Origin of the sequence: Bradyrhizobium sp. IC4060, from assembly GCF_020193715.1 — a bacterium.
Taxonomy (GTDB): Bacteria; Pseudomonadota; Alphaproteobacteria; order Rhizobiales; family Xanthobacteraceae; genus Bradyrhizobium; species Bradyrhizobium yuanmingense.
Genome location: NZ_JADYVJ010000001.1, coordinates 954,174 through 1,008,988, shown reverse-complemented (window position 1 = coordinate 1,008,988; position 54,815 = coordinate 954,174). Strand labels below are relative to the sequence as shown.

At 65.4% G+C, this 54,815-nt stretch carries 58 protein-coding genes (2 of these 58 cut by a window edge); 29 read left to right on the top strand and 29 right to left on the bottom strand.

The genetic code is table 11. From position 1 onward, the window contains the following. Positions 1-840, top strand: the 3' portion of a protein-coding gene (locus tag I6F16_RS04825) for a formate dehydrogenase subunit gamma (RefSeq protein ID WP_036005247.1). The gene continues 162 nt to the left of window position 1, outside the view; the window shows 840 of its 1,002 coding nt (coding positions 163-1,002); its start codon lies off the left edge, out of view; the stop codon is at positions 838-840. Between the two features lie 14 nt (positions 841-854). On the opposite strand, the gene I6F16_RS04820 is transcribed toward I6F16_RS04825, so the two are convergent. Both I6F16_RS04820 and I6F16_RS04815 read right to left on the bottom strand, forming a co-directional pair. Beyond that, positions 855-1,055, bottom strand: a complete 201-nt coding sequence (locus I6F16_RS04820) for a hypothetical protein (RefSeq protein WP_225111860.1) — start codon at positions 1,053-1,055, stop codon at positions 855-857. A gap of 72 nt (positions 1,056-1,127) precedes the next feature. Beyond that, positions 1,128-1,268 (bottom strand): hypothetical protein, encoded by a 141-nt coding sequence (locus tag I6F16_RS04815; protein WP_225111861.1) that lies wholly within the window; start codon positions 1,266-1,268, stop codon positions 1,128-1,130. A gap of 135 nt (positions 1,269-1,403) precedes the next feature. Between I6F16_RS04815 and I6F16_RS04810 the strand changes: the two genes are divergently transcribed. Both I6F16_RS04810 and I6F16_RS04805 read left to right on the top strand, forming a co-directional pair. Then, complete coding sequence (locus I6F16_RS04810; RefSeq protein WP_225111862.1) at positions 1,404-2,468, top strand: HoxN/HupN/NixA family nickel/cobalt transporter; 1,065 nt, start codon at positions 1,404-1,406, stop codon at positions 2,466-2,468. Beyond that, entirely contained in the window at positions 2,449-4,761 is a 2,313-nt protein-coding gene (locus tag I6F16_RS04805; RefSeq protein ID WP_225111863.1) for a TonB-dependent receptor, read from the top strand. Before I6F16_RS04810 ends, I6F16_RS04805 begins: the two co-directional genes overlap by 20 nt. 39 nt (positions 4,762-4,800) lie before the next feature. On the opposite strand, the gene I6F16_RS04800 is transcribed toward I6F16_RS04805, so the two are convergent. The 15 genes from I6F16_RS04800 to I6F16_RS04730 form a co-directional block, all read right to left on the bottom strand. Then, positions 4,801-5,865: a UDP-glucuronic acid decarboxylase family protein gene (locus I6F16_RS04800; protein ID WP_225111864.1), complete on the bottom strand. Its 1,065-nt coding sequence runs from the start codon at positions 5,863-5,865 to the stop codon at positions 4,801-4,803. 11 nt (positions 5,866-5,876) lie between these two features. Continuing rightward, positions 5,877-7,001, bottom strand: a complete 1,125-nt coding sequence (locus tag I6F16_RS04795) for a glycosyltransferase (protein ID WP_225111865.1) — start codon at positions 6,999-7,001, stop codon at positions 5,877-5,879. Then, a complete protein-coding gene (locus I6F16_RS04790) occupies positions 6,998-8,086 on the bottom strand; it encodes a glycosyltransferase (protein ID WP_036034785.1) in 1,089 nt (362 codons plus the stop codon). Before I6F16_RS04790 ends, I6F16_RS04795 begins: the two co-directional genes overlap by 4 nt. Next, entirely contained in the window at positions 8,083-9,213 is a 1,131-nt protein-coding gene (locus I6F16_RS04785) for a glycosyltransferase (protein WP_225111866.1), read from the bottom strand. The genes I6F16_RS04790 and I6F16_RS04785 overlap by 4 nt, the downstream gene beginning before the upstream one ends. Further along, on the bottom strand, positions 9,210-10,322 hold the full coding sequence (locus I6F16_RS04780; RefSeq protein ID WP_225111867.1) for a glycosyltransferase family 4 protein: 1,113 nt from the start codon (positions 10,320-10,322) through the stop codon (positions 9,210-9,212). Before I6F16_RS04780 ends, I6F16_RS04785 begins: the two co-directional genes overlap by 4 nt. After that, a complete protein-coding gene (locus I6F16_RS04775; protein WP_225111868.1) occupies positions 10,319-11,605 on the bottom strand; it encodes a TIGR04295 family B12-binding domain-containing radical SAM protein in 1,287 nt (428 codons plus the stop codon). The genes I6F16_RS04780 and I6F16_RS04775 overlap by 4 nt, the downstream gene beginning before the upstream one ends. Next, positions 11,602-12,663: an SDR family NAD(P)-dependent oxidoreductase gene (locus I6F16_RS04770; RefSeq protein ID WP_225111869.1), complete on the bottom strand. Its 1,062-nt coding sequence runs from the start codon at positions 12,661-12,663 to the stop codon at positions 11,602-11,604. Before I6F16_RS04770 ends, I6F16_RS04775 begins: the two co-directional genes overlap by 4 nt. Next, positions 12,663-13,775: an NAD-dependent epimerase/dehydratase family protein gene (locus tag I6F16_RS04765; protein ID WP_036023669.1), complete on the bottom strand. Its 1,113-nt coding sequence runs from the start codon at positions 13,773-13,775 to the stop codon at positions 12,663-12,665. The genes I6F16_RS04770 and I6F16_RS04765 overlap by 1 nt, the downstream gene beginning before the upstream one ends. A 209-nt stretch (positions 13,776-13,984) precedes the next feature. Continuing rightward, entirely contained in the window at positions 13,985-15,190 is a 1,206-nt protein-coding gene (locus I6F16_RS04760; RefSeq protein ID WP_225111870.1) for a phosphopentomutase, read from the bottom strand. Further along, a complete protein-coding gene (locus I6F16_RS04755; protein ID WP_036005069.1) occupies positions 15,178-16,128 on the bottom strand; it encodes a beta-xylosidase in 951 nt (316 codons plus the stop codon). Before I6F16_RS04755 ends, I6F16_RS04760 begins: the two co-directional genes overlap by 13 nt. Beyond that, positions 16,125-16,892 (bottom strand): TIGR04290 family methyltransferase, encoded by a 768-nt coding sequence (locus I6F16_RS04750; protein WP_225111871.1) that lies wholly within the window; start codon positions 16,890-16,892, stop codon positions 16,125-16,127. Before I6F16_RS04750 ends, I6F16_RS04755 begins: the two co-directional genes overlap by 4 nt. Further along, the gene (locus tag I6F16_RS04745; RefSeq protein ID WP_036023674.1) at positions 16,889-17,689 is read right to left on the bottom strand and encodes a nucleotidyltransferase family protein; all 801 of its coding nucleotides are present in this window, start codon (positions 17,687-17,689) and stop codon (positions 16,889-16,891) included. The genes I6F16_RS04750 and I6F16_RS04745 overlap by 4 nt, the downstream gene beginning before the upstream one ends. Before the next feature lie 2 nt (positions 17,690-17,691). After that, on the bottom strand, positions 17,692-18,795 hold the full coding sequence (locus tag I6F16_RS04740; protein ID WP_225111872.1) for a glycosyltransferase: 1,104 nt from the start codon (positions 18,793-18,795) through the stop codon (positions 17,692-17,694). Continuing rightward, positions 18,792-19,388 carry a histidine phosphatase family protein gene (locus I6F16_RS04735; RefSeq protein ID WP_225111873.1) on the bottom strand — a complete coding sequence of 199 codons (597 nt, stop codon included), beginning with the start codon at positions 19,386-19,388 and terminating at the stop codon, positions 18,792-18,794. The genes I6F16_RS04740 and I6F16_RS04735 overlap by 4 nt, the downstream gene beginning before the upstream one ends. After that, positions 19,388-20,488, bottom strand: a complete 1,101-nt coding sequence (locus tag I6F16_RS04730; protein WP_036005055.1) for an inositol-3-phosphate synthase — start codon at positions 20,486-20,488, stop codon at positions 19,388-19,390. Before I6F16_RS04730 ends, I6F16_RS04735 begins: the two co-directional genes overlap by 1 nt. 196 nt (positions 20,489-20,684) lie before the next feature. Here I6F16_RS04730 and I6F16_RS04725 point away from each other — a divergent pair, with 196 nt between their 5' ends. From I6F16_RS04725 to I6F16_RS04700, 6 genes are all read left to right on the top strand, one after another. Then, on the top strand, positions 20,685-20,828 hold the full coding sequence (locus tag I6F16_RS04725; protein ID WP_225173474.1) for a hypothetical protein: 144 nt from the start codon (positions 20,685-20,687) through the stop codon (positions 20,826-20,828). A 1-nt stretch (position 20,829) separates the two neighbouring features. Further along, positions 20,830-21,117 carry a hypothetical protein gene (locus I6F16_RS04720; RefSeq protein WP_057029924.1) on the top strand — a complete coding sequence of 96 codons (288 nt, stop codon included), beginning with the start codon at positions 20,830-20,832 and terminating at the stop codon, positions 21,115-21,117. 12 nt (positions 21,118-21,129) lie between these two features. Further along, complete coding sequence (locus tag I6F16_RS04715) at positions 21,130-22,047, top strand: hypothetical protein (protein ID WP_225173473.1); 918 nt, start codon at positions 21,130-21,132, stop codon at positions 22,045-22,047. An 87-nt stretch (positions 22,048-22,134) separates the two neighbouring features. Further along, positions 22,135-23,901, top strand: a complete 1,767-nt coding sequence (locus tag I6F16_RS04710; RefSeq protein WP_225173472.1) for an SDR family oxidoreductase — start codon at positions 22,135-22,137, stop codon at positions 23,899-23,901. Between the two features lie 123 nt (positions 23,902-24,024). Next, positions 24,025-24,243: a hypothetical protein gene (locus tag I6F16_RS04705; protein WP_036023686.1), complete on the top strand. Its 219-nt coding sequence runs from the start codon at positions 24,025-24,027 to the stop codon at positions 24,241-24,243. 14 nt (positions 24,244-24,257) lie between these two features. Continuing rightward, the gene (locus tag I6F16_RS04700) at positions 24,258-24,743 is read left to right on the top strand and encodes a metallophosphoesterase family protein (protein ID WP_225173471.1); all 486 of its coding nucleotides are present in this window, start codon (positions 24,258-24,260) and stop codon (positions 24,741-24,743) included. Here I6F16_RS04700 and I6F16_RS04695 read toward each other — a convergent pair. Further along, entirely contained in the window at positions 24,740-24,928 is a 189-nt protein-coding gene (locus I6F16_RS04695; RefSeq protein ID WP_225173470.1) for a hypothetical protein, read from the bottom strand. The two genes, I6F16_RS04700 and I6F16_RS04695, sit on opposite strands and share 4 nt — an antisense overlap. A gap of 182 nt (positions 24,929-25,110) precedes the next feature. Here I6F16_RS04695 and I6F16_RS04690 point away from each other — a divergent pair, with 182 nt between their 5' ends. Then, positions 25,111-25,284, top strand: a complete 174-nt coding sequence (locus I6F16_RS04690; RefSeq protein WP_192893250.1) for a hypothetical protein — start codon at positions 25,111-25,113, stop codon at positions 25,282-25,284. Positions 25,285-25,319: 35 nt separating this feature from the next. Further along, complete coding sequence (locus I6F16_RS04685; RefSeq protein ID WP_225173469.1) at positions 25,320-25,679, top strand: hypothetical protein; 360 nt, start codon at positions 25,320-25,322, stop codon at positions 25,677-25,679. Positions 25,680-25,920: 241 nt separating this feature from the next. Here I6F16_RS04685 and I6F16_RS04680 read toward each other — a convergent pair whose 3' ends face one another. Continuing rightward, on the bottom strand, positions 25,921-26,136 hold the full coding sequence (locus tag I6F16_RS04680) for a hypothetical protein (protein ID WP_225137910.1): 216 nt from the start codon (positions 26,134-26,136) through the stop codon (positions 25,921-25,923). 358 nt (positions 26,137-26,494) lie between these two features. Here I6F16_RS04680 and I6F16_RS04675 point away from each other — a divergent pair, with 358 nt between their 5' ends. From I6F16_RS04675 to I6F16_RS04655, 5 genes are all read left to right on the top strand, one after another. Beyond that, positions 26,495-27,001: a DUF2243 domain-containing protein gene (locus I6F16_RS04675; RefSeq protein ID WP_036005029.1), complete on the top strand. Its 507-nt coding sequence runs from the start codon at positions 26,495-26,497 to the stop codon at positions 26,999-27,001. After that, positions 26,973-27,137, top strand: coding sequence for a hypothetical protein (locus I6F16_RS04670; RefSeq protein ID WP_156447251.1), 165 nt, complete (start codon positions 26,973-26,975; stop codon positions 27,135-27,137). The genes I6F16_RS04675 and I6F16_RS04670 overlap by 29 nt, the downstream gene beginning before the upstream one ends. Positions 27,138-27,151: 14 nt before the next feature. Beyond that, the gene (locus tag I6F16_RS04665) at positions 27,152-27,937 is read left to right on the top strand and encodes a succinate dehydrogenase iron-sulfur subunit (protein WP_036005027.1); all 786 of its coding nucleotides are present in this window, start codon (positions 27,152-27,154) and stop codon (positions 27,935-27,937) included. A 79-nt stretch (positions 27,938-28,016) separates the two neighbouring features. Further along, a complete protein-coding gene (locus tag I6F16_RS04660) occupies positions 28,017-28,454 on the top strand; it encodes an NUDIX hydrolase (protein WP_036005025.1) in 438 nt (145 codons plus the stop codon). A 48-nt stretch (positions 28,455-28,502) separates the two neighbouring features. Beyond that, on the top strand, positions 28,503-29,399 hold the full coding sequence (locus I6F16_RS04655) for an SIR2 family protein (protein WP_225173468.1): 897 nt from the start codon (positions 28,503-28,505) through the stop codon (positions 29,397-29,399). On the opposite strand, the gene I6F16_RS04650 is transcribed toward I6F16_RS04655, so the two are convergent. Next, entirely contained in the window at positions 29,396-30,400 is a 1,005-nt protein-coding gene (locus I6F16_RS04650) for a patatin-like phospholipase family protein (RefSeq protein WP_225173467.1), read from the bottom strand. The two genes, I6F16_RS04655 and I6F16_RS04650, sit on opposite strands and share 4 nt — an antisense overlap. Before the next feature lie 267 nt (positions 30,401-30,667). Between I6F16_RS04650 and I6F16_RS04645 the strand changes: the two genes are divergently transcribed. Next, positions 30,668-31,864 carry an NADH-quinone oxidoreductase subunit D gene (locus tag I6F16_RS04645; RefSeq protein WP_036005022.1) on the top strand — a complete coding sequence of 399 codons (1,197 nt, stop codon included), beginning with the start codon at positions 30,668-30,670 and terminating at the stop codon, positions 31,862-31,864. Between the two features lie 21 nt (positions 31,865-31,885). Here the strand turns inward: I6F16_RS04645 and glgX are convergent, their stop codons facing one another. Beyond that, a complete protein-coding gene (gene glgX, locus I6F16_RS04640; RefSeq protein ID WP_036023694.1) occupies positions 31,886-34,123 on the bottom strand; it encodes a glycogen debranching protein GlgX in 2,238 nt (745 codons plus the stop codon). A 20-nt stretch (positions 34,124-34,143) separates the two neighbouring features. Then, positions 34,144-34,377 carry a DUF3606 domain-containing protein gene (locus I6F16_RS04635; RefSeq protein ID WP_225173466.1) on the bottom strand — a complete coding sequence of 78 codons (234 nt, stop codon included), beginning with the start codon at positions 34,375-34,377 and terminating at the stop codon, positions 34,144-34,146. A gap of 189 nt (positions 34,378-34,566) precedes the next feature. Here I6F16_RS04635 and treZ point away from each other — a divergent pair, with 189 nt between their 5' ends. Continuing rightward, complete coding sequence (gene treZ / locus I6F16_RS04630; protein ID WP_225173465.1) at positions 34,567-36,378, top strand: malto-oligosyltrehalose trehalohydrolase; 1,812 nt, start codon at positions 34,567-34,569, stop codon at positions 36,376-36,378. A gap of 27 nt (positions 36,379-36,405) precedes the next feature. On the opposite strand, the gene I6F16_RS04625 is transcribed toward treZ, so the two are convergent. Further along, a complete protein-coding gene (locus I6F16_RS04625) occupies positions 36,406-37,824 on the bottom strand; it encodes a cytosine permease (RefSeq protein ID WP_057030087.1) in 1,419 nt (472 codons plus the stop codon). A gap of 263 nt (positions 37,825-38,087) precedes the next feature. Next, complete coding sequence (locus tag I6F16_RS04620) at positions 38,088-38,582, bottom strand: MarR family transcriptional regulator (protein WP_225173464.1); 495 nt, start codon at positions 38,580-38,582, stop codon at positions 38,088-38,090. Between the two features lie 160 nt (positions 38,583-38,742). On the opposite strand from I6F16_RS04620, the gene I6F16_RS04615 reads away from it, so the two are divergent. The 10 genes from I6F16_RS04615 (at position 38,743) to I6F16_RS04570 (ending at position 49,468) form a co-directional block, all read left to right on the top strand. Next, positions 38,743-40,020 (top strand): amidohydrolase/deacetylase family metallohydrolase, encoded by a 1,278-nt coding sequence (locus tag I6F16_RS04615; RefSeq protein WP_225114754.1) that lies wholly within the window; start codon positions 38,743-38,745, stop codon positions 40,018-40,020. 9 nt (positions 40,021-40,029) lie between these two features. Beyond that, on the top strand, positions 40,030-42,423 hold the full coding sequence (locus tag I6F16_RS04610; RefSeq protein WP_225114755.1) for a xanthine dehydrogenase family protein molybdopterin-binding subunit: 2,394 nt from the start codon (positions 40,030-40,032) through the stop codon (positions 42,421-42,423). Then, positions 42,420-43,256 (top strand): FAD binding domain-containing protein, encoded by an 837-nt coding sequence (locus I6F16_RS04605; protein WP_225114756.1) that lies wholly within the window; start codon positions 42,420-42,422, stop codon positions 43,254-43,256. The genes I6F16_RS04610 and I6F16_RS04605 overlap by 4 nt, the downstream gene beginning before the upstream one ends. After that, positions 43,253-44,449 carry a 2Fe-2S iron-sulfur cluster-binding protein gene (locus tag I6F16_RS04600; protein ID WP_225173463.1) on the top strand — a complete coding sequence of 399 codons (1,197 nt, stop codon included), beginning with the start codon at positions 43,253-43,255 and terminating at the stop codon, positions 44,447-44,449. Before I6F16_RS04605 ends, I6F16_RS04600 begins: the two co-directional genes overlap by 4 nt. Before the next feature lie 76 nt (positions 44,450-44,525). Continuing rightward, complete coding sequence (locus tag I6F16_RS04595; RefSeq protein ID WP_036004998.1) at positions 44,526-45,680, top strand: ABC transporter substrate-binding protein; 1,155 nt, start codon at positions 44,526-44,528, stop codon at positions 45,678-45,680. A gap of 68 nt (positions 45,681-45,748) precedes the next feature. After that, a complete protein-coding gene (locus I6F16_RS04590) occupies positions 45,749-46,621 on the top strand; it encodes a branched-chain amino acid ABC transporter permease (protein ID WP_036023707.1) in 873 nt (290 codons plus the stop codon). Further along, a complete protein-coding gene (locus I6F16_RS04585) occupies positions 46,618-47,664 on the top strand; it encodes a branched-chain amino acid ABC transporter permease (protein WP_225114758.1) in 1,047 nt (348 codons plus the stop codon). Before I6F16_RS04590 ends, I6F16_RS04585 begins: the two co-directional genes overlap by 4 nt. Next, entirely contained in the window at positions 47,664-48,446 is a 783-nt protein-coding gene (locus I6F16_RS04580; RefSeq protein ID WP_225114759.1) for an ABC transporter ATP-binding protein, read from the top strand. The genes I6F16_RS04585 and I6F16_RS04580 overlap by 1 nt, the downstream gene beginning before the upstream one ends. Beyond that, positions 48,439-49,143 carry an ABC transporter ATP-binding protein gene (locus I6F16_RS04575; RefSeq protein WP_036005223.1) on the top strand — a complete coding sequence of 235 codons (705 nt, stop codon included), beginning with the start codon at positions 48,439-48,441 and terminating at the stop codon, positions 49,141-49,143. Before I6F16_RS04580 ends, I6F16_RS04575 begins: the two co-directional genes overlap by 8 nt. Further along, positions 49,115-49,468: a Rieske (2Fe-2S) protein gene (locus I6F16_RS04570; protein WP_225114760.1), complete on the top strand. Its 354-nt coding sequence runs from the start codon at positions 49,115-49,117 to the stop codon at positions 49,466-49,468. Before I6F16_RS04575 ends, I6F16_RS04570 begins: the two co-directional genes overlap by 29 nt. 124 nt (positions 49,469-49,592) lie before the next feature. On the opposite strand, the gene I6F16_RS04565 is transcribed toward I6F16_RS04570, so the two are convergent. From I6F16_RS04565 to I6F16_RS04555, 3 genes are read right to left on the bottom strand one after another with little or no spacing between them, the layout of a single operon-like run. After that, positions 49,593-50,453, bottom strand: a complete 861-nt coding sequence (locus I6F16_RS04565; RefSeq protein WP_225114761.1) for an alpha/beta hydrolase — start codon at positions 50,451-50,453, stop codon at positions 49,593-49,595. Positions 50,454-50,470: 17 nt separating this feature from the next. Further along, on the bottom strand, positions 50,471-51,841 hold the full coding sequence (locus I6F16_RS04560; protein WP_225114762.1) for an amidase: 1,371 nt from the start codon (positions 51,839-51,841) through the stop codon (positions 50,471-50,473). After that, complete coding sequence (locus I6F16_RS04555) at positions 51,822-53,018, bottom strand: MFS transporter (protein ID WP_225114763.1); 1,197 nt, start codon at positions 53,016-53,018, stop codon at positions 51,822-51,824. Before I6F16_RS04555 ends, I6F16_RS04560 begins: the two co-directional genes overlap by 20 nt. 26 nt (positions 53,019-53,044) lie before the next feature. Between I6F16_RS04555 and I6F16_RS04550 the strand changes: the two genes are divergently transcribed. Beyond that, positions 53,045-53,380 carry a hydroxyisourate hydrolase gene (locus I6F16_RS04550; protein ID WP_036004970.1) on the top strand — a complete coding sequence of 112 codons (336 nt, stop codon included), beginning with the start codon at positions 53,045-53,047 and terminating at the stop codon, positions 53,378-53,380. Here I6F16_RS04550 and I6F16_RS04545 read toward each other — a convergent pair whose 3' ends face one another. Further along, on the bottom strand, positions 53,381-54,196 hold the full coding sequence (locus tag I6F16_RS04545) for an ABC transporter permease (RefSeq protein WP_225114764.1): 816 nt from the start codon (positions 54,194-54,196) through the stop codon (positions 53,381-53,383). After that, positions 54,196-54,815, bottom strand: partial view of an ABC transporter permease gene (locus tag I6F16_RS04540; RefSeq protein WP_225114765.1) — the 3' portion only. It continues 244 nt past the right edge of the window; 620 of the gene's 864 nt are visible here — the last part of the coding sequence; its start codon lies off the right edge, out of view; it ends in the stop codon at positions 54,196-54,198. The genes I6F16_RS04545 and I6F16_RS04540 overlap by 1 nt, the downstream gene beginning before the upstream one ends.

Below are 54,815 nucleotides of genomic sequence, written 5' to 3'. Positions count from 1 at the left end.
AGCATTCCGGATCAGCGGTCCGGCGTTCTCGAGCAGCCGCAGGGGCGGGAATGGCGGGAATTCCGCATGGTGACGCTGCCCTGGATCGGCGGCGTTGCCATCATCGGCATGATCGCCCTGATCATGATCTTCTATCTCACCCGCGGCATGGTTCGGCTGGAAAGCGGCCACTCGGGCCGCACCATCGTGCGCTTCAACGGTTTCGAACGTTTCGTGCACTGGATGACGGCAACCTGCTTCATCATCCTGGCGATCTCCGGCCTCAACGTCACCTTTGGCCGGCAACTGCTTTTGCCGCTGATCGGTTTCGAGGCCTTTTCCGAATGGTCGCAATGGGCCAAATACGCCCACAATTATCTGAGTTTCCCGTTCACGCTGGGGGTCGTGCTGATCTTCCTGATGTGGATCGGCGGCAACATTCCCAGCAAGGTGGATATCGAATGGGCCAAGCGGGGTGGCGGCCTGATCGGGCATGACCATCCGCCGGCCAATCGCTTCAATGGCGGCCAGAAGATGATCTACTGGATCGTCGTGATCGGTGGTGGGCTCGTCGCGGCGAGCGGCTATGCGCTGATGTTCCCGTTCTACGGCACGGGTATCGAAAGCATGCAGATGGCCCAGATCGTCCACTCCATTGTGGCGGTCCTGTTCGTCGCGGCGATGATCGGGCACATCTATATCGGCACTATCGGCATGGAAGGTGCGTTCGCCGCCATGGGCTCGGGCGAAGTCGACGTCAACTGGGCGCGCGAGCACCACAGCCTCTGGCTCGACGAGCAGATGGCGCGAACGGGACCGAACGATGGGCAGCGGCAACCTGCGACCGCAGCGGCCGAATAAAGCGAGCCTGCCGCCTACCGCAGCTCTTTCGCAAACAAGACGGAGCGGTCCTGCAGCTCCTGCTCGGGAAGCTTGTCGGCTTGGCCCGTCTGCATGTCTTGAATGGACGCCATGCCGGGCTGACCGAAGTGAGGTACTGCATGCGGTCTGAACACGCTATTGGCCGCACCGGCGAGAAGCATGGCTGCGATTAGCGAGAGCATGAGGAATTTCATGCGCGTCTCCGTCTGCCATCTCCACCCGGCACGATGAATACATCGGGATCGTCGAATCGGATGTGAGCGGTTTCACAGCAACGGGTTCCAGTTGCGTGGGTCGAGCTCCCCCTGACGACCGTCAACTTCGGCGTCAAATTGGATATCTGCTTGCCAATGCGAGCGCCCATCCCGCATCGGCGCGGTGATCCCGCTGACGCGGAATTCCTCCATCAGGCACGCCATTTGGCTCGCATTCCGTCGGCTCGTCAGGGGGCAGACCGAAACTGGTCCGGCTCTTGCTCTTGCCAGTATGAGAAATTTTGATAAACGTCATACTGTAAGGGCGAGCGAATGGAACGAGCAGCGATGCGGACTTTGCGGGCGGTCGAGCCCGGAACGGTGGCGCTGCTTGGCGGGCTCGTCGCCGCCAACATCGCCGCATGGGCCTGGGCCTTCACGCTGTTCGGCGACCGGCCGACGGTGATGGCGACGGCCTTGCTGGCCTGGGTGTTCGGCCTGCGTCATGCCGTCGATGCCGATCACATTGCCGCGATCGACAACGTCGTGCGCAAGCTGATGCACGGCGCCGAGACGCCGCGCAGCGTCGGCCTCTATTTCGCGCTCGGCCATTCCACCGTCGTCGTGGTGGCGACCATGCTGCTGGCACTGGGCGTCGTGAGCCTCGGCGGCGACAGCCTGCTCAAGGAGATCGGCGGTCTCATCGGCACCTCAGTCTCGGCGCTGTTCCTGCTTGCGGTTGCCGCGATCAACCTCGTCATTTTCGTCGGCCTGTGGCGGACGTTTCGCGCGGCGCGGGACCAGGGCGTTCACGATGCTGCGCAGCTCGATGCGCTGCTTGCCAGCCGCGGTATTCTGGCCCGGCTGCTCGGCCCGATGTTCCGCCTGGTGACGAAGCCCTGGCACATGTACCCGCTCGGCTTCCTGTTCGGCCTCGGCTTCGACACCGCGACGGAGATCAGCCTGCTCAGCATCTCCGCCAGCGAAGCCGCGCGCGGCGCCTCGCTCGCCGATGTGCTGGTTTTCCCCGCGCTGTTCGCTGCAGGCATGGCGCTGGTCGACACTGCCGATTCCGCGCTGATGGTGAGTGCCTATCGCTGGGCCTTCGTCGATCCCTTGCGCAAGCTCTGGTACAATCTCACGATCACCGGCGCCTCCGTCGCGGTTGCACTGTTCATCGGCGGGATCGAAGCGCTCGGCCTGATCGGCGAGCGGCTCGGTCTCTCCGGCGGCGCATGGGCGCTGATCGAGGCCCTCAACGAGTCGCTTGCCAATGTCGGCTTTGTCGTGATCGCGCTGTTTGCGGTCGCATGGCTCGTCTCGGTCGTGCTCTATCGCCGCATGTTCGCAAACGAGCCTCGCCGCGCCGGCACGAAAGTTTTGGAATGCACCGATGCGACCGAGGCGGCCTGAGCACGGTCGTCACGGCGGCGCTTTGACGGCACTCTCGGTCCTGGCGCTGCTCGCGGATGACGGCCGCGCCTTTGCACAGAGCAATGACACCTCACGCGAACTGCCGCCGGTTGAGGTCAGTGGCGGCGCCGCGCCCGGGCGCAAGATGACGGCCGCATCGCGCCGTGCCGCCAGATCGCCCGCGGCCGGCCGCCGGATCTTCGTGTCTTCCGCGACGGCGCAGGCGTCGGATCCGCGCAGTGCCGGCTCGGGTGCAAGGGCCGCAGCCGGCATGGCCAGCGAGATCACTGTCTCCGGCGACGAGATCAACGCGCGCCCTTTCACACGGCGGGGCGAGGCGCTCGAAGCCGTGCCCGGTCTGATCGTGACGCAGCATTCCGGCGAGGGCAAAGCCAACCAGTATTTCCTGCGCGGGTACAATCTCGACCACGGCACCGATCTGGCGATCATCGTCGACGGCGTCCCCGTCAACATGCGCACCCACGCGCATGGCCAGGGGTATGCCGATCTCAACTGGCTGATCCCGGAAACCATCGCCGCAATGGACGTGCGCAAGGGACCTTACTTCGCCGACGAAGGCGACTTCGCCTCGGTCGGAAGCGTTCACATCGGCCTGATCGACAGCACAAGGCGGCTGGCGCAGGTGAGCGCCGGCAGCTTCGGTTACCGCCGTCTGCTCGGCATGGATTCCGCGAAAGTCGGCGACGGTTCGCTGCTGGTGGCCGGCGAGATCGGTACCTACGACGGCCCGTGGGACAATGCGGACAAATTGCGAAAGCTCAACGGCCTCGTGCGCTACAGCCAGGGCACCGCGACCGACGGTATGTCGATCACCGGCATGGCCTACGTCAACAAATGGAATTCGACCGACCAGGTGCCGCAGCGCGCCATCACCAGCGGCTTGCTCGGCCGTTATGGTTCGGAAGATCCGAGCGACGGTGGTCATGCCAACCGCTTTGCGCTGTCCGGGCGCATCGCGCAGACCGACGACATCGGTTCATGGAAGGCCAACGCCTATCTGGTGAAGAGCCAACTCGACCTCTTCAATAATTTCACTTACTTCCTTGACGATCCCGTGCTCGGCGACCAGTTCCACCAGCACGACGACCGCTTGATGGCGGGCGCCAATGTCTCGCGCACGCTGGACGGCTCCTTGGCCGGCCTGCCGATGCAGACCACCTTCGGTCTGCAATCGCGTTATGATGCGATCGACCTCGCGCTCACCAATACGTTCCGTCGCGGCTTCATCGGCAATATCCGCAGCGACAAGGTCGGCGAGGGCAGCGTCGGGGTCTTTGCCGAAAACACGGTGCGCTGGACCGACTGGCTCAGGACGACGTTGGGCTGGCGGGGCGATTATTACGCCGCCGACGTCACCTCTCTGTTCAACGCCGCAAATTCCGGTCGCGCCGATGCCGCGCTCGGCAGCCCGAAATTCAGGATGGTGCTTGGTCCGTTCAATCATACGGAATTCTTCCTCGGCGCCGGCTACGGCATGCACTCGAACGATGCCCGCGGTGCGACCACGACGGAGGATCCCACCGATCCCGCGACAAGGCTCACGCCGTCGCCGCTCCTGGTGCGCACCAAAGGCGCGGAGGTCGGGGTTCGTAGCAGGATCGTTCCCGGCCTCGAGAGCTCTCTCAGCCTCTTCATCCTGGACCAGGATTCCGAGATCCTGTTCTCCGGCGATGCCGGCGATACCTCGGCAACCCGCGCCAGCCGCCGCTACGGCTTCGAGTGGACCAACCATTACCGGCCGCGGTCCTGGATCGACATCGATGTGGATCTTGCAATGACGCATGCGCGCTTCCGCGGCCATGACGGCGAGCAGGCCGCGGTCTATGCCTCGCTCGCCGGCTATCCCGAGGCGCAAATCGGCAATGCGCCCGGCAACTACATTCCCAATGCCCCGGCGATGGTGGCATCGGCCGGAATAACGCTCGGCGAGAAGACCGGCTGGTTCGGCAGCGCCCGCTGGCGCTATATCGGCGCGAGCCCGTTGACCGAGAACAATGCGTTCCGCTCGCGGCCGACCGGCCTCGCCAACGCGCGGCTCGGCTACCGCAGCGAGAACGGCTGGCGCATCCAGTTCGACGTGCTCAACCTGTTCAACAGCAAGGCGAACCAGATCACCTATGCCTATGGCTCGCTGTTGAAGACCGATAGGCTCTACAATCTCTGCGCCGCCAATGCCGCACCGGCCGCAGTCTGCGGGAACGGCGTGATGGACTATGTGCTGCACCCGGTCGAGCCGATGGCGTTCCGGGTCACTTTGGCCGGGACGTTTTAGGTTTATCGCGCTGGCGCATTGGGCGACCCGCCAAGGCCTTCACGGTTGCTCGGACATCGTCAGGCGGCCGCGTGCTGAATGGCGCGTCCTGCGCGCGGCGATGGCCGGCACGAGCGTCGGCGCCTCCCCGGCGAGGCGGAGCGCAAAATAGGCAATGGTCGCTTGAAGCCCGTCCTTCAATGCCACCCTCGGACGCCATCCCAGGATCTTCTCGGCGGCATCGATCACGGGCTTGCGCCGCCTGGGATCGTCCTTCGGCAGGGGCTCGAAGCGCAGCGGGGAAGCCGATTCGGTGCACGCCAGCACTTCCCGGGCGATGGCCTCGATCGTGACCTCGTGCGGATTACCGAGATTGCACGGACCGCTGACCGAGGCGGGGCTCTCCATCAGGAGCTGAAGCCCCCGCACGAGATCGTCGACGAAGCAGAAGCTGCGCGTCTGCGTACCCTTGCCGTAGATCGTGATCGGCTCGCCACGCAGCGCCTGCACGATGAAGTTGGACACGACGCGGCCGTCATTCTCGAGCATGCGCGGGCCGTAGGTGTTGAAGATGCGCGCGACCTTGATCTCCGTGCCGTGCATCCGCCGATAGTCGAACATCAGCGTCTCCGCGGCCCGCTTGCCTTCGTCGTAACAGGCCCGCGGCCCGACGGGATTGACGTTGCCGAGATAGGATTCCGGCTGCGGATGCACCTCCGGGTCGCCGTAGACCTCGCTGGTGGAGGCCTGAAGAATCCGGGAACCCTTCTGCCGCGCCAGCTCGAGCAGGTTGATCGAGCCGAGCACGCAGGTTTTCATCGTCCCGACCGGATCGACCTGATAGTGGCGGGGCGATGCCGGGCAGGCGAGGCTGTAGATCCGGTCGATCCCGCCCTCGATCTCGATGGGATCGCGCACGTCATGCTCGATGAAGCGGAAGTTCGGATGGTTGAGCAGGGGCCGGATGTTGTCGGTGGTTCCCGTGAACAAATTGTCCAGGCAGATCACCATGCTGCCGCGTTGCAGGAGCGCGTCGCAGAGATGCGATCCGATGAAGCCGGCGCCGCCGGCGACCAGGACCGTCGGCGAGCGGCGGGATGCGTGGATGCGGGTCTGGAGCGTCATGACGTGGCCTTTCAGAGTTGGGCGACCTGCATGGGACGAACGACAGGGAGCGACGCCGTCTTGCGGCGGCGCCGCGCGGCTGCCTCGGCGTAATAGGTCTCCAGCTGCCGTGCGCGATGGTCGGGCGTGTGATCGGCGAGAACCCGCCGCCGCGCGTTGTGTGCGATCGTGCGCCGTTGCTCTTCCGGCATGTCGCGCAGGATCTCGACAACCTCGCGCGGGCTGGTTGCCAGCAGGATTTCCTTCGAGGGCGCGAAGATCGTCTCGATCCCGGGCCACCGGTCCGAGATCACGGGCGTGCCGCAGGCGGCGGCCTCGAACAGCCGGACGCTCGGGGAGAAGCCCAGCGCCTTCATGTCGGCGCGGGTGGCGTTCAGCGTGAAACGCTGCGCCGCGTAGAACTCCGGGTGCTGCTTCGGCGAGAGGTGCTCGATCCGCGTAACGTTGGCGGGCCAGGCGATATTGTCCGGATATTGCGCGCCGGCGACGACGAATTGATCGCTCGGCAGCGTGCGCGCCGGTGCCAGCAGCAGCTCCTCGAGAACGGGCTGCCGGTCCTCGCTGTAGGTCCCGAGATAGCCGAGCGCCCATTTCGGCGGCGCCTGCTTCGGCGCGTAGATCTCCGCGTCTGCGCTGCAGTAAAGCACACGCGCGAGCGGACTGCCGTAGCTCTGCTCGATCATGCCGGGCACCGGTCCGCCGGTGAACGACAGATAGAGATCGAAGCGCGGGATCATTGCCGCCGAGAGATAGTCGAGGCCTTGCTCGAGCCGCGCCAGAGTGACTGGCGTGTCGATGTCGTAGAACGCGGTGATGCCCCTCGCGTGCGTCGTGGTCCATTCGGCGAGCGCGATCCCGTCAGGAACATAAGAGCCGATGATCACCAGATCGGCATCGCGGATCAGCTTGCCGAATTGGCGCGGAACATCTTTCGAAGAATGGTACAATTCGACAGTCCAGGCAGAGGGCTTGGTCAGGTCGCGGTGATCCCGATACCAGGGCACGTCCCGCTCCAGGAACGTGACGCGGTGACCTCGTCGCGCCAGCGCTTCGATCAGGGCGCGGTAGGTCGTGGCATGACCGTTGCCCCAGGACGAAGTGACCGAAAGACCGATGACGACGATGGAGAGGTTCATTCTGCTGCCTCGATTCGGGAGCTGTGGGCGACGAAGAGATCGTTGAACTGGCGGGCGCGCTGCCGGTAAGTGTGCTGGCTGAGGATGCGTGCGCGGGCGCGGCGGGCGATAGACCGGGCCCGCTCGGGATCGAGCGCGGTGAGGTGCTCGGCCACCTCGGCTCCGTCGGCGGCCACCAGCACCTCGCGGCCGGGTTCGAGGAAATGATCGATGCCGGCCCACTCGTCGGTGATCAGGCAGGCGCCGGCGCCGATCGCTTCGAACACCCGCGTCGGCGGTGAGAAGCCATAGCGCGCCATGCTGTCGCGATTGACGTTGAGCGTGGCGAGCGCGGAGCCGAAGAACGCGTTGTGATCGGCGGTGCCGACATGGCCGACCTTGCGCAGATTGGCGGAGGCGTCCTTGTCGTCCCAGCCGGAGCCGCCGAGCACGAAGGACTTTTCGGGCAGATGGCGTGCAACGTCGAGGAAGAAATGCTCGACGCGCCTCTCACGGTCGGGCAGGCGGTTCGCCAGCAGGCTGAGATCGCAGGCAAAGCGCGGATTGGGCGGCGACGGAAAATGCGTGGCCGGATCGAGCGCGTTGTAGATAGGCACGCAGTCCCGCGCGCCCACCGATCGATACGCGGAGACGACGGGCTCGCCGCCGCCATAGGTCAGGACCATGTCGTAGTATGGGATCGCGCGACGCAGATGATGCTGCGGATCGCTTTCCATCGCCTCGAGCGTGGCGGGAGCATCGACGTCCCAATAGATCCGCGTCAGCCGCGAGGGCAGCGCGGCGACGGCGTTCTCCAGCTCGAGATCAAAGACGCCGACGCCGCTGGCCTTGACCAGCATGTCGGCCGATTGTGCGGCTGTGTCGAGCGAGCTGCGCCAGCCGTCGGCGGTCGCGGGATAGACCACCACCCTGGCCCAATCCGGCTCGTCGATGTCGCGATGCGACTGGCGGTCGAAGGCGTCGGGTTCGTAGAAGGTGACCTCGTGGCCGAGCGCCGCGATCTCCTTCAGCATGCCACGGTAGTAGGTGGCAGCGCCGTTCCAGTAGGACGAGACGAGGCTGGATCCGAAGAAGCAGATCTTCATGCGACGGCTCCGATGTCGTGCTGAGGCCGTGCCGAGCGGCTGGAATCCCTGAGGTCGGTGACGATGTCGATGAGCTGCTCGGCGCGGTGGCGGCAGGTATGACGATCCCTGATGACCTTCAGGCCGGTCTCCACCATCGCGGCAGAGAATTCCGGATCGTCGATGACGGACCGAAGCGCATGCTTCATCTGCGCGCCGTCGGCAACGCTGAGATAAGCGCCCTCGGGGAACAGGCCTTCCTCATCCGACCAGGGTGCCGAGACCAGGGGAATGCCGCAGGCCAGCGCCTCGAAGACGCGGATGGTCGGGATGCCCGGCAGCAGGGCGACGTAAGGCCCGCGCGGCACATGGATTGTCGCGCGCGCGCCGGCGAAGGCGACGGGGGCCCAATGCGCGGGCAGCCAGCCGCCATAGCGGATGCCTGCGCTCCTGATGGTGTTGAGTGCGTCATCCGAGTAACGGACGCCATGGACGCTGGCGCGGAGCTTCAGCTCCGCCACGGGCTTGACCAGGAACTCGTTCAGCTCGGCGCTGCGCTCGCCGTCGCCCCAATTGCCGATCCAGACCAGATCATCGGTCCGCTCGACCTGCGGCAGCGGATGATACAATGCGACATCGGCGGCCTCGTGCCAGGTGAAGACCCGGTCGGCCCAGCCCAGCTTCAGATAGATCTGCCGCAGCACCTCGCCGAAGGCGAGCACGCCGTCGAATCCGTCGAGATCGAATTGCGCAAGCTCGTCGGGCGCGCTGACCGCACGGTGATGGGTGTCGTGGAACAGCAGGGTGAAGGACCCGCCTTGCACCCGCCTGCGCCCGATCTGCGCGATCAGATCCGGCGAATTCCATTCATGCACGATGACGAGATCGGCGCCATCAAGCGCCCGCGCCAGATCGAGGCTGGTATCGTAGCGGCGGATGTCGATACCGGAAAAGAGCGCGGGAATGTCGTCCATGGCATGACTGCCGCCTTCCCGGATCGCGTTCAGCCGGCTCCAGCCGTCGATGGGTTCGAACACGACGACCTCGTGCCCGAGCGCATGGAGCTCGCGCGCGTAGCCACGCAGGAAATGCGCGTTGCCGTTGTTCCAGCAGGAGGTGAAGGCATGATAGAACAGGACGCATTTCATGCGCGCACCTCGATTTGGCTGGCCGCCGCGCTCGTGCGGCGCGATGCGATCAGGTCCTGGTAGAGACCGAGATAGGCGCTCGTCATGCGCGTCAACGAATAGGTCAGGGATTGCTCATAGGCGGCGCGCTGCAGCTTTGCCCGGCCGATATCGTCAGCGCAAAGCTCTGCCAGAGCCCGATGCAGCGCGTCGCTGTCGGCGGGATCGACGAACAAGGCGGCGCCGCGCCACAATTCCCTGAAGGTCGGCATGTCAGAGAGGACCAGCGCGCAGCCGGCGGCGGCGGCTTCCAGCACCGAGAGACCGAACGGTTCATAGAGTGCGGGGCTGACGAAGATCGCTGCATGCTGCAAACGCGTCTCCAGCGCCGCGTGCGGCAGCTCTCCGAGCCAACTGACACCCGCGGGCTGACGTGCGTTGATAGGACCGGCCACCTCGACCGGCCAATCCAGCCCGGGCGCGGCGGCGGCGAGTGCTTCGATGTTCTTGGCACGGTCCCACAGCCGTCCTGCCGCGAAAATCACATCCTGCTTTCGCCCAGACGGGGCGCGCGGCGAAATTCCGTTCCAGATCACCGCGCCGCGCGATCGCGGCTGGTAGATCGCCGTGATGTCGTCGTGGAAGGCCCGGCTCGGACAGACCCAGGCCTGCGCCGCGTCGAGCGCGGCGGCGACCCGCTCGCTGTAGCGGCGCCATTTGGGCTCGCCAAGCCAGGCCGTATCGTGGCAGGCGAGTGCCCACGAATTTACGCAGGAATGCGCCACCAGCACTGTCGGGGCCTGCCAGGCAAAGGTCGCCTCGCGGAAGCTGTTGAGATGCACAACGTCGGGCATCAATCTGGCTTCCAGGTTTGCAAGCACGCGCCTTGCGTCGGAAACGTTTTGGCCCTCCGGGTCCTGCCATTCGAGTGCGAGGTCCGTCTCGATCAGGTGAACGCTGGTCTCGTGCAGCATCTGACGCTGATCGACGCGCGCCCGCGGGCCCAGCGTCACCAGCGTGACGTCGGCACCGGACGCAGCGAGACTCGTGGCAAGCGCGCAGGAATAGGTCCACACGCCGCCAACCGTGTCAGTCGTCATCATGATCCTGATGTCGGCGCCACGGTTCATGAGGCCACCTGGAGTTCGAGGCTGTCGAGCGGGACCGGGCGATCGTTCTGCACGTCGCTGAACTGGTCGAACATCGCGAGATAGTGCCGGTGTGCGCGCTCCCAGGCGACGTCGTCGGGCTCGCCCCAGAGCCTGCGGTAGTCGGGAGAGCCGGGATAGGGATAGAGCGGCACCGGATCGTTGGCCCAGACGCCGGCATCCTGCATGGTGCGGCGCCAGCGCTGCACCACGGGATCGTCGTCCTCGGGCACCTCGATCAGGTTGGCCTGCACGAAGGGGACGTGGCGGCGGGCTTCGACCAGCCGGTCGGCGAGCTGATCCGTCGTCATCTTGCAATTCTTGGCGAGGGCCGCGCGCCCTTCCACGGTGAGGCTCTCGATGCCGGCTTCGATCGAGACGCAGCCGGCGCGCCCGAGCAGGGCGAGCATGTCGGGCTTCCAGAGGTCGATCCGCGTCTGCACGCCGAACTTCAGCCCGCGCGTCGTCAAGCCTTCCAAAAGTTCGCGATTGGGAAGAAAGATCTCGTCGATGAAGTAGACGTACTCGATGCCATGGCGGCGCAGACGATCGATCTCTCCGAGAATGACGGCGGGCGGCCGCTTGCGATAGGCGTTGCGGAAATTCTCCTTGGCGCAGAACGTGCAGTTGTAGGGGCAGCCGCGCGAGGCCTCCACCTCGGCTCCCGGTGCGGTCGGCGCGGCCTCGAAGCGGTGATGATGGTGATGGTGACGCCGGATCATATCCTCCGGCCAGTCGAGCGCGGGCTGGTCGCTGAACGCGACCGCCTGGGGTCCGCCATTGACCCGGAGCGAAGCACCGTCGGCGAAGCACAGGCCGGGAATGTCTCGCTCGCCATTGGCGAGACGCAGCAGGGACGCCTCGCACTCGCCCATCACGACGATATCGACGCCAAGCTTCCTCAGGGCGGTCTTCGGCGTACTCGAACCATGCGGGCCGACCGCGATCAGGGTCGGCGCAAGGTCCCGCACCGCGATGGCGAGTTGCTGCGGCACGCGCAGCTCGGGCGGCGCGCAGCGCCAGAACAGATAGGTCGGTGCGGTGGTGAAGACGATCTGGTCGGGATCAAAGGCGCGCAGCTCGGCCTCGATCTCAGCGAGGGAGAGATCGAACATATGCGCATCGAGCAGCAACGTGTCGTGGCCGGCCGCCTTCAGATAGTGCTCGGAGATGCCGAGCTCGAGCGGCAGGTGAGGCGAGCGGCAGCCGAAATAGATGCTGCCCGAAAAATCCCAGTTCGGATTGATGAGGGCGACCCGCGTCATGCCAGGGCCTCGCTTCTATTCTGTGATCCGAAGCGGCTGTCGAGCCAGGTGTGGAGCGAGCGCAGGCCATCGGCGAGAGGCATTTGCGGCGTCCAGCCGAGCGCGGTGGCGAGCGCCCGCGTGTCGGTCACGTACCAGGGCTGATCGCCCGGTCGCCAGTCCGCAAAGCGATAGCTGACCTTGCGGCCCGTCAGCTCGGTGATGCGGTCGATCAACTCGAGCAGGCTGATCGCATTCGCCGGACCGCCGCCGAGATTGAAGACGCGCCCGCGCGCCAGCGCGATGTGGTCGAGCGCCGCGAGCCAGGCGCTCACCGCGTCCGACACGTGCAGCGCGTCGCGGACCTGCTTGCCGTCGCCATAGATCGTCAGCGGATTGCCGCTTATGGCGCTGAGCAGGAAGTGTGCGATCCAGCCCTGGTCCTCGGTGCCGAACTGCCGCGGCCCGTAGATGCAGCTCATGCGCATCACCACGGTCTGCAGCCCGAACACCCGGGCATAATCGTGGACGTATTGATCGGCGGTGCCCTTGGAGCAACCATAGGGGCTGTAGAAATCGAGCGGGGCGTTCTCCGAAATGCCGCCGGCGAGCAGATCGTTGACCGGCGTGTAGCGACGGCCGGTGAGCGCGATCTCGCTGTCCTCGATCAGGCGCCCGTAGACCTTGTTGGTCGAGGCGAAGATCACTGGCGCTGAGGCGTTGTGCAGGCGGACGGCTTCGAGCACGTTCAGCGTGCCACGGGCGTTGATCTCGAAATCGGCCGAGGGATCGCTGACGCTGTCGGTCACGGCGACCTGGGCCGCGAGGTGCAGCACGGCGCGTGCCTCGCGCACGGCGTCGATCACCGGAATGGGGTCGCGGATATCCGCCACCGTGATCGCGACGCGCTCGCCATGCCGGGATTTCAGCCATTGCGCGTTCTCGCGCACGCCGGCGCGGGCGAGATTGTCCAGCACCAGCACACGGTCGCCGCGCTCGGCCAGACGGTCGGCGAGATTGCAGCCGATGAAGCCGCAGCCGCCGGTGACCAGGACAGGTCTGTTGTCTTGTTCACTCATCACGCGACCAACCCTCGTTGCAGCAGCTCACGGGTCGCCCGCTCCGCCTGATCGTCGGCGATCTGGTCGGCGAGGTACCCGGCGAGCTCTTCGAGCCCGTCCTTGAACGCGACATGCGGCTCGAAGCCGAGCAGGTCGCGTGATTTGCCGATGTCGGCGAAGCAGTGCCGGATGTCGCCAGCACGGTATTTCCGTGTGATCTCGGCAGCGATCTCACACCGTCCCATCACCTGGGCAAGATCCTCGGCTACCGACAGAATGGTGCGGCTCTGGCCCGAGCCGACGTTGAAGACGTCCTGGGCGTGGTCGGATTCGAGCGCCATGCGGCAGGCGCGGGCGACATCGTGCACGTGGACGAAGTCGCGCCGCTGCAGGCCGTCTTCGAAGACGAGCGGCGGCCGGCCATTGAGCAGCCGCGCGGCGAAGATGGCCAGCACCCCGGTATAGGGATTCGACAGCGCTTGCCGCGGACCGAACACGTTGAAGAAGCGCAAGCCGACCGTCGGAATGCCGTAGGCCTTGCCCGTGATCAGGCACATCCGCTCCTGCGCATATTTGTTCAGCGCGTAGATCGAGCTCAAAGACGGCTGCTTGGTCTCAGGCGTAGGCACGGGATCGAGCGCATGGCCTGCATGATCCCGCAGTTCCCACTCTCCTTGGCGAAGCTGCCCGATCGGTCGTTCGTCGCAAGCCACGACGTTGCCGACGGCATCACGATACAGGCCCTCGCCGTAGATGCTCATCGAGGACGCCACCACCAGCCGTGCGACCGGTCGCTTCGCCAGCGCCTGCAGCAGCACGGCGGTGCCGAGCTCGTTCGTCCTGACATAGGGCTCGATGTCGTACATGCTCTGACCGACGCCGACGGCGGAGGCGAGATGCAGGACCATGTCGGCGCCGCGCAAGGCCTGTTCGACGGCGACGCTGTCCGTGACGTCGCCGACCACGAGCTCGGCATCGTCCGCGAGATAAGCGGGCCGCTGACGGTTGCCGCCATGGACCTGCGGAGAGAGATTGTCGAGAAGGCGGACCTCATAGCCAGCCGCAAGCAGCACGTCGGCCGTATGCGAACCGATGAATCCCGCGCCTCCGGTAATCAATACTCGCGTCATTCACCGCTCCGTGCCGCATGGGACCGATCCGTTCGGGACCAGCCGATGATGAGAGTTGAAGCGCGCCTTTGCTTGGTCGGGCGACCTGCGCGCCAGTCACGTCTGGGAGTTAGAAGCGGTGCAAGGAATGTTCGTTCCTGCGAAACCTACAAACGAAAATTTCTCTAACCTGGATCAATAACCCAAGTGAATCCCAGCTAGAATCCCGGCTAGAAATGCGCGCCATGAAGTGGCGCCGGCAGGTCGAGATGTCTTGCAACCGTCGCGCCGATGTCGGCAAAGCCGGCGCGTCGGCCGATCGGAGCCGTTGACTGCGCGGTCCACGCCAGGATCGGGACCTGCTCGCGCGTATGATCGGTGCCGCTCCAGGTCGGATCGCAGCCATGATCGGCGGTGATGATGAGGAGATCGTCGCTTCGCAGCCGGCTCAGCAGCTCGGGGAGGCGGGCGTCGAAAGCTTCGAGCGCCGCTGCGTAGCCGGCGACGTCGCGGCGGTGGCCGTAGAGCGTGTCGAAATCGATGAAGTTGGCGAACAAAAGCCCGCCTTCTGCAAGGCCTCCAAGCCCATCGAGCGTGGCATCGAACAGCGCTGCATTGCCGTCGCCGCGCAGGTTTCTCCCGGTGCCGCGATGAGCGAAGATGTCGTCGATCTTGCCGATCGTGACGATGTCGCGGCCGGCAGTCTCTGCAAGGTCGAGGATGGTTCGCTCGGGCGGCGGAACCGAGAAATCGCGCCGGTGCGAGCTGCGCTTGAAATTGCCTGCGTCCGTTCCGACGAACGGACGCGCGATGACGCGGCCGATGTTCAGGGGATCGACCAGCCGTCTCGCGATCGTGCAAACGTCGTAAAGCCGCTCAAGCCCGAACGTCTCCTCGTGCGCCGCGATCTGGAACACGCTGTCGGCCGAGGTGTAGCAGATCGGCTCGCCGCTGCGCATGTGGCGCTCGCCGAATTCGGCGATGATGTGGGTGCCGGAGGCGTGGCAATTGCCGAGGATGCCGGGCAGTCCGGCTTGTTCGCACAGCTTTGTTACGAGATCGCGCGGGAAGCAGGGCTGGATCTTTGGAAAATAGCCCCAGTCGAACGCGACAGGCACGCCGGCGATCTCCCAATGGCCGGATGGCGTGTCCTTGCCCCTCGATATCTCGCTGGCGCATCCATGGCGCGCACCCTGAACCCGGCCGTCGAGCCCGGGCGGGACGCGCCCCGTCGCAAGGCGGCAGGCCTCGCCGAGGCCGAGCACCACGAGATTTGGCAGGCACAGCGGCCCCTCCCGCTGCGGACTATTGGCACGCCCGGCCATGCATGCATCCGCAATGTGGCCGATGGTGTCGGCACCTTCGTCGCCGTAATTGGCGGCGTCGGGCGCGGCGCCGATTCCGACGGAATCCATCACCAGGATCAGGGCACGCATGTCGGCTCCCTGATCGGCGGGGAGACGCCACTAGAGGAGGCGAGACCGGTCTTCGTGCAATAGCGCTCGACCATCTGCGCGCAGAAATCGGCGAACTCGTTCACGTCGAGCGGCGGGCTGGTGTGATGCGGTTCGAGACCGCGGTGTTCCGGCGTGAAGCAGAACGTCACAGTGATCTCGAACTCGGCCAGCGCATCCATCTGGCGGTCGAACCAGTCCAGTGCGTTGGGGCGGAAGCTGTCGGCCCATGACAGGCCGGTCCGCAAGTGCCGCACGCCGAACCGTCGCATCCAGCGCACGGCGTCATCGAGACGATGGTCCTCGAAATGAAACCACTGGCAGAGGCCCATGTCGGCGGCGTATTGGCCGAACAGCTCCGCCGCGGCTTTCGGCGTTCCATCCTCGCGCAGCAGGCCCATGTGGAAATGCCGGTAATAGGAGGACCCCTCGGCCTCCTTGTGCCGCGTGGTCGCCTCCCAGGCCGAAGGGAGATCATAGAGGCTGTACCAGTGGATGCGCGGCGCGCGGCCGATCAGAAGGTCGGCGGTGCGCGACAGGCCCCAGGCTTGCACCTCCTCGGCGCCGAACGAGGAGACGCCGACCTCGGTCACCCAGACCGGGAGCGAGGTAACAGCCTTGATCTCCTCGATCTTGGCCGGCCATTCTCCGATCTGCCATAAATTCCAGTCGAGCGGAAAGCCGTGCACGGCGACGGCGTCGACGTGATCGAGCACGCCACGCGCCTGCATGCTGCGCATGAAGGACGGGTCGATCGGCGAAATGCCGCCGAGCACGCGCGGCAAGGTCGGATGCGCGCTGCGGATGGCCTTGCCGGCCGCGAGCGCCAGGTTGGCAAACATCGCCCAGTCCGGGTCGATCAGGAGGTCCCAATGCGACTTGTTGTTGGGCTCGTTCCAGATCTTGGCCGCCTCGATCATCGGCTCGCCTCCCGTGACGGATAAACCGGCCCGTCGACCTGCGGCCGCGTCGTGCGCTTGCACAGATAGACCTCCTCTTCCGGATGGGCCGCGATGGCAAAGCCGGCGCTGCGCAGCATGGCCTCGACGCAGGCGCGATTGGGCACCCACCAATTGGTGGGGTCGTCGGCATATTTGTGCTCGATGAAGTGCAGCTTCGGGTAGCCGGAGGAATCGAACTGATCGGTAGTCCAGAAGTCGTAATTCTTCTCGATCGCATCGATCCGGCTGTCGCCGCGCAGCATCGACTGAAACAGGAGGAGATCGCCGGCGACGTGCTCATGGATCAGGTCCAGCGCCAGCAGCGGGTGTCGCAGATGATAGAGCACGCCCATGAAGATCACGAGGTCGAACTTTTCGCGCAGCTGCCCGACATCATAGGCCGACATCTTGCGGAATTCGATCCTGAGCCCGTTCACCTCGGCCGCGAAGCGGGCCTGGGCCAGATATTCTTCGTCGGTGTCGAGGCCGAGCACGCGTTCGGCGCCGCGCCGCTTCATCTCCATGGCGTAGAAGCCGGCATTGCAGCCGATATCGAGCACGGTCTTGCCTTCGAGCCGGTCCGGAATGATGCCGGAGAAGCGCTGCCACTTCACATTGGGGTAGTCGCCGAGAAAGTGCGACGGCGCTGTCGGCACGCCCTTGAGGTCGAGATTGTGAAACCATGGCCCCAGCGCATCGACGCGCTGGCGGATTTCCTCGCGGGAGAGGGCGCCTCTGGTCATGCAATCGCTCCGTTATTCATTGAGACCGGCCGGGCCCCGTCCGATGAGGCGCGGGTCCGCGACTTGGAACGGCCCTCGACGCCCTCGGCGAGCAGGGCCATTGCCGTGCGATAGCCGTCGATGGTGCCGACATCGACGTAGGATTCGCCGGCCTTGACCCCGATGCCGTTGCCGCCGGCCGAAAGGTACGCATTGACCAGCGTCCCGAAATATTCGTCGCGGCGTTCGCGTGCGTGCCACAGCGCCTGGAGCTGGCGGAAGCCGTGGGCCGACATCTTGAAAGCACCCCAGATCCAGCGCGAGGCTGCATTCGGCTGCTTGACCTGGATCTCCGTCACCTGCTCGCCGTCCAGCACCACCGCATCGAAGAATTCGGGGTGCTCGACCGGGAACAGCAGGAACGAGAGGTCTGCCTCGGGCAGGGATTGCAGGGCCGCCTTGGGAAACCACACCGTGTCGGGCAAGCCGACCATGACGTCTTCGTGCCGCCCGACGACGGTGCTTGCCCTGAACACCGCGTCGCACAGGCCGGAGGCTTCAGGCTGCACCACATAGGCGAGCTCGGCGCTGCCGTAGTGGTCGCCGAAATATTCGAGGATGTCGGACTTGCCGGGCGAGATCACGAAGCAGATCTTGTCCGCGCCGCCGAGGATGAGGCGCTCCAGCAGATATTCGGAGACCGCGCAGGGACGGTCGGTACCGTCGTCATGCCGGCTGCCGACCGGCAGCAATTCCTTCGAGAACGCAAGCGGCTGGATACGGCTGCCGCGGCCCGCGGCCGGAACGATGCCCCACATGATCAGGCCTCCTCGATTTGTTGCCGGCTGACCCGGCTCGACGCAATCTGCTCGAGCATCGAGATCAGTTCACGCGCCCGCTTGTCGGATGTGTGCTGGTCCATGGTGCGCTCATAGGCGCGCAGGGCCATGCGCCTGAGCTCGGCATCCGGCATCGCGAGTGCGGCAAGCGCGTCGTGCTCGTCGCGTGCGATCAGGATCTCTTCTCCGGGCGCGAAGAAGTCCGCTATTCCGGGCCAGTCGTCGCTCATCAGCGGGGCACCGCAGGCCGCGGCCTCGAACAGCCGGCCGGACGGGCACCAGCCCATCTCCGCCATGGCCCGGCGGGTGACGTTGAGGGTCAGCCGCGATGAGGCAAAGAACGGCGCGTGCTCGGACGGCGGCAGGTGCCGCACGAAATAGATGTTGGGCGACCATGGGAAATCGTCCGGATATTGCGCGCCGCCGATCAGGAAGCGGAGATCCTTGCGTGCCCGCGCAGGCGCAACGAAAAGCGCCTCGAGCGTGTGCTGGCGGTCTTCGGAATAGGTGCCGAGATAGGACAAATCGGCGCGATAATGCGGCTGCGGCGCGACCGGATGGTGGATGTCTGTGTCGACATGTCCATAAAGCGGCCGGGTGTCGCGCGCGCCGAGCCTGTTGCGGAATTCGTCCGCAACGCGAGGCCCGCCGGTAAAGCTGAGCACCAGCGCAAAGTCCCGCAGGCCGCGCGGGCCGATATAGGGGACAGCCTCGCCGGCGATGAGCCTTGCCAGCGTGACCGGCGTATCGAGGTCGTAGAACACGGGAACAGCACGACCCTCGGCGAGAATCAGCTCGGTCGCGGCGATCGCATCGGGACAATAGGAGGTCACGATCGCGACGTCGGCGTCACGGATTTCGGCGCTTGCCGCCTGCCGCACATCGTCCCAGTTCGCGAACAGCCGAAGCGCGCCGCCCGGCAATTCGTAGAGATCCCGGGCACCGGCATAATAGGGCACGTCGCGCTCGAAGAAGACGACGCCGTGCCCCGAACGCGCGAGATGCTTGCAGAGGCCGCGCCACAGGGTGGCGTGACCGTTGCCCCAGGACGAGGAGATTGTCAGGCCGAAGATGACGATCTTCACGCCGGCACCCGCTGGTTGATCCCGGTGATCTTCATGCCGCTTCTGTCGGCGCGGAGCGTGCTGATGCTGGCCGGGTCGATCTCGATCGAAAGAAACCGGTCGAGCGGCGTGCGCGAATAGTGCAGCAGCGCGGCGCGGATCGGCTCGGCGTGGCTGACGACGATGACAGCGCCGAGATTGCGATCGCCGCGCAGCTGCTCCAGATGAGCCACAACTCGGTTCTGAAGCGACCGCATGCTCTCGCCGCCGGGCGGGCGGCTGGTGCCGCGCCGCCCATTCCAGCGCGACCATCGCCGATCCGGCGCCAACTCGTCGAACGATCGCCCGGTCCATTCGCCATAATCGAGTTCGTCGAGGGCGGGAACGATCTCGACCGGCAGCCTGAAATGTGCGGCGAGGATGCAGGCCGACTGCATGCAGCGCCGTTGCGGGCTGGACTGAATGAGCGATGGCCGCCGCGCGATGGTGCCGGCACAGCGCGCCATTTCCTCACAGCCGAGATCGTCGAGCTCGACGCCCTTCATCCTGCCGCACAGGATGCGGCCGAGCAGGGCATGATGACCGTGGCGGACGAGATGGATGATCCCGGCCATCACGCAAACGCCTTGTCGTCGATGAAGGCGCGCGTCCGCCGTCCGGCCTCTTCGTCGGTGAACTGCTGCGGCGGCGATTTCATGAAATAGCTCGAAGGGCCGGTCAGCGCTCCGGCCTGGCCGCGGTCCATGGCGAGCTTGGCACAGCGCACCGCGTCGATCACGACGCCCGCCGAATTCGGGGAGTCCCAGACCTCGAGCTTGACCTCGGCGCTCAGGGGAACGCCGCCGAACGTCGTTCCCTCCAGGCGGATGAAGGCGAGCTTGCGATCGGTGAGCCACGGCACGTGGTCGCTCGGTCCGACATGGATGTTGTCGGGGTCCATGGGGACGTCGAACTGGCTGGTCACGGCCTGGGTCTTGGAGATCTTCTTCGAGGCCAGCCGCTCGCGCTCGAGCATGTTCTTGAAATCGGTGTTGCCGCCGACATTGAGCTGGTAAGTGCGGTCGAGCCGCACCCCGCGATCGCGGAACAGATTGGCGAGCACGCGATGCAGGATGGTGGCACCGACCTGGCTCTTGATGTCGTCGCCGACGATCGGCAGGCCGGCCTCCTCGAAGCGGCGCCGCCATTCGGGATTGGAGGCGATGAAGACCGGAATGCAATTGACGTAGCCGCAGCCGGCCTCGATGGCGCGCGCCGCATACCATTCGCTGGCGCGCTGCGAGCCGACCGGAAGATAGGAGACCAGAACGTCGGTGCGGGACATCGCCAGCACTTCGGACACGTCGGCCTCCGGCACGTCCGCAATCGGAACGTCGTCGGTGAGATAATGCCCGATGCCGTCCAGGACCGGTCCGCGCTGCACGATCACGCCTGTCGGCGCGACGTCGGAGAAACGGTGCGTGTTGTTGGGCGAGGCGAAGATCGCATCGGCGACGTCGCGGCCGACCTTGTTGGCGTTGACGTCGAACGCCGAAGCGATCTGGATATCGCTGATATGGTAACCGCCGAGATCCGCGTTCATTAGCCCCGGGACCGGCTCGTTCGACTTGGCGTTCCGGTAGTAGGTGAGGCCCTGGACGAAGGAGCTCGCGCAATTGCCGACGCCGACGAGTCCGACGCGCACGCGGCGCCTGTGTTGGAGACGAGAATGCATGGAATGAAGCCCTCCGGAAAACGCGCGGCGTCGGTGCAAGAGTCGGTGTAAGTACGTCGGCGAACGTGTGGAAGGTATGTTCGTTCCTGGGAAGGAGATGCGAGCGGCACGCCGTGGGCCGATTCATCGCGACAAAATGCGACGCGCTTAACATGGGATAAAGTCCCGTACCGCCAGCTCGGAACGAACGACTTTCATGATGAAGATGAAGAAGATGATGCTCGCCTCACGCGGACCGTTTCGTATCTGCCGCGAAGAACCAATCACTGCGGCCCGCGTTTGTCGGCCAATGGTTCGATGCGGTGCGGCGTTCATCGCCCGCTTAGTGAACGAGGTGTGACATGACATCCAAGGCACAGAACAGCGAAGCCCACGAGACCACCGATCACAACGTCATCCAGAAATGGGCCGAAGAACGCGGCGGGAAGCCGGCGACCGTGAAGGCGACGGAGGAGGGTGGCCACGCCGGAATCCTGCGTATTGATTTCGATCCGCCGGATGAAGCGTTGGATCGCATCAGCTGGGATGCGTTCTTCGAGAAGTTCGATGAAGCCGGCATCGCGTTCCTGCATCAGGATCGAACCAAGGACGGCAAGCTCAGTCGATTCCACAAGTTCGTGCGACATTAGCGACCGCGCGACATGGCGGGCGGCTGGGCGGAAGCGATCAGGGCGGGCGATTTTGGGCGCGCCTGGCGGATCAACGATCGAGATTTGCTGGAGATCGCGCATCCGCCGAAGCACACTGGCCCGCGTCACCTCCAGCGGATCTGGCGCGGCGAGGACCTGCAAGATAAGCACGTGCTGGTGCGCTGCTATCACGGACTCGGCGACACCATCCAGTTCCTGCGCTTCATGAAGCCGCTTCGCGCGATTGCGCGCAGCGTCACCCTGTGGTGTCAACCCGAGCTGCTGCCGATGGTCGAGGGCGCAGCGGGCGTCGATCGCGCCATTCCGCTGCATGATGGTGCGCCCGAGAGCGCTTTCGAGGTCGACATCGAGATCATGGAGGTGCCGCACGCTATCAGAGCGCGCCGCGATCAGGTCGAGATGCGCGTTCCCTACCTGATGCTCCCTCCTGTTGCCGTACAACCGCTTCGGCTGCAAAGTCTGGCCGTCGGCCTGGTCTGGAAAGTCGGTGAGTGGGACAAGCGGCGGGAGGTTCCGGCCGTCTTGCTGCGCAATCTCGCTGGATCCGGCGTGACGCTCCATTCGCTTCAGCGCGGGACGAGCACCGAAGAGCTCGCGACGATCGGGGCACGGGACATCAGCACGCCTGATATCGTCGCTCTCGGCCATCGCCTGCGGCAGCTCGATCTCGTCGTATGTGTCGACACCATGATCGCACACCTTGCGGGCGCGCTTGGATGCGAGGCCTGGGTCTTGCTGCATGCCGATTGCGACTGGCGCTGGCCCCAATCCGGTGCGCGTTCGTTCTGGTATCCGAGCCTGCGGCTGTTTCATCAAACACGGCCGGGCGATTGGGTCGATGTCATCGCCGACGCCCGCAACGCGCTACGGGTGCGGCTCGAAGGAGGTCGAACGACCGCGGCGATGTGATTTCCAGACGTTCTTTCCAAGACATTGATGAGGAACGAGCGCCGCCCACGCGCTTTGGTGCAACGCCCTCGCAATGGAAAGACGCTCATGCAAAGTTCCGACGCCGGTGTGTCGACTGCCAGCCTGTCGCAGGTGACCGACGATATCTGGATCGTGAACGACAAGCCGATCAACGCCGCCGGCCTGCAACTGCCCGTACGGATGACTGTCATCCGCCTGTCGAACGGCGACCTCGTGCTGCATTCGCCGGTGAGATATTCGCCGGCTTTGCGCGAAGAGCTGAAGCGGCTGGGCACGATCAGATACCTGCTGGCGCCGAATATTGCGCATTGGATGTTCCTGCCAGAATGGCAAAGGCAGCTGCCGCAGGCCGCGATCTTTGCTGCGCGCGGCCTTGCGGCGCGCAGGCAGGTGCGGGCGGCCGGCCTCCGCGTCGATCGCGAGCTTGGAGACACGACGCCGGAGGAATGGGCCGCCGACCTCGAAACGGTGTCGGTGAATGCTCCGATGTTCTCGGAGGTCGAGCTGTTCGACAGGCGGAGCCGGACGCTGGTTCTGACGGATATCGTGCAGAACCTCGATCCCCACCACCTCAGCGCCTCGAATACAGCCGCGGCGAGCCTGCTCGGCATTGCCAAGCCGGACGGGAAGGCCCCGGTCTATCTGCGGCTGCTGCTCCGCCTCGGCGGCCGTTCGGCGCGGGCTGCGGGCGAGCGGCTCGTGAAGCTGGCTCCGGAGCGGGTGATCTTTGCGCATGGCGACTGGTTCGAAACACAGGGAACGGCACGCCTGCGGCGATCCCTGCGCTGGCTGCTTCCCGCGGACGTCTCGGGACGCGAGCACGGGCAGATGGTCGGCACGCGCGTCGTCATCACCGGCGCCTCCAGTGGAATCGGCCGCGCCGCGGCGCTGGCCTTTGCCCGCGAGGGCGCAAGCGTGGTCCTCGCCGCACGCCGCGGCGAGGTCTTGATGCGGCTTGCTGCGGATTGTGAGGCGCTCGGAGGCCGGGCCCTGGCCGTGCCGACCGACGTCACTGACGCGGAGGCGGTGCAGCGTCTGGCCGGTGAGGCGGATGAGGCCTTCGGCGGCATCGACGTCTGGATCAACAACGCCGGCACGGGCGTGTTCGGGGCCTATCAGGATGCAGACATCGCGCTTCATCGCCGGACCATCGAGGTCAATCTGCTCGGCACCATGCATGGCGCGTTCGCGGTGCTTCCGATCTTCCTTCGCCAGAACCGCGGTGTCCTGATCAACAACATCTCGCTCGGCGGCTGGGCGCCGACGCCCTTTGCCGCAGCCTACACCGCCAGCAAGTTCGGCCTGCGCGGCTTCACCGCAAGCTTGCGTCAGGAGCTTCGGGCTCATCCCGACATTCACGTCTGTGGCGTCTTTCCGTCCATGGTCGATACGCCGGGCTTCGTCCACGGCGCCAACGTCTCCGGACGAAGGCTCGATCCTGGTCCGCTGCTTTATCAATCCGAAGATGTAGCCCAGACCCTCCTGCGCCTCGTCCGCGCGCCTCGTGACGAGATGGCCGTGGGGTGGCCGGCGCGCGCCGGGCAACTGGCCTATGCGGTTGCTCCTGAGATCACCGAGAATGTCATCGGAGCCGCATTCCGCTGGCTGCTGTCGCGCGCGCGTCCAGCAGCAAGGAACGAAGGGACCTTGCTCGAAGCGGGTCCGCAGGGCACGTCCGTCGACGGCGGCTGGCTGGTGCGGAAGCAGGTTCCGCCGGCCGCTGTGCTCAGCAAGGGGCTCGTGGTGCTCGGGATCGCTGCCGGCCTGGCATTCGCGGCATCGAGGGCGGGCCGTTCCAGACCCCGCGCGAGGACGCGGCGGCGCCGCGCGTGAGTCCGCGGCAATCTCGCGCCGAGGACCGACGGCGATGCCCGCCCGCCGGACCGCAGATGGCTCCGGCGCCGGAACGAAGCCCTGAGACCGCGCGTTCCTGCGGGAACACCCGAGGACCAGACGTTGCCGCGCTATCATTTTGACTTGGTGGATTCTGAAACCGTAGCCGACGAAGGAGGTGCCGATTTGCCGGACGACATCAAGGCTTTGGATGTCGCCGAAGAGATTGCGCGGCGCCTGCTCGAGGAGCGTCCCGAGCTCAAGGGCCGCCACTTCTCGATCCTCGTCACGAACGAGGATGATGAGGAAATTGGCCGGATGCCGCTGGATGTAGTGCACTGAAGCCGTGATCTGACATGACGTTCACGATTGGGGTGATCGCCGACACGCATGGACTGCTGAGACCCGAGGCGGAGCGCTGCCTCGCCGGCGTCTCGCACATCATCCACGCCGGCGACATCGGCGCCCAAGCGGTGATGGACGGGCTTTGCCGCATCGCACCAGTCACCGCGATCAGGGGAAATGTCGACCGGGGCACGTGGGCTGAACGCTTTCCCGAAACACAAACGCTGCGCCTCGGCGGCCGCAGCTTCCACGTCCTGCACGACCTCAACGAGCTGACGATCGATCCTGCCGAGTTCGGGATCGATGTCGTGGTCTCAGGGCATTCCCACCGCGCGCGGATCGAAACCCTCAACGGCGTGCTCTATCTGAATCCAGGCAGCGCAGGGAAGCGCCGCTTCAAGCTGCCGATTACGCTGGCAACGATGGAACTGCACTCCGGCGGGCCGCTGCGGCCGGTCATTCACGATCTCGACACGCCAGCAGGCCTCCGCTGCTAGTGCGTCTTCGATTTCTGCCACCGCTCCAGATCCAGCGGCGGCCGGTCCGGATCGATCTGTTCCTTCTCGGGATTGCCTTGCCAAGGCTTATCCGTCTGCCGGTGCGTCGGCATATCGGTCTTCCGGCGCGGATCGTCGAGCGGTGTCTCTCGCGGATCGGTTTCAGGTTCAGTCGCCTTTGGCATGTGTTTCCCCGTCGAGAGTTTCCCTGTCGAACTCGCAGGATGGGCTGCGGCAGCACCCTCTGATCAACCCGGGACGCAGCGCGGTGTTCCCTGTCGCGCTGCGGCGATCAGCGCAGGAACGACCCCTGCGACAACTCATTGTTCTATTTCGACATTGCGAACCATCGACACAGGAGCAGCACATGTCAAAGATGCCTCCAGTCCCCGAAGAACAGCGGAGCAACAAGGGACCCGGTTCCGATCCGGCCGTCGAGCCGACAGAACGGGAGCCGGGCCGCGAGAATTTCGATACCCAGGGCCGCCACGGCAACATCAAGCAGAACACGACCAACCAGGGCTACCAGCAGGATCGATGATGCTCGACCTCAACAGATGCACCAAGAGACAGTCGATGAGCAGGACAGGTCTGGTGCTGCTCGCCGTGCTGGCGACCGCCTCCGCCGGAGCGGCATTCGGGCAGGGAGGTGGCGGCGGCGCGGGAGGAAGCGCCGGTGGCGGGGCGGCCGGGAGCACGTCGTCGGCGCCCGGGACCAACTCGGCCGGGACAGCGCAATCGAGCGGCGGCTCCGGCCCACGGGGATCGACGACCGTCGGCCGACCCGGCAATCCTGCAGGCGGCACCAATATCGGACGCATCGATGGGACCGTCACGCCCGGACCCTCGCTGCAGGGCGACGACCAGATTCGTTCGGAGACCTCCCGCGATTCCGAGGCGGATCGAAAGATCAAAGGCATCTGCAGGGGATGCTGAGTCCATGATGCTGACCCCTTGATCAGCAGGGCTATCGCATTTGAGATTTTCCCTGCGGCCATCCTTCGAGACGCCCGCTTGAGGCGGGCTCCTCAGGATGAGGTCGGAGTGCGCGGCACAGTTTCAACGGGCACTGACACCGATTAGCCTCATCCTGAGGAGGCGCGTCAGCGCCGTCTCGAAGGACGAGGCGTGCGCGGAGACCGCCGCCACAAGTCATATGCGATTGCCCTGCCCATGATCAGGACGCCGGTTTGACCGGCGTCCAGTCCAGGTCCGCATCATCGCGAGGCTCGGGGTCGGCCGGGCAAGGCCTGATCTTCAACTCGTCCTCGAGCACCGCCTCGCCCTCGGCATGCTCGACCAACCCCGCCTCATCGGCTCTCTCCAGCGCTTCCTCCTTGGTCGGAAACGTGCGGCTCATCTTCTCTCCGTCCTTGAACAGGGCGTATGCCATGATCGCCTCTCTGGCTTCCGTCGCTAAGCGCTATGCGATTTCCCTGAGGTTACTCAGGGTCGACAATCCGAGGCCACCCAAAGCAAGCAAGAACGATCTTCTCGGCATGTGCATCTCCAACATGTGAGCGACAGACGCAGCGTGATATCGAACGTTCCTATCGGGAATGAAGCCGATGACCAATCGCGCACGCGTGCCGACGAACGTCTCGCTCGCCTTAACGCATGTTAGTCTCGATCAATTGGCACGATTGATCGCAAGCTCGATCCCAGTGAGATGCTGATCGCCATAGGAACGTGTCCGTCTAGCATGGCTTAATTCCGCATCGGAAGTGCCGAGCCGCGCACGAGTTCACCACATGCAAGACAGACAAAGCAATTTCCCGACGTCCGCAGGCGTCCTTCTCGGACTTGGCCTCGGCGCATTCTTCGACGGCATCGTCTTTCATCAGCTGCTGCAATGGCATCATATGTTAAGCGGCTGGTATCCGCTCGATTCCATCGAGAACATCACCCTCAATACGACTTGGGACGGCATCTTTCACAGTACCGCCTATGTCCTCGTGCTCGCTGGGCTTTATCTGTTATGGCAGCGGGCACGCCGAGGCGCGCCGCGGTGGTCCCGCTCGCAGTGTCTCGGGACGATCCTGATCGGGTGGGGCATCTTCAATCTCGTCGAAGGCGTGATCGATCACCAGATCCTGAGATTGCATCAGGTGAACGAGACCGTGCCCGACGGCCAGCGCATTTTCTGGGATATCGGCTTCCTGCTGTGGGGAGCTGCGATGATCGTCATGGGCGTTGCCATGGCACGCGCGGGCGCGCAGGAGGGAGTGCATGCGAAAGGCAGCTTACAGGCTCGTTAGAAACACGCCGCCGGCTCTGGTCTACGTGATGTTTCTGCTGCTGCTCGTGCTCGCGACGGCGCCGGCGTTTCGGCCAGTGCTGTTCGGCCTCTCCGTCGACGATCTCTTGCAGTTGCGCTGTTTTTCGCCGGTCTGAGCGCGGAGGTGACCATGGTGGAGTTCAGGCTTCCAAGAAACTCCCGCATCGAGCAGGGGGTGGTCTGGCCAAAGCCGGCCGGCAAGAGCTTGCGGGAATTTCAGGTCTATCGCTGGAATCCGGACGATGGCCGCAATCCCAGGCTCGACACCTATTTCGTCGATCAGACGGATTGCGGGCCGATGGTGCTGGACGGGCTGATCTGGATCAAGAACAACATCGACTCGACCCTGACCTTCAGGCGATCCTGCCGAGAGGGCGTTTGCGGCTCCTGCTCGATGAACATCGCCGGCCAGAACACGCTGGCATGCACGAGGTCGATGAACGAGGATGTTGCGGAAGGCGAGCCGCTCCGCGTGCTTCCCCTGCCGCATCAGCCGGTGGTGAAGGACCTGGTGCCGGATCTGACCAACTTCTACGCGCAGCTCGCACTCATCGAGCCGTGGCTGCAGACCACGTCCCCCACGCCGCAGAAGGAATGGCGGCAAAGCCACGAGGATCGGGCGAAACTCGACGGATTGTACGAGTGTATTCTCTGCGCGTGCTGCTCGACCTCATGCCCGAGCTATTGGTGGAATTCCGAGCGTTTTCTCGGGCCGGCAGCCCTGATCCAGGCGGCGCGCTGGATCAATGACAGCCGGGACGAAGCCACCGGCGAACGCCTCGACATGCTCGAGGATCCCTTCAGGATCTATCGCTGCCACACCATTCTGAATTGCGCGAAAGCATGCCCAAAGGGCCTCAATCCCGGAGAAGCCATTTCGGCTCTGCGGCTCAAGATGGTCGAGCGGAAGTTCTGATCGCGAGCGAGACGCCACTGCGCAAAACAGGAACCATGGCTGCGGCGCTCGCTTATCAGACGCGAGTTGGAGGCGCCTGATGGGAAAGAAGCAATTTGCCGCTCTGCCGTTTCGGCTGGACAAGTCCGAGCTGCGGGTGATGCTGATCACGACCAGGCGCAAGCGCAGGTGGAGCGTCCCAAAGGGATCGCCGATGCGCAACAAGGAGCCGCACCTGACGGCTGCGCTCGAAGCCTATGAGGAGGCGGGCCTGGTCGGTGTCGTGGCCACGCGCGCACTGGGCAGCTTCAAGCATCGCAAGCGAAAAGGTGATCGCAAGCGGACCATGAACGTTGCCGTCTTCCCCATGAAGGTGCACGGGCGCCAGCGCTGGTGGCCCGAGAAGGGCGAGCGGGAGGCGATCTGGGTCTCGCCCAAGACGGCGGCGCGCCTGGTGCACAAGGCGCAGCTCCGGCGCCTGATCGCCCGGTTCGCGGCGCAGACGGCGCGCGAGACATCCTCGCCGCTCGGCCGGTGAGGGGGGCCGGGATTAGGAACACGTCGCGCGCCCAATCATTCAAGCTTGATGGACCAACAAACCACGGGGCTCATATCGGAGGAGCGGCCGCCTCACGACATCCTGGCAGCGGCGATCGAGCGACGCCGCGCCGTCTTGTTCGTGGGCGCCGGTGTCTCGATGGCCGTCGGCCTGCCGTCCTGGCAGTCCCTGATTGATCATCTCTTGGACGATCTGGGCCTCGAACGCAACGTCATCGACGGAATGCATGGCGGCTATCAGATGCTTGCGGAATATTATCGGATCAAGCGCGGCGGGATCGGCCCGCTGCGCAGCTGGCTCGACCGCAATTGGCGTGTCGACCCCGAGAAGATCGCCGCTTCAGAGCTGCACCGGATGATCGTCGAGCTGGATTTTCCGGTCATCTACACCACTAATTACGACCGCAACCTCGAAACCGCGTTCGACGTGCTGAACAAGCCCTTTGCGAAGATCAGCAACGCGAAGGAGATCGCGAGCGCTCGCGCCGGCGTCACCCACATCATCAAATTCCACGGCGACTTCGATGACGATGCTTCGCTGGTTCTGACCGAGACCGATTTTCTCAACCGGCTCGCCTTCAATTCCCCGCCCGATATCCGCTTTCGCGCCGATGCGCTGGGAAGCACGCTGCTCTTCGTCGGATACAGCATGTCCGATCCGAACATCCGGCTGCTGCTGCACCGGATCTGGCAGATCTGGGACGAGTCCGGGCACAGCCAGGACCGGCCGCGATCCTTCGTATTCGTCGCGCAGCGCAATCCGGTGCAGGAGGCGGTGCTCGCCAACTGGGGCATCACCACCATCGCCCCGCCCGAGGGTATGGCTGCCGATGACGGTCTCAGGCGGCTGCTGCACGACATTCGCGAGCGGCTTGACGGCAGGACAGCGCCTAGCTCGGGTCCCGACACCGAGAGACATCGCTAGGGCCGCCGCACGCTGCAGATCTCGTTCGGGGCTAGAGTGAGGCTTGCGGCATATTGCATATCCAGAAAGCCGGCGCGCCAGCGCTGCGCCATGGCCGTCTCCGACAGATCAAAGGATTTTTCCGGCCCGGCCTCCTCGCGGCCCGGCCGGTAGCTCAGGAGATAGACCTCGTCCTTGTAGTGGAGGTCCTGAAGCTCGGCGCGGAGCTGACGGGCCTCCAGAGCGTAGCCGAGGCGCTGGAAGGTCTGGTTGCCGAAGGTCAGGTCGCTCTTGCGCTCGGAGGCGGCCTCGAGCCCATCGGGGACTTTGCCGTCGCGCGGAAACAGATCGATCACATAGAGGCGGAGCGGGCCTGCAGTCTCCAGGATCGGATCGAACGGCGCGTTCAGCGAGAACCCGCCGTCGACGAGCCAGCGGCTGGCGATCTGCACCGGAGCGAATTCGGGGAGAAAGCCGCAGCTGGCCAGGATATGGTCCATTTCGATCCGCTCCGATGCGGAGTCGAACAACACGGCATCGCCGCTCTCGACATCGGTGGCGCAGATCGTGATGCGCAGATCGCCGCCATTCAGACGTCCGAAATCAATCAAGCGCTGCAGGCGTTGGCGGGTCGGGCCGAGATCGTAGATGCCGCCGTAGTGAGACGCCGGAATGGGGAGGCGGGGGTGGAAAAAACCGGAATGACCCAGCACGCGCGTACTGATCGAGCTCAGCCACGCGAAAGTATGGCGGCCCGCGTTCGGCACGTCGGCTGGACTGCTTGGGGCATGCCAATAGCTGCGTAAATTGCGCAGCCGATCGTCGCACGGGCTCCCCGCGATCAGCGCGGCCGTGATGGCCCCGGCCGACGAACCGGTCACCCAGTCGATCGGCAGCCGAAGCGAACTGAGGGCTTCAAACACACCGCCATGATAGGCGCCGAGGCCGAGCCCGCCGGAGAACGTGATGGCGGTGAGAGGACGCTCGGCTGTGCCGCCAGGCTCAGCTGCACGGTCGGTCAAGACGGGCGCCAATTGCCGGTCGGGTGGTCGCGCCGATCACCGGTATCTCCCGCAATAGCGAAGATTGATCGCGAGAGCGGCGGCGAGCAATCGACATTCATCTCAAAGCTCCAATGTCGACAATTGAACGCTGCTCTTGATGCCGTGTTCCAAAGGCTCAAACGGCACGCATGGCCGCCCTTTGCGGCGAGCCGTTAACCTGTGTGAAGCCGGTCGCTGCAGATCGCGGCTAAGGTGACGGCTGCGACAGCTCCGACCGGAAGCGGGATGCCAGAACAATCTCCGAGCCTCAGAAATTTCACCATCAACTTCGGTCCTCAACATCCCGCCGCGCACGGGGTGTTGCGGCTGGTGCTCGAGCTGGACGGCGAAGTCGTCGAGCGCGTCGATCCGCATATCGGCCTTCTGCACCGCGGCACCGAAAAGCTGATCGAGGCCAAGACCTATCTCCAGGCCATTCCCTATTTCGACCGGCTCGACTACGTTGCTCCGCTGACCCAGGAACATGCCTTCTGCCTCGCCATCGAACGGCTGATCGGCATTGAGGTGCCGCGCCGCGGCCAGCTCATCAGGGTGCTCTATCACGAGATCAGCCGCATCCTCTCGCACCTTCTGAACGTCACCACCCAGGCCATGGACGTCGGCGCCTTGACCCCGCCGCTGTGGGGCTTCGAAGAGCGCGAGAAGCTCATGGTGTTCTACGAGCGCGCCTCCGGCAGCCGGATGCATGCCAATTATTTCCGGCCGGGCGGCGTGCACCAGGATCTGCCGCCCAAGCTGATCGACGACATCGAGGCCTGGTGTGATCCGTTTCTGAAAGTCGTGGATGATCTCGACCGCTTGCTAACGCTCAACCGGATCTTCAGGGCGCGCAACGTGGATATCGGCAGGGTGACGCTGGAGCAGGCCTGGGCGTGGGGATTTTCGGGCGTGATGGTGCGCGGCTCGGGCGCCGCCTGGGATTTGCGCAAGGCGCAGCCTTACGACTGCTATGCGGAGATGGATTTCGACATCCCCATCGGCAAGAACGGCGACTGCTACGACCGTTATCTCATTCGCATGGAGGAGATGAGGCAGTCCGTCCGCATCATGAAGCAGTGCATCGAGAAGCTGAAGTCGCCGGACGGCGGCGGCCCGGTGATCGTGCAGGACAACAAGGTCGCGCCGCCCCGGCGCGGTGAGATGAAGCGGTCGATGGAGGCGCTGATCCATCACTTCAAGCTCTACACCGAGGGCTTCCATGTTCCCCCCGGCGAAATCTACGTCGCCGTCGAGGCGCCCAAGGGCGAATTCGGCGTGTTTCTCGTCGCGGATGGGACCAACACCGCCTACAAGTGCAAGATTAGGTCGCCCGGCTTCGCCCATCTGCAAGCGATGGATTTCCTCTGCAAAGGGCATTTGCTGGCGGACGTCTCGGCGATCCTGGGCTCGCTGGACATCGTGTTCGGCGAAGTCGATCGCTGATCGTGAACGGCCGGCACGCACCTACTCGGGCAGAGGCGTGTCGGCGATGTCCAGCAGCGCGCCGAGGCCTTGGCGGAGGCGCCGCGTCGCGATGCTGTCGTTGGCAAGGCCGAACACCACGAGCGAGCGCGCGGTCACCGCGTAAGCATGCCCGAACTCGAACTCGGCCATCGGCGCGTCGGGCCGATTGGTGTCGATCAGGCCGAGCCAGCTGCGTCCGTCGGTGACCTCCGGCAGGGTGAAATTCACGACGTCGTGGTGCGCGTTGTAGACCAGCAGCATGGTCGCATCCGAGCCGCGGCGCTTGATCCCGGTCTCCTGCGCGCGGCCGTCGAGCAGCATGCCGAAGCACTTCGCATTGCCGTCCTGCCATTGCTCCGTCGTCATCTCCTCGCCGGACGGCGAGAGCCAGGTGACGTCCTTGACGTCGAGCTCCTCGTTGTGCGAGCCGACCAGGAAGCGGCTGCGGTAGAGGATCGGAAACGCCTTGCGGGTGGCGATCAGCTTGCGCACGAACTCGCGCAGGCTGCGGCCGTTCGCGGTGATGCCCATCCAATTGAGCCAGGTGGTCTCGTTGTCCTGGGCGTAAGCATTGTTATTGCCGTTCTGGGTGTGCCCGAACTCGTCGCCCGCGAGCAGCATCGGCGTACCGTGGGACAGCAGCATCGTTGCCAGCAGATTCCGCTTCTGGCGCTCGCGCAAGGCGGTGATCTCGGCGTCGTTGGTCGGCCCTTCGACGCCGCAATTCCAGGAATGGTTGTTGTCGTGACCGTCGCGATTGTCCTCGCCATTCGCCTCGTTGTGCTTGTCGTTGTACGAGACGAGATCGTTGAGGTTGAAGCCGTCATGCGCGGTGACGAAATTGACGCTGGCCCAGGGCCGGCGTCCGCGCTTGTTGAAGAGGTCGCCGGAGCCCGAAACGCGCTTGGCGACGTCGGCCAGCGTGCCCGGATCGCCCTTCCAGAAGGCGCGCACCGTGTCCCTGAACTTGTCGTTCCACTCGGCCCAGCCCGGCGGAAACTGACCGACCTGATAGCCACCGGGCCCGATATCCCAGGGTTCCGCGATCAGCTTGACGCTGGAGAGCACGGGATCTTGGCGGCAGGCGTCGAGAAAGCCGCCGCCTTCATCGAAGCCATAGGGCTCGCGCGCCAGGATGGTGGCGAGATCGAAACGGAAGCCGTCGACCCGCATCTCTGTCGCCCAGTAGCGCAAGGAATCAGCGACGAGTTGCAGCACACGCTGATGCGAGAGATTGACGGTGTTTCCGGTGCCGGTGTCGTTGATGTAGTAGCGTTTCTTGTCCGGCAGCAGGCGGTAATAGCTGGCATTGTCGATGCCCTTGAACGACAGGGTCGGGCCGAGCTCGTTGCCTTCGGCGGTATGATTGTAGACGACGTCGAGAATGACCTCGATGCCATGGGCGTGAAACTGGTTGACCATGGCCTTGAATTCGTTCGCAGACGTCGCCTTCAGGTAGCGCGGATCAGGAGCGAAGAAGGCGATGGAATTGTAGCCCCAGTAATTGCGCAGGCCTTTCTCGACCAGATAGCTGTCGTCGACGAACGCATGGATCGGCAGCAGCTCGGCGCTGGTGATGCCGAGCGAGCGCAAGTAAGCCGGGATTTCCGAATGTGCCAGGCCCGAGAACGTGCCGCGATCGGCTTCCGGCACCAGCGGATGCAGCTGGGTGAAGCCCTTGACGTGCATCTCGTAGACGATCGTGCGCTCCCACGGCACTTCCGGCTTGCGCGCCACGCCCCAGGTGAAGGCGGGATCGATGACGCGGCATTTTTGCATCAAGGGCGCGCTGTCGCGTTCGTCGAATGACAGGTCCTTGTCGGCGTGATCGAGTTGGTAGCCGAACAGCTCCGGCCCCCAGCGGAGCTGGCCAACCAGCTGCCTGGCGTAGGGATCGAGCACGAGCTTGTTGGGGTTGAAGCGGTGGCCGGCGTCGGGTTCGTAAGGGCCGTGGACGCGATAGCCGTAGACAGTGCCGGGCCGGGCGGAGGGCAGATAGCCGTGCCAGACCTCGTCGGTAAATTCGGGCAGCTCGATGCGCTCGAGTTCCGTTTCGCCGGCATCGTCGAACAGGCAGAGCTCGACCTTGTTGGCGTGGGCGGAGAACAGCGCGAAATTGACGCCGAGGCCATCCCAGGTGGCGCCGAGCGGGAAAGGTCTGCCTTCGGTGATCCGGGTGCGGCGCAGGCGTGAGGCCGTCCGCGTCAGGGCGTCGTCTGAATGTGCTGGCTGGTCCATCTCTGCCCCCGAGTTGCCCGTCAGGATGTCGGCGCAGTCGCGGCGGTGGGCTCCACGTCGGCCGGCTTGGACGGCGCGCTGGCTTTTTGCAGAGCCGCCTCCTTGCTGATGGCCGGAATGGAGTTGCCGATCCGCCCGACGATCGCGATCAGCTCAGCGTCCGAAAGTCCGAGCCGTTTCTTGACGAGGCGCACCTGGGCGCGGTCGGTCAGGTCGAGCTTGTTGCGGATCAGTTGCGGCTTCGGGCGGCGCATGGCCACGGCTCCTGTCTGGGATGGTAACCGTCGCGCTGCTGATTCCGTTCCCGTTGCGCTGCAAATGTCCGGCGTCGGCGCCGTGCAGGAACGAACGCACACCGCTCCGCTTTGTCGCCCCGACGTGCGCAATTGCATGCCGAAGTGGGCATGCGGCGAAAGGGGACGGGCTTGAATCAGAGGCTGGGAATGGCCGAGCAAAATCGGCGCCATGGTCCTCAGATCGTCGATCATGGGGTCTCGTTCAACCTGTGGGCGCCGACGGCGCGATCGGTCGAGCTGCTCGAAATCGGCCAGCCGCCACGCAAGATGCCGCGCGATGCGGACGGCTGGTATCAGCTATTGAGCCAAACTGCGCGCGCCGGCACGCGCTATCAGTTCAGGATCAACCAAGACCTCGTCGTGCCCGATCCCGCCTCGTGCTTCCAGCCGGACGACGTCGGCGCGCCGAGCGAGGTGGTCGACATGGCCGCGTTGAGGGACCCGGTGCTCTATCCGGGCCGTCCCTGGGCGGAAGCCGTGATCTACGAGCTGCATGTCGGCACGTTCAGCGAGGAGGGGACCTATGCCGGCGTCGAGAAGAAGCTGCCTTATCTCCGCGATCTCGGCATCACCGCCATCGAGCTGATGCCGCTCAACGACGTCCCCGGGCGGCACAATTGGGGCTATGACGGCGTGCTCCTGAACGCGCCGAATGCCCGCTATGGCCGGCCGGAGGATCTCAAGCGGCTGCTGCGCGCGGCGCATGCCCTCGACATCATGGTCTATCTCGACGTCGTCTATAACCATTTCGGGCCGCAGCTGAACTATCTGCATCTTTATGCGGAGAATTTCTTCAACCCGCGCCACACCACCGGCTGGGGGCCCGCCGTCAACCTCGAAGGAGCCGACGGCGCGTTCGTGCGCGGGTTTCTGATCGAGAATGCCCTGATGTGGCTGCGCGATTATGGGTTCGACGGCCTGCGCTTCGATGCCGTTCATGCGCTGAAGGACGATTCGAAACGTCATTTCCTGGTCGAGCTCGCCGAGACCCTGCGCAGCCAGCTGGCGGGCCGGCGCATCCATCTGATGCTGGAGAACGAGGCCAATCAGGCGCACCTGCTCGCGCGTTCGCAGGGACGAGCGACGTACTACGATGCGCAATGGGGCGACGACTTCCACAATGCGCTCCACGTCCTGCTCACGGGCGAGGACGAAGGTTATTACCGGGCGTTTGCGGACAAGCCGCTCGAGCATTTGGCGCGATCCCTGACCGAGGGCTTTGCCTATCAGGGCGAGGTGTTTCCCCTGCACGAGGCGCCGCGCGGCGAGCCGAGTGCTCATCTGCCGCCCGAAGCGACCATCTTCTTCGCCCAGAACCACGACCAGGTCGGCAACCGCGCCTTCGGGGAGCGGCTGTCGCGGTTGGTCGGTCCGGACAAGCTGGAGCTGGCCCTCGCACTGGTTCTGCTCAGCCCGCATATTCCAATGCTGTTCATGGGCGAGGAAGCGGCAGCCGAAACGCCCTTCCTGTTCTTCGCCGACTGGACGGGCGAAGCCGCCGAACTGACACGGGAAGGCCGCCGCAAGGAGTTTTCGCACTTCAAAGCGTTCGCGACGCCCGAAACGCGCGCCGGAATCCCGGACCCGTGCGACGAAAGAACCTTCCTCGCCTCCAAGCTGGACTGGTCCAGCATCGAGCAATCGCCTTCCGGCACCAGGTTCCGAGCACTGACGACGCAGTTGTTGACGATCCGGCGCGAGAAGATCGTGCCGCTGATCAAACGCGGGTTCGTTTCGGCGCAGCGACAATTGCTCGGCGCGGATCCCAGCATGGGCGGCGTGGATGTGCGCTGGCAGACCGAGCAGGGCGACGTTCTGCAGATCGTCGCCAATTTCGCCGACCTCGAACTGCCGATGCCCTCGCTGGTCGACGGCGAGAGCCTGTGGCGATTGCACTCTCATGACGCCGGAGCACTTGGGCCCGGCGACATGATCGTGAGGCTTGGCCGCAAGCGCTGACGACAGACGAGGTTCAGCGCTCTCAGGCTAGCTGCCGGCACGGCTCGCGACGGCCGGTGTGGGCGAGGTCGCGAACTTGCCGAGCCCAAGGTAGACGAGGCCCGCCACGCCGATTCCGAACAGCCAGCTCAGATCGGCACCGCCGAGCAGATAGATCGAGATCGGCCCCTGCAGCGCGCTGACGAGGCCGTCCTGCACCAGCCATCCGGCAACGAGGCCGGCGAAGAACGCGATCATGCCGGCCCAGTTGATGTCGCCATAGGCGCTGCTCTCCGGCGAGCGATAGAGCTCGGCCACCTCGATCTTGCCTTTGCGCTTGATGTAGAAGTCGGCGAGCACCACGCCGGCCCACGGGCTCATCCACAACAGCAGGCTGATCATCCAATGGTCGAACGCCTTCGCGAAGGACGGCGCGAAGATGAAGTAGAGGGTGACCAGATAGCCGGCGACGCCGACGATGACGGTGAGCCAGAAGCGCGAGAGTTTCAGCCCCGCGCTCAGGGCCGCCAGCGCCGCCGAATAGACGTTGAGGATGTTGGTAGCGATCGGGCCGTGCAGCACCATCAGGAGGACAAGGATGCTGACGGGACCGCCGAACACCGCGCTGACCATCTTGGCGGGATCCGTGTCCAGCGTCGTCGAGGCAATGGTCGCGCCGAGAATGCCGAGCCAGACCGTCGGCACGAACATGCCGACATAGCTGTACCAGAACACGGCTTTCGACGGCGTGGAGCGCGGCACGAAACGCGAATAGTCGGAGGCCCAGGTGACCCAGGAAATCCCCCAGCCGACGCCGATTGCGGTCATCAGCATCGTCAGCATCGCCAGATGCGCGCCGGGCGGCAGCGAGGTGGTCAGGTTCCAGTTGACGACGCCGGGCCGCGTCCAGGCCAGCACGCTCATCAGCACCATGATGGCGATGGTCGGCGGCACCGTGTACTTCTCGAAGGTGCGGATCGCGTAGAAGCCGTAGACGCCGATCATCACCTGCACCGCCATCACCAGCGTGATGACGATCATCTCGACCAGCCAGGTGTCGGGCACGCCGAACTGGCCGAGGATGCCCATCGAGACCTTGACCGGGAAATAGGTGTTCACGCCGATCCAGCCCAGCGTCATCAGGAACATCAGGATGCTCGGCAGGTAGGCGCCGCGGACGCCGAAGGCGGACCGGCTCAGCACCATCTGGTTGACGCCGGTCTTGTGTCCCATCACCGTGAAGGTCGCGAAGATCGCGCAGCCCACGATGTTGCCGAGCACGATGACCGCGATTGTCTCCATCAGGCCGAGCTTGAGGATGATGCCGAGCGCGCCGAGCGCCCAGTTCACCGGCGCGATGTTGGCGCCGGCCCAGATCCACATCTGCTGCGGCCCGCTGGAGTCCCGGTCCGCGTCGGGAATTGGCTCGATGCTGTGAATATCAGCGCGAAGTTCGGAATCCGTCATGACATCCCCCAATACGAAGCACGCTTCGCATCATCGCAGCATAAATCGTGCCATGGGTCGCGGAGCGGCCGGGCCGGGCGCGTTTCGATATCGGACGCAGCGGGGCTCGCCTCGGATGCGACTGCGTTTTCAAGCGCCGGCCATGCCGACGCGCCGGCCTGCCGCGGCACACCGGACCCGCCGGATAGTGGCGATCGATGCACGGCCGGGCAGCGGTACGATGATAAATTAAGCAGCCCAACTCAAAAGCGCAGCACTCGCCTCTAGTCGAATAGGGCAGCGGCGCTGTCGCGACTGGGATGGCCGGCCACGATGCGCTGCATCATCTCGATGAAGAGCGCCTGTTCCCGCTGGCTCAAATCGCCGAGCGTTGCGCGATGCGCCCGCCGTGCCGCGCCCTCGATTTTAACCAGCAGCGCGGCGCCGGCCGGCGTCAGGCGGCACAATCGCGCGCGCCGATCGTCTTTGTTCACCGCGCGCTCGACAAGGTTGCGCGCCGCGAGACGCTTCAACGCACCGGTCGTCGTAGTGCGATCGAGCGCGATATCGGCCGCCAAAGTGGTCTGATCGGCGGCTTCTCGCACCGCCAGCGCCGAGAGCAGGCTGTATTGCAGCGGCGTGACCTCGAATTCGCCGCAGGCTTCCTGAAACAGCGCGACGTGAATCTGGTGCAGCCGGCGGATCAGATAGCCGGGCCGTTCCGACAAGGGCCAGGGGCGGTGCCGCGTCCCGCCGCGACGTGTCTTCGCTTGCCGCAATGCACACACTCCCAAGCCGAAACCCTGCCGCGCTTAGCTCGATTCGAGTGCGCCTGCCACATCGGGATCATGGCACGATGCTTGCTTTTGTCAAAATGCGAAGCATGCTTCGTAATTCGAGGGACGAAGCCGTCGCCCCTCGCAAGAAGAGGAGAGCGCCATGTCCGTCACTGCCAGCTTCGATCTTCTGCTCCGGGGTGGCCGCGTGATCTGTCCGGCCTCCGGCGTCGATGGCCTCAAGGACGTCGCCATCCGCAATGGCAAGATCGCGGCGGTCGCGTCCGACATTCTGCCGACCAGCGCGAAGGAGGTCGCCGATGTCAGCGGCAAGCTGGTGCTGCCCGGGCTGATCGACACCCACGCGCACGTCTATCAATATGTCTCCGGCCGTTTCGGCATGAACCCCGACATGGTGGGCGTGCAGTCCGGCGTGACGACGCTGGTCGATCAGGGCGGTCCGTCCTGCATGACGCTGCCGGGTTTCCGCCATTTCATCGCGGAAGCCTCGGCCTCGCGCGTCTATGCGTTTATCTCCGCCTATCTCGTCGGCGGCCTCGAGGGCCATTTCTATCCGCAGCTCTACAGCCCCGACGGCGTCGACATCGATGCGACCGTCAAGGCGGCAACCGCCAACCTCGATCTCGTGCGCGGCATCAAGGCCCATGCCGAGATCGGCGGCTTCGCGCGCTGGGGCATTCGCGTGATCGAGATGGCGGCCGAGATCGGCAAGCGCGCCGACCTGCCGGTCTATGTGCATTTCGGCCAGCTCTGGGGCCTGCCCGAGAGCGGCGCCAATGGCGAGGACGCCGACACCATCCTCACCCGCGTCATTCCGCTCTTGCGCGAGGGCGACATCCTCGCTCATCCCTTCACGCGCCATCCCGGCGGCTTCGTCAATCGCGAGGGCGAGGTGCATCCGGTGATCCAGGCCGCGCTCGACCGCGGCCTCAAGGTCGATGTCGGCCACGGCAGCCATTTCTCCTATCGGCTCGCGAAGAAGGCGATCGCCGCCGGAATCATTCCGACCACGCTCGGCGCCGACATCCACGGCTACAACACCCATGTGCCCGCGCCGGCCGGAACGCCCGACCAGCACGAGGACGATGAGAACCATCCCTTCGCGGGACAAGCCAAGTTCAGCCTGGTCCAGGCGATGAGCTCGATGATGGCGCTGGGCCTGTCGCTGGAGCAGGTGGTGCCGATGGTCACCTCCAATCCCGCAAAAATGCTTGGTCGCAACCACGAGATCGGTGCGCTCAAGAGCGGCATGGACGCCGACGTCTCCGTGCTCACGGAGAGAAACGGCCGCTTCGTCCTGAAGGACAACGAGAACAACGAGGTGATTGCCGAGCGCCTGCTGCAGCCAGCCTTCTGCCTGCGCGCCGGCACCCGCTTCGACGCGGTCGCGCCGATCCTGCCGCAGGCCGTCGCGGCATAAGGCCGGGCGGTGAAGGAGAACGCGAAGTTGCGCAGCGAGCGAGAATTTCCGGACGGAAAGACGGGGCAGGGCGTTGGCGCGCGGCTCCCGCGCAAGGAAGACGACCGCCTGATGCGCGGCCGCGGCCAATATGTCGGCGACGTCAGGCTCGCCGGCCTTCAGGACGTCGCCTTCGTGCGCAGCCCGCTGGCGCATGCGCGCATCCGCGGCATCCATGTGCCCGAACGCCATCGCGGCAGCGTGTTCACGGCGACCGATCTCGTCGGCATCAAGCCGATCCGTGCGGTGTCGGGCCTGCCGGGCTTCAAGATCTCGGAGCAGCCGGTGCTCGCCACCGGCAAGGTGCGCCAGGTCGGTGAGCTCGTCGCGATGTGCCTCGCGCCGACCCGCGCCGAGGCCGAGGACATCGCGGCCTCCGTGACGCTCGATCTGGAGGAGCTGCCGGCGATCCATGACATGCTGAAGGCGCGCGAGCCCGGCTCGGCGCTGGTGCACGAGCATTGGGGCGACAACGTCTTCCTGGAGACCAATTACGAGGTCGACATCTCCGCCGCGCTCGATGCGCCGATCAAGGTGACGCGCGAGATCTCGACGGCGCGGCAATGCATGTCGCCGCTGGAAGGCCGCGGCGTGGTCGCGAACTTCGACAAGAGGCTCGACCAGCTCACGCTGCATTCGGCGGCCCAGATGCCGCACATCACGCGCAGCGGCCTCGCCGAATGCCTCGACATGGAGGAGGGCCAGATCCGCGTCATCTCGCCCGACGTCGGCGGTGGTTTCGGTCACAAGGGAATTTTGTTGCCCGAAGAGGTCTGCCTGTCCTGGCTGACGATGCGTTGCGGCCATCCCGTGCGCTGGCTCGAAGACCGGCGCGAGCATCTCGTCGCCAGCTCCAATTGCCGCGAACATCATTACAAAATCACGGTCTATGCTGACCGTGACGGCACGCTGCGCGGCATCGACTGTGAAGCGACGGTCGATTCCGGCGCCTACTCGTCCTATCCGTTCTCGGCCTGCCTGGAGGCCGCGCAGGTCGCCAGCATTCTGCCCGGCCCCTACAAGATGCCGGCCTATCGCTGCCGCACCTTCTCGGTCGCCACCAACAAATGCCCGATCCTGCCCTATCGCGGCGTCGCGCGCACCGGCGTCTGCTTTGCGCTGGAATTGATGCTCGACCTCGTGGCGGCGGAAGCCGGCCTCGAGCCCGGCGAGGTGCGGCTGCGCAATCTGGTGCGCCCCGAACAGATGCCGTTCGACAACATCACCAAGAAGCATTTCGACAGCGGCGATTATCCGGAAGCGATGCGCCGCGCACTCGCGGCCATCGACATCGACGCCATCCGCGCCAGGCAAAAGCAGGGCGAGGCCGACGGCCGCCGCATCGGCGTCGGCATCTCCATCTATTGCGAGCAGGCCGCGCACGGCACCTCGGTCTATTCCGGCTGGGGCATCCCGATGGTGCCGGGCCATGAGCAGGCCTCGGCGCGCCTGACGCCGGACGGCGGCCTAGAACTGCGCGTCGGCGTGCACTCGCACGGGCAGGGCATGGAGACGACACTCGCCCAGGTCGCGCACGAAATCCTCGGCGTGGATGTCGCAAACATCCGCATCGTCCTCGGCGACACCGCGATGACGCCCTATTCGACCGGCACCTGGGGCTCGCGCTCGATGGTGATGGCGGGCGGTGCGGTCGCGACCGCCTGCCGCGAGCTCGGGGAACGTGCGCGCCGCATCGGCGCGAAACTGTTGCAGCACGATCTGGCCTCCGTGGTGTTGCAGAACGGCGAGGTTCGCGGCGTCAACGGCAGCGTCAGCCTGAAGGCGATCGCCCACACCTGGTACCGCCGCCCGCAGGATTTGCCGCCAGACGTCGATCCCGGCGGGCTCGAGGTCACCCAAGGCTACAAGCCCGTGCGCGACAGCGGCACCTTCAGCTATGCCGCGCATGCAGCCGTGGTCGCGGTCGATCCTGATATCGGCGAGGTCGAGATCCTCGACTATGTGATCGTCGAGGACGGCGGCGTGCTGGTCAATCCGCTCGTCGTCGACGGCCAGATCTATGGCGGCCTCGCGCAAGGCATCGGCACCGCGCTCTACGAGGAAATGCCGTTCGACGCCTCCGGCCAGCCGCTGGCGACGACGCTCGCCGACTACCTGCTGCCCGGCCCGACCGAGGTCCCGGCCGCGCGCCTCGATCACATGGAGACGCCGTCGCCCTATACGCAATTCGGGGTGAAAGGCATCGGCGAGGGCGGCGCCATCGCACCGCCCGCCGCAATCGCCAATGCCGTCAACGACGCGCTGCGCCCGCTCGGCGTCGAGCTGATGCAGTCGCCGATCACGCCGCATCGCATCGTCGCGGCGGTGCTGGCCGCGCGTGCGGCTGAGAGGAGCGCGGCATGAAACCGGCGCCCTTTGCTTACGAGCGCCCGCGCGATCTCGATGCGGCCCTGTCGATGCTGGCCGCAAGCGGCGGATCGGCGAAGATCATCGCCGGCGGCCAGTCGCTCGGCCCGATGCTCAATCTGCGGCTGGTGCAGCCGGAGCTGATCATCGACATCTCCGGCCTTGCCGAGCTCAAGCGCGCAGAAGTCTCCGGCAGCGAGCTCGTGCTCGGCGCTCTTATCACCCATGCCGACATCGAGGACGGCCGCACCGCCGACGTGACCCGGGGTGCCATGCGGGCTGTCGCTGCCAACATCGCCTATCGTGCGGTGCGCAATCGCGGCACAATCGGCGGCTCGCTCAGCCATGCCGATCCCGCCGCGGACTGGATCTCGGCGCTGGCGGCCCTGGGTGCGCGCGTGACATTGCGCAGTCTTGCCGGTGTGCGATCGATGGCGGTCGAAGCGTTTGTGGTCGGTGCGCTGGAATCTGCGCTGCATGCCGGCGAGATCGTCGAGGCGGTCCACGTGCCGGCGCGATCGGCGACTGCGCATTGGGGTTATGCCAAGAGCTGCCGCAAGACCGGCGAATTCGCCCATGCCATCGGCGCGATATTGGTCGATCCCGCTGCCGCCTCGGCGCGTATCGTGATCGGTGCCATCGATACGACGCCGATCGTCATCACCGATGCCGCCGAGCTGTTCGGCGGCCGGATTGCCGCCGACTACAAGCAGCGCTTCGATGTCCGTGCCGCCGATGCCCTGCTCGCAAGCGCCGGCATCGACGATGCCGCGCAGCGCCACATCCATGTCAGCGTGCTGAAGCGCGCCGTTCTGGAGGCCGCGGCATGACCACGATCGCGCTTCAGGTCAATCGCCGCGCGGTGGAGCTGCACGCCGAGCCGCGCACCAGCCTTGCCGATTTCGTCCGCGACAGGCTCGATCTCACCGGCACGCATCTCGGCTGCGAGCACGGGGTCTGCGGCGCCTGCACTGTGCTGCTCGACGGCGTGCCGGCGCGCTCCTGCATCACCTATGCGGCGGCCTGCGAGGGCGCCGATGTCACCACGATCGAAGGCCTCGACGAGGACGAGATCACGACCGAGCTGCGCGCTGCCTTCACCCGCGAGCACGCGCTTCAGTGCGGCTATTGCACGCCCGGCATGCTGGTCTCGGCGCGCGACCTGGTGCTGCGTCTGCCCGACGCCGACGAGCGCCAGATCCGCATTGGCCTCAGCGGCAATCTCTGCCGCTGCACAGGCTATGTCGGCATTGTGCGCGCGGTGCAGTCCGTGATCGAGGCAAGGCGCGCGCGCAACGTCGCGCCGGTGGCGGATGGAGGCCGGACCGTCCTTGGTCCTGCCGGCTCGGGGCGAGCGGCAACCGCCCGGAACGAGCTGCGGCCCGCGCGGCACGCGCCAGCTCCGGCACCGGAAAGTGCCACCCCAAGCAGCATCCCCGACTTCACGCCGGCAACCGTGCTCGATCAGCGCTTCACGTTGCCGTATCCGCCGGCAAAGGTGTTCGCGATGTTCGAGGACATCGTAGGCATCGCCGCCTGCCTCCCTGGCGTATCGCTGTCGTCGACGCCAAAGCCGGAGCGCGTCGAAGGATCGATCCGCGTCAGGCTCGGTCCGATCGCAGCAAGCTTCGAGGGGGCCGCGCGTGTCGAGCGGGATCCCGCGACACTCTCGGGGCGCATCGTCGGCATCGGTACCGACCAGCGCAGCCATTCCGCGACGCAGGGCGAGATCCGTTACCGCCTGCTGCCGCTCGAAGGCGGCGCGGCGACCGCGGTCGAACTGTCTATCGGCTACACGCTCACGGGAATGCTGGCTCAGGTCGGTCGTCCCGGCCTGGTGCGAGACCTTGCAAAACGTCTCGTTGCGGAGTTCGCCGCCAATCTCGACCGCCACATGTCCGGCGCCTCGTCGGGGCAGGCAGGTCCGGCGGAGCTCAGCTTCTGGTCGATTGCATCGGACGTCTTGCGAGCCCGGCTCGTGCAAACATTTCGCCGCACCTTCGGAAGAGGTGGCGCGGAATGATCGGCGAACCGGCGCCGCGGAGTGACGAAGCCTGGACTGCCCTGACATCAACAGCGTGGGATTTGGAGAGACAAACATGACACGAACACTCGGACTGGTTCCGGCAATCGCGTTGGCGACGGCCTTGTTCGGCGGCGCCGCGGGGGCGCAGACCATCAAGATCGGCGTCAACGAGCCGCTCACCGGCGCGTTCGCGGCCTCAGGCACTTACGTCGTTAACGGTGCCAAGATCGCCGCCGACGAGATCAACGCCAAGGGCGGCATCCTCGGCAAGAAGATCGAGCTCGTCATCGAGGACAACAAGAGCAACCCGACGGAGGCCGCCGCCGTCGCCGAGAAGCTCATCACAAGCGACAAGGTGCCGGTCCTGATGGGCGCCTGGGGCTCGAGCCTGACGCTCGCGGTGATGCCGAAGCTGATGGAATACGAGACGCCGATGGTGGTGGAGACCTCGTCCTCCGGCAAGATCACGACGACGGGCAATCCCTTCATCTTCCGCATCTCGCCGCCCTCCGCGATCGAGGCGGCCGCGTTCAAGAACATCGTCGACAAGCTCGCGCTGAAAAAGGTCGACTTCCTTGTCATCAACAACGACTGGGGCCGCGGCACCGCCGAGGATTTCAGCAAGATGATGAAGGAGAAGGGCATCGGCATCGGCCTGGTCGAGACCATGGACCAGGGCGCGCAGGACATGAGCGCGCAGCTGTCCAAGATCAAGAGCTCGGACTCCGAGACCGTCATCGTCACCACCGCCGTCGACCAGCTCACGCTGATCTTCAAGCAGGCCGCCGCGCTCGGCCTGAAGAAGCGCATCATCACCACCGGCGGCTCGCAGAACCCGGACCAGATCATCGCCCAGGCGGGAGCGGCCGCCAACGGCACCATGCATCTGACCACCTTCCTGCCCTGGTTCCCGGACAAGACGCCGAACCCGGAAGCCACCAACTATTTCATCGCGGAATGGAAGAAGCGCGGCTTCGACTTCGCCGGCTGCACCGAGAGTTTTCGCGGCTATGACGGCATCCGCACCGTCGCCGCCGCGATCGAGAAGGCCGGCAAGGCCGAGCCTGCCGCGATCAAGGCGGCGCTCTGGAACATCAACATCAAGGGGCTGAACGGCGACATCGTGTTCCGCAAGTCGGGCCCCGAGGGCAAGGAAAGCGGTCAGAGCCAGCCGAATGTCTATCTCATCGAGATCGCCGACGGCAAGATCGAGATGAAGACGCTCTGACGCGCTTGTTCGCAGGCGAGGGCGGTACGTCACCGCTCTCGCCGAATACGGACTAATCGGGAACAATCTTGAGCGAATTCCTTCAGCATCTGATCAACATGCTCGTGCTCGGCGGCACCTATGCGCTGCTGGGTATCGGGCTGACCTTGATCTTCGGCATCATGAACGTCGTGAACTTCACGCATGGCGTGCTCTACACGTTCGGCGCCTACATCATGTTCATCGTGGTGCAGCAGTTCGGGCTGAACTTCTTTCTCGCGCTACCCGTGGCCGTGCTGGCCGGATGGCTGCTGGGTGCGGCCATCGAATTGACCTTGCTGCGTCCCCTGCGCGGCTCCGACATCGACACCACCATGCTGGTGATGATCGGCGCCTGGATCGCGATGCAGTCGGGCACGCTGTGGATCTGGGGCGGCGTCGCGAAATCCGTAGCGACGCCATTCCCGGAGGCGCCGCTGGTGCTCGGCCCGGTCTCCGTCTCATGGCTGCGCCTGTTCGTGCTCGCCGCTGCGGCCATGTTGATCCTTGTGACGTATCTGCTCATCAACAAGACCAGCCTCGGCCGCGCGATGCGGGCGACGTTCCAGGACCATGACACGGCGTCGCTGATGGGCGTGAACGTCGACATGATCTACACCTCGACCTTCGCGATCGGCTCTAGCCTCGCCGCCGCCGCGGGCGCGCTGCTCGGGCCGGTCTACGTGATCTTCCCGCAGATGGGCGATCTCGCCGCGGTCAAGGCTTTCGCCATCGTCATCCTCGGCGGCCTCGGCAACATCACGGGCGCGGTGATCGGCGGCTTCATCCTGGCGCTGGCCGAGGAGCTCGGCGCCGGCTACGTCTCGTCCGGCTACCGCGATGCCATGGGCTTTCTCATCATCATCGCGGTGCTGATCTTCCGGCCGACCGGCCTGTTCGCGCGCGCGGAGCGCGTCGGATGAAGACGATCGTCACCATTCTCGCCGTCGCGGCGCTGGCCTCGGTGCCGCTCTGGCTGCGCGATCCCTATCTGCTCAACGCGCTGATCACGACCGGCATCTTCGTCATCGGCGCGATGAGTCTCAATCTGCTGCTTGGCTTCACCGGCCAGCTCAGCCTCGGCCATATCGCCTTCTTCGGCATCGGCGCCTATGTCAGCGCACTGACATCGCTCGGCTTCGACATCGGCCTGCTAGGGGGTTTTCGTCTTGTCCACACACCATGGCCGCCGATCGTAGGCTTCGTGCTGGCAATTTTGATTGCAGGATTGTGCGGCTATTTCGTCGGTCTGTTGTCGTTCCGCGTTCGCGGAGCCTATTTCGTCATTGTGACGATCTCCTTTGCCGAGGTGGTCCGGCTGGTCGCGCTGAACTGGGTCGAGCTGACGCAGGGTCCATTGGCGCTGACCAACATCCCGTCCATCGCGTTGCCCTTGCCCGGCTTTGGCGAGCTGACGCTGCGCACGAAGTTCCACAACTATTATCTCGTCCTGGTCGTTGCGCTCATCGCCTATCTCCTGATCGCGCGCCTCGTTCATTCCCATTTCGGCCGCTCCATGCGTGGCCTGATGGAGAACGAAACGCTCGCCGTCTCGGTCGGCATCGACGTGACCAGGACGCTGACGATTGCTGCGGTGATCTCCGCCGCGATCGCCGGCGCGGCCGGGAGCCTCTATGCGCACTACATCCGGATCATCGATCCCGAAGTCTTCGCCTTCATCAACACCGTCACCATGGTGATCATGGTCATCAGCGGTGGCAAGGGCTCGCTGGCGGGTCCCGTCGTCGGCGGCCTGATCTTTGGCCTGCTGCCGGTGGCGCTACGGCCTGTGATGGCACCGGAAGCGCAGTGGATCGCCTATGGCGGTGTGCTGATCGCCATCCTGTTCGTGTTGCCGCGCGGCATCGTGCCGTCGCTGGCGCAGCGGTTGACCCGGCGACGGAGCGGGACGACGGCGCTGGCGCCGGTCGCGCTCACTGAAACCGGCGCCAAGGAGCCGGCGTGATGACCGCGCGCAGCATCGCCATGACCATCGATCAGGTCGCGGTCCGCTTCGGCGGGCTGGTCGCGATCTCCGACATGAGCTTTGAGGTCGGCGAGGGCGAGATCGTCAGCCTGATCGGGCCGAACGGCGCCGGCAAGACCACCGCCTTCAACGTCATGACCGGCTTCCTGACGCCGAGCGCCGGCCGCGTCACCTATCGCAACACTGCGCTCGCCGGATTGAAGCCGCACGAGATCGCCGATCTCGGCCTGATCCGCACCTTCCAGCGCACCAGCGTATTCCCGAACGACACCGTCTATGACAACCTCCTGATCGGCCTGCACCGGCAGGGCCGGGTACGGCTGCTCGACGCCATCCTCGGCCTGCCAGGCGCCCGCGCCTCGGAGCGCAAGCTGCGGCAGCGCGCGAGCGAGCTGCTCGAATGGGTCGGGCTCGAACGCCGCGCCCACGATGCGGCGGGCTCGCTCTCCTACGGCGAGCAGCGCTTGGTCGGTGTCGCGCTGGCGCTGGCGGCGGAGCCGTCGATGCTGCTGCTCGACGAGCCCGTCTCCGGTATGAACGCCTCGGAGACGCACCGTTTCGTCGAGCTGATCCGCAGCATCCGCGACCGCGGCATCACGATTTTGCTGGTCGAGCACGACATGCCGATGGTGATGACCGTCTCGGACCGTATCGTGGTGCTCAACTATGGCCGCATCATCGCCGAAGGGACGCCCGATGTGATCCGCAACAATCCTGTTGTCATCGAAGCCTATCTTGGACATGGAGCAGGACGTGCTTGAGATACGCGACATGGTCTGCGGCTACGGTGGCGTCACCGCGCTGCGCGGCATCTCGCTCGACGTGAAGGCCGGCCAGCTGGTCGCCCTGATCGGAGCCAACGGCGCCGGCAAGAGCACGACGCTGCGCGCGATCTCCGGCCTGGTGGCGCCGCGCTCGGGCCAGATGAAGTTCGAGGGCATCGACATCACCGGCGCGAAGCCGCCGCGCGTGCTGGCGAGCGGCATCGCGCATTGCCCGGAAGGGCGGCGCGTGTTTCCGCATATGAGCGTCGAGGAAAATCTCGATATGGGCGCCTACCTCCGGCGTCGTTCGGGCGAGATCGCGGCCGACCGCGACCGTATCTACTCGGAATTCCCGCGGCTCGCCGAGCGGCGCCGGCAGGCGGCGGGCACGCTGTCGGGCGGCGAGCAGCAGATGCTTGCGATCGGCCGCGCGCTGATGTCGCGGCCGCGCCTGATCATGTTCGACGAGCCGTCGCTCGGGCTCGCCCCCAATATCGTCGAGCGCACCTTTGCGATCATCCGCGGCATTCGCGATGCCGGCACCACGGTGCTGCTGGTCGAGCAGAACGCCTTCGCTGCGCTCGAGATGTGCGACCACGCCTATCTGCTCGAGAACGGCCGCATCGTGCTATCGGGCGCCGGCAGCGAGCTGATCGCGAACGAGCATGTGCGCAAGGCCTATCTCGGTGGGTGACGAGGCCGGGTGGATTGCCGTCTGCGATCTCGACCGGTTGAAGGCGGAGACGATCGTCCGCGTCGCCGGGCGCGACCTGCTCGTGATCTGGAACGAGGGCGACGTCGTCGCCTGCGAACGTGCATGCCCGCACGAGCAGGCGGATCTGGCCTTGGGGCAGGTGACGGCCGGGCGCCTCAATTGTCCCCGCCATGCGGCGTCGTTCGATTTGCGCGATGGCGCAATCACCGCGGGATGGCCGAGCCGGCCGCTGCGGCTTTATCCGGTGCGGATCACGGGCGAGCGAATCTGGATTGAGATGCAGGAGTGGCAGCCGGGGCGATGATGACATCATGCCCCTGTTTTGCCCGACGAGTCAAAGCGGCAAAGGCGGTGTCGATCGACCCTCAAACAATTCGCCTTTGCAAACAACGACATCGCTACTGTGCATGGGGTTGTTTTTCGCACTTTTAGTCCAGCAGCCGCCGCGCGGCCTCCACCAGGACTCCGTCCGGCCGGCGCAGAGCCTCGAGAATGGTGAAATGGTCGGCGCCTTCGACCGAAATGAGCTTGCCCGGCGCTCCCGCCGCCACGCGCCTGTCGTAGAGATTGATGGAATCGCAGACGAGTGCCGGCAGCTCGCTGCTGCCATAGGCGATGTCTAGGCGCTTCTGGGTGACGGGCAGGCGCAACGGCGACAGCGTGGCGATCTCCTGGTCCGTCAGCTTCAGCGCATCGTTCAGCCCCGTATCGCGGATCGGCGCGAGATCGTAGACGCCCGAGAGCGCGAGCCCAGCATGGACACGCGGATGATCCAGCGCCATTGCGACGAGATGGGCGCCGGCGGACCAGCCCGACAGCACGACCGGCCCGGCAATTCCATAGGACGCGCCGTGCGCCGCGAGCCAGTCGAGCGCGCGCGGGATCTCGGCGACGATGTCGGTGAGGGACACCTCGGGCGCCAGCGAATAGCCGGGAATCGCAACCGACCAGCCATGCGCGGCGACGCCTTCGACCAGCATCGCGAACAGCTCGCGCGAGTTGCGCTGCCAGTAGCCGCCGTGCAGGAACACCAGGCAGGGCGCATCAGGCTTTGCGGCCGGGTAGAGGTCGATCTTGTTATTCGCCCGCTCGCCGTAGGGCAGGTCGAGATGGGACTTGAGCGAGCCCCGCAGCCGGCTTGAGGCTTCGTTGCGCTCGGCGATCAGGGCCGGGCTGTTCTTGACCGCCGCGTTGTTGTCATAGGCGGCACTGCGTTCCGCCCGAGACAGCTCGGACCAGCGGTCGCGGGGGTCGAGCGGCCGAATTGTCGAATGAGGGTTCTCAACCATGGGAGTCTCCGTTTGCGTCAGGCACTACGTAAGATCGCTTCGATCTCTTGCGCTGCTGCGAGGAGCGAGCGGTCTTGTCCGCGCGCCGCGATGATCTGAAGGCCGAAGGGAAGCCCGCGCCGATCCGTTCCGCACGGAATCGAGATCGCCGGCAGGCGGGCGTGATTGACGAAGGGCGTGAACACCGCGTGGGCCCGCGGGCTTGCAGGCTTTTCGCCGATCATATCAGGGCCGAGCTGCGTCAGCGGCCAGGCGACGCAGGGGACGGTCGGCGCCAGCAGCAGGTCGGCTTCGGTAAAGAACGCTGCGAAGGCATTGGCGATCGCGGTGCTCGCAAGCAGCGCTGCAGCGACCTCCGCACCCGACCAGGAGAGACCTCGCTCGATCTGCTTGGCGATGTCGGGATCGAAGACAGTCGGATCGTTGCGAAAGCGTTCGCCGTGGAGTGCTGCGAGCCCCGCATGCTGCAGCGGCATGATGGCGTCCTCCGTCGCGCCTGCCGGCCAGACGGGATCGCGTCGTGTAATGTGCAAACCCGCTGTGGAAAGCCGTTCGACGGCGGCGGCGAGGCCATTCGCGACGACGTCGTCAATCGCGACGTCGAGACCAAGGCGCGGCGAGAACGCGATGCGCTGACTGCCGATGTCTTTGGCCTGCTGCACCACGACGGCAGACTCCGGATCGCGCGGATCGGCGCCGACCATGGCTTCAAACGCCAGCGCGATATCGGTCACGTCCGATGCGATCGGCGCGATGACGGAGAGGCCAAAGAAGGGCTCGGCGAAACCTGGCCCATAGGGGATCGCGCCATAGGACGGCTTGAAGCCCGCAACCCCGACATGCGCCGGCGGCCTGCGGCTCGAGCCGCCCGCATCGGTACCGATCGCGAGCGGCACCAAGCCGGCTGCAACAGCTGCGGCCGGGCCACCCGATGAGCCGCCGGGCGTCAGCGCGGGATCGAGCGGATGTCGCGTCGGCCCGTATAGTTGCGAGGTCGTCACGCCCTTGCAGGCGAACTCGGAGGTCGCGCCGATGCCGACGACAACGACACCGGCCTTGCGCAGCCGCTCGACCGCGATGGCATCGCGCGGCGCGATGAAATCGCAGAATAGGCGCGAGCCCTGCGTCACGCGCCAGCCGCCGACCCAGACGTTGTCCTTGACGATCACGGGAACGCCGGCGAGCGGCATGATCTCGCCCATACGCAGGCGATCATCGACCGCCGCAGCATCCGACAGCGTGCGCGCAGGATCGATCGTGACGACCGCGTTCAAGGCCTTGGCGACCTCGATGCGGCCGAGCGCTGCTTTCGCAGTCTCGACGGCATTGGTCCGCCCGGCGCTGACGGCGGCAACGGTCTCGCGCGCGCTATTTGTCCGCGTTGTCATGGCCTCCCCAGATCAACGCCAATGTACCGCCAAGGGCAAGGCACGCCAGGGCGAAGAAGGCCATGCCGAGGCTGGCCACGCGATCCAGGATCGACACCAGCGCGGGCGCGGCAAGGAGACCGGCATAGGACGCGGTCAGCACCGCGCCGGTGGTCTCGCCGATCCGGTCCTGCGGGGCGAGGCGGGCGATCTCGGCGACGAAGACGCCGTTCCAGCCCGACGCCGTCAGGCCGAACAATGCGGCAATGATGAATTGTCCGCTGCGGCCGAGCGAAGCGCCATTCAGGCCGAGCAGCGCGGCGCAGAAGGCCATGCCGAGGCCGATGACGACGAGGACGGCGCGCGAGGCATCGAGCCGCATGGCGACATAGCCCCAGCCGAGACGGCCGATCAGGCCGCCGGCTTGCGCGCAGGCGAGCGCCATGCCGGATTCGATATGGCTGAGGCCGAGCTCGCGTGTGCCGAGCGTGACGAAGACCGTGTTGAGCGACACCTGCATCGCGCTGAACGGCATCGAGGCCAGCGCCAGCATCGCGATCCGCCGGTCCGCGATCACCAGCGCCACCCGCGCGCGGAGATCGAGCTTCGGCGGCGGGGCGACCTTGCCGGCATAGGCCGGCCGCAACCGTTCGAACAGCGCGATCGCCAGTAGCGCCAAGGCAGCAACGGCCGCATAGCACCAGACCGGTCCGAACACGATGGCGATCGCGGGCAGGGCCAGCGAGCCGCAAACGGCGCCGATCTGGTTGCCGGTCTGGCGCACCGAGAACACGAAGGCGCGCCGCTCGGCAGTGACGAGCCGCGCCAGCAGCGCCGCGCTCGCCGGCGTCTCGGGTCCCATAGCGAGGCCGATGCACAGGCCCGCAGCCAGCAGGGCGGCGCTCGTCCCGAGCGAAGCCAGCGCCATGCCGACGACGATGGCCGCCGCGCACAGGCTCGCGATCCGCAGCGAGCCAAGGCGCGCGATGAAGCCGCCGCCCCAGAACGAGGCGGGGATGCCGACCGCGAACACGGCGGCGGAGATCATCGAGAGCTGCCAGACCTCGATATGGGCTCGCGGGGCGACCACGCCGGGCGCGAACAAGGCCAGCGCGACCAGGGCCTGAAGCGCGGTCATCGCGCCCAGGGCCGGCAGCAGCGCGGGTGCTGGCCGAGCGGCCGTGTTTCCGTCTACCATGGCGGCGTGCTCATGGGAGGAACATTGTGGCAGGCGGTATTTCCATTCACGCGGTCGATGTCGCGAGCGGGCGTCCGGCGCAGGGGCTGCGCGTCGAGATCTGGCGGATCGATCCGGAGTCCCAGCGCATCGCCGACGGGCGGCTCGGCGCCAACGGCGTGCTCGATCATGCCGTCGCGCAAGGTGCCGGTGTGACGGAAGGCGCGTACGAGGTGCTGTTTCATCTCGGCGAGTTCTTTGGCGAGCGCGACGGTTTCCTCACCGTGACGCCGTTCCGCTTTCGCATCAAGAACGTTGATGAGCATTTTCATCTGCCGCTGAAATTCACGCGCTGGGGCTATTCGCTGTTCCGCGGCGCCTGATCAGTTGGTCAGCCGCCGCGACAGGCCCGTGACGCGCTCCATCACCGCGACCAGCGCGACGGTGGCGATGATCAGCACGCCCGAGAGGGCTGCGATGGTGACATCCAGCTTGCCTTCGAGATCCTGCCACATCCGGATCGGCAGCATGTCGGTGGCGGCATCGCGCAGGAACAGCGAGACCGGCACGTTGTCGAAGGACGACATGAAGGCGATGAAGGCGCCCGCGATGATGCCCGGCCGGATCAGCGGCAGCACGATGCGGCGGAACGTGTAGAGGCGGCTGGCGCCGAGCACGGCCGAGCTTTCGAGCAGGGTCGGCTCGAGCTGGGCCAGCGCTGCGACCGTGTTGCGCACGACATAGGGCACGCAGACCACGGTGTGGCCGATCACAAGCGTCAGCGGCGACACCGGCAGGCCGACCAGCGAGAACAGCATCAGGGCGGCGAGGCCGAAGGCGAGCGCGGGAAGCACCAGCGGCGACATGAAGAGCGAATCGAGCAGCCGCGCCGACAGCGTCCGCGAGCGCGAGATCGCCAGCGCCGCGGCGACGCCAAGGGTAACGGACAGGCCGGTCGCCCATAGCGCCACGATCAGGCTGTTCTTGGCCGCGAAATGCAGCTGCCAGGCATTCCACAGCTCGACGTACCAGCGCAGCGAATAGCCGGGCGGCGGGAAGCGCAGCGAGAAGCTGCTGGTGAAGGAGACGATCAGCACCACGAGCGAGGGGGCGATGATGATGAGAAGCGCGATCACCGCGATCACGGTCATGACGAGCTCGAAGCTGATCGCCTCGAGCGTGCGCTTGCGGCCGCTCATCATGCGCCTCCATAGCCGCGCGACATGCGGCCGAGCGTGGTGAAGACCGAGACGACCGCGAGCACGGCGAGCAGGAAGATGATCGAGATCGCCGCCGCAAACGGCCAGTTCTGCAGCGTCGAGGCCTGCTGGTAGAGATACATCGGCATGAACAGCATCTGCCCGCCGCCGATCAGCGACTGGGTGATGAAGGCGGTGATCGCGGCGGCATAGGTCAGCGTGCAGCCGGCGATGACCCCCGGCAACGACAGCGGCAGCATGATCCGGAAGAAGGTGCGCCAGCTTCCCGCGCCGAGCGAGCAGGAGGCATCGTCGAGATTGGGATCGATGCGGCTGAGCGCGGTGATCAGCGGCAGCGTCATCAAGGGCATCTGCACCTGTGCCAGCGCGATCACCACGCCGAACTGGGTGTAGAGCAGCTTTAGCGGGGTATCGATCAAGCCGAGCGATTGCAGCGTCGCGTTGATGATGCCCTGGCGCCCCAGGATGACGATCCAGGCGAAGGTCCGGACCACGACGCTGGTCAGAAGCGGCAGCAGCACGATCAGGATGATGACGGTCTGAAGCTTTGGCCCGACCCGCTGATAAAGCCAGGCGATGGGAAAGCCGAGCACGAGGC

What these genes read in the sequence shown, in the direction of transcription:
- I6F16_RS04725 (WP_225173474.1), top strand. Translation starts at nt 20,685, where the DNA reads ATGATGAAGATGAAGAAGATGATGCTCGCCTCACGCGGACCGTTTCGT.
- I6F16_RS04820 (WP_225111860.1), bottom strand. Translation starts at nt 1,055, where the DNA reads ATGAAATTCCTCATGCTCTCGCTAATCGCAGCCATGCTTCTCGCCGGT.
- I6F16_RS04680 (WP_225137910.1), bottom strand. Translation starts at nt 26,136, where the DNA reads ATGGCATACGCCCTGTTCAAGGACGGAGAGAAGATGAGCCGCACGTTT.
- glgX (WP_036023694.1), bottom strand. Translation starts at nt 34,123, where the DNA reads ATGGACCAGCCAGCACATTCAGACGACGCCCTGACGCGGACGGCCTCA.
- I6F16_RS04715 (WP_225173473.1), top strand. Translation starts at nt 21,130, where the DNA reads ATGGCGGGCGGCTGGGCGGAAGCGATCAGGGCGGGCGATTTTGGGCGC.
- I6F16_RS04655 (WP_225173468.1), top strand. Translation starts at nt 28,503, where the DNA reads ATGGACCAACAAACCACGGGGCTCATATCGGAGGAGCGGCCGCCTCAC.
- I6F16_RS04645 (WP_036005022.1), top strand. Translation starts at nt 30,668, where the DNA reads ATGCCAGAACAATCTCCGAGCCTCAGAAATTTCACCATCAACTTCGGT.
- I6F16_RS04730 (WP_036005055.1), bottom strand. Translation starts at nt 20,488, where the DNA reads ATGCATTCTCGTCTCCAACACAGGCGCCGCGTGCGCGTCGGACTCGTC.
- I6F16_RS04810 (WP_225111862.1), top strand. Translation starts at nt 1,404, where the DNA reads ATGCGGACTTTGCGGGCGGTCGAGCCCGGAACGGTGGCGCTGCTTGGC.
- I6F16_RS04600 (WP_225173463.1), top strand. Translation starts at nt 43,253, where the DNA reads ATGACCACGATCGCGCTTCAGGTCAATCGCCGCGCGGTGGAGCTGCAC.
- I6F16_RS04795 (WP_225111865.1), bottom strand. Translation starts at nt 7,001, where the DNA reads ATGAACCTCTCCATCGTCGTCATCGGTCTTTCGGTCACTTCGTCCTGG.
- I6F16_RS04635 (WP_225173466.1), bottom strand. Translation starts at nt 34,377, where the DNA reads ATGCGCCGCCCGAAGCCGCAACTGATCCGCAACAAGCTCGACCTGACC.
- I6F16_RS04720 (WP_057029924.1), top strand. Translation starts at nt 20,830, where the DNA reads ATGACATCCAAGGCACAGAACAGCGAAGCCCACGAGACCACCGATCAC.
- I6F16_RS04790 (WP_036034785.1), bottom strand. Translation starts at nt 8,086, where the DNA reads ATGAAGATCTGCTTCTTCGGATCCAGCCTCGTCTCGTCCTACTGGAAC.
- I6F16_RS04745 (WP_036023674.1), bottom strand. Translation starts at nt 17,689, where the DNA reads ATGTGGGGCATCGTTCCGGCCGCGGGCCGCGGCAGCCGTATCCAGCCG.
- I6F16_RS04700 (WP_225173471.1), top strand. Translation starts at nt 24,258, where the DNA reads ATGACGTTCACGATTGGGGTGATCGCCGACACGCATGGACTGCTGAGA.
- I6F16_RS04585 (WP_225114758.1), top strand. Translation starts at nt 46,618, where the DNA reads ATGAAGACGATCGTCACCATTCTCGCCGTCGCGGCGCTGGCCTCGGTG.
- I6F16_RS04570 (WP_225114760.1), top strand. Translation starts at nt 49,115, where the DNA reads ATGTGCGCAAGGCCTATCTCGGTGGGTGACGAGGCCGGGTGGATTGCC.
- I6F16_RS04770 (WP_225111869.1), bottom strand. Translation starts at nt 12,663, where the DNA reads ATGAGTGAACAAGACAACAGACCTGTCCTGGTCACCGGCGGCTGCGGC.
- I6F16_RS04545 (WP_225114764.1), bottom strand. Translation starts at nt 54,196, where the DNA reads ATGAGCGGCCGCAAGCGCACGCTCGAGGCGATCAGCTTCGAGCTCGTC.
- I6F16_RS04750 (WP_225111871.1), bottom strand. Translation starts at nt 16,892, where the DNA reads ATGACCAGAGGCGCCCTCTCCCGCGAGGAAATCCGCCAGCGCGTCGAT.
- I6F16_RS04775 (WP_225111868.1), bottom strand. Translation starts at nt 11,605, where the DNA reads ATGACGCGGGTCGCCCTCATCAATCCGAACTGGGATTTTTCGGGCAGC.
- I6F16_RS04800 (WP_225111864.1), bottom strand. Translation starts at nt 5,865, where the DNA reads ATGACGCTCCAGACCCGCATCCACGCATCCCGCCGCTCGCCGACGGTC.
- I6F16_RS04605 (WP_225114756.1), top strand. Translation starts at nt 42,420, where the DNA reads ATGAAACCGGCGCCCTTTGCTTACGAGCGCCCGCGCGATCTCGATGCG.
- I6F16_RS04660 (WP_036005025.1), top strand. Translation starts at nt 28,017, where the DNA reads ATGGGAAAGAAGCAATTTGCCGCTCTGCCGTTTCGGCTGGACAAGTCC.
- I6F16_RS04815 (WP_225111861.1), bottom strand. Translation starts at nt 1,268, where the DNA reads ATGGAGGAATTCCGCGTCAGCGGGATCACCGCGCCGATGCGGGATGGG.
- I6F16_RS04670 (WP_156447251.1), top strand. Translation starts at nt 26,973, where the DNA reads ATGCGAAAGGCAGCTTACAGGCTCGTTAGAAACACGCCGCCGGCTCTG.
- I6F16_RS04780 (WP_225111867.1), bottom strand. Translation starts at nt 10,322, where the DNA reads ATGAACCGTGGCGCCGACATCAGGATCATGATGACGACTGACACGGTT.
- I6F16_RS04710 (WP_225173472.1), top strand. Translation starts at nt 22,135, where the DNA reads ATGCAAAGTTCCGACGCCGGTGTGTCGACTGCCAGCCTGTCGCAGGTG.
- I6F16_RS04805 (WP_225111863.1), top strand. Translation starts at nt 2,449, where the DNA reads ATGCGACCGAGGCGGCCTGAGCACGGTCGTCACGGCGGCGCTTTGACG.
- I6F16_RS04665 (WP_036005027.1), top strand. Translation starts at nt 27,152, where the DNA reads ATGGTGGAGTTCAGGCTTCCAAGAAACTCCCGCATCGAGCAGGGGGTG.
- I6F16_RS04755 (WP_036005069.1), bottom strand. Translation starts at nt 16,128, where the DNA reads ATGATCGAGGCGGCCAAGATCTGGAACGAGCCCAACAACAAGTCGCAT.
- I6F16_RS04580 (WP_225114759.1), top strand. Translation starts at nt 47,664, where the DNA reads ATGACCGCGCGCAGCATCGCCATGACCATCGATCAGGTCGCGGTCCGC.
- I6F16_RS04675 (WP_036005029.1), top strand. Translation starts at nt 26,495, where the DNA reads ATGCAAGACAGACAAAGCAATTTCCCGACGTCCGCAGGCGTCCTTCTC.
- I6F16_RS04625 (WP_057030087.1), bottom strand. Translation starts at nt 37,824, where the DNA reads ATGACGGATTCCGAACTTCGCGCTGATATTCACAGCATCGAGCCAATT.
- I6F16_RS04555 (WP_225114763.1), bottom strand. Translation starts at nt 53,018, where the DNA reads ATGGTAGACGGAAACACGGCCGCTCGGCCAGCACCCGCGCTGCTGCCG.
- I6F16_RS04765 (WP_036023669.1), bottom strand. Translation starts at nt 13,775, where the DNA reads ATGACGCGAGTATTGATTACCGGAGGCGCGGGATTCATCGGTTCGCAT.
- I6F16_RS04685 (WP_225173469.1), top strand. Translation starts at nt 25,320, where the DNA reads ATGAGCAGGACAGGTCTGGTGCTGCTCGCCGTGCTGGCGACCGCCTCC.
- I6F16_RS04690 (WP_192893250.1), top strand. Translation starts at nt 25,111, where the DNA reads ATGTCAAAGATGCCTCCAGTCCCCGAAGAACAGCGGAGCAACAAGGGA.
- I6F16_RS04735 (WP_225111873.1), bottom strand. Translation starts at nt 19,388, where the DNA reads ATGGCCGGGATCATCCATCTCGTCCGCCACGGTCATCATGCCCTGCTC.
- I6F16_RS04695 (WP_225173470.1), bottom strand. Translation starts at nt 24,928, where the DNA reads ATGCCAAAGGCGACTGAACCTGAAACCGATCCGCGAGAGACACCGCTC.
- I6F16_RS04785 (WP_225111866.1), bottom strand. Translation starts at nt 9,213, where the DNA reads ATGAAATGCGTCCTGTTCTATCATGCCTTCACCTCCTGCTGGAACAAC.
- I6F16_RS04595 (WP_036004998.1), top strand. Translation starts at nt 44,526, where the DNA reads ATGACACGAACACTCGGACTGGTTCCGGCAATCGCGTTGGCGACGGCC.
- I6F16_RS04565 (WP_225114761.1), bottom strand. Translation starts at nt 50,453, where the DNA reads ATGGTTGAGAACCCTCATTCGACAATTCGGCCGCTCGACCCCCGCGAC.
- I6F16_RS04760 (WP_225111870.1), bottom strand. Translation starts at nt 15,190, where the DNA reads ATGCGTGCCCTGATCCTGGTGATGGATTCCGTCGGAATCGGCGCCGCG.
- I6F16_RS04615 (WP_225114754.1), top strand. Translation starts at nt 38,743, where the DNA reads ATGTCCGTCACTGCCAGCTTCGATCTTCTGCTCCGGGGTGGCCGCGTG.
- treZ (WP_225173465.1), top strand. Translation starts at nt 34,567, where the DNA reads ATGGCCGAGCAAAATCGGCGCCATGGTCCTCAGATCGTCGATCATGGG.
- I6F16_RS04560 (WP_225114762.1), bottom strand. Translation starts at nt 51,841, where the DNA reads ATGACAACGCGGACAAATAGCGCGCGCGAGACCGTTGCCGCCGTCAGC.